This window comes from Pontibacter sp. HSC-36F09 (genome assembly GCF_024171605.1).
GTDB lineage: Bacteria > Bacteroidota > Bacteroidia > Cytophagales > Hymenobacteraceae > Pontibacter.
The window spans coordinates 1,209,413-1,267,083 of the sequence record NZ_JALKAA010000001.1 but is presented as its reverse complement, the minus strand read 5'-3'; the positions used below and the strand labels follow the sequence as shown (position 1 = coordinate 1,267,083).

54 protein-coding genes (2 of these 54 running past the window's edge) are annotated in these 57,671 nt (G+C 51.0%); 27 read left to right on the top strand and 27 right to left on the bottom strand.

Annotation, left to right across the window (positions count from 1 at the left end; genetic code table 11):
- The 8 genes from gldM to lipB all read right to left on the bottom strand — a co-directional run.
- A protein-coding gene (gene gldM / locus L1278_RS05790) for a gliding motility protein GldM (protein WP_253401812.1) crosses the window boundary here: on the bottom strand, positions 1–178 show its beginning. Its footprint begins 1,421 nt before the window's first position; the window shows 178 of its 1,599 coding nt (coding positions 1–178); it begins with the start codon at positions 176–178; its stop codon lies beyond the left edge, outside the window.
- Positions 179–226: 48 nt separating this feature from the next.
- Positions 227–1,027, bottom strand: a complete 801-nt coding sequence (gene gldL, locus L1278_RS05785; RefSeq protein ID WP_253401810.1) for a gliding motility protein GldL — start codon at positions 1,025–1,027, stop codon at positions 227–229.
- A 76-nt stretch (positions 1,028–1,103) separates the two neighbouring features.
- Positions 1,104–2,123 (bottom strand): SUMF1/EgtB/PvdO family nonheme iron enzyme, encoded by a 1,020-nt coding sequence (locus L1278_RS05780; RefSeq protein WP_253401808.1) that lies wholly within the window; start codon positions 2,121–2,123, stop codon positions 1,104–1,106.
- Between the two features lie 225 nt (positions 2,124–2,348).
- Positions 2,349–3,308, bottom strand: coding sequence for a type IX secretion system membrane protein PorP/SprF (locus L1278_RS05775; protein WP_253401806.1), 960 nt, complete (start codon positions 3,306–3,308; stop codon positions 2,349–2,351).
- 154 nt (positions 3,309–3,462) lie between these two features.
- Complete coding sequence (locus tag L1278_RS05770) at positions 3,463–4,254, bottom strand: uroporphyrinogen-III synthase (protein WP_253401804.1); 792 nt, start codon at positions 4,252–4,254, stop codon at positions 3,463–3,465.
- A gap of 61 nt (positions 4,255–4,315) precedes the next feature.
- Positions 4,316–5,482, bottom strand: coding sequence for a DUF4271 domain-containing protein (locus tag L1278_RS05765; RefSeq protein ID WP_253401802.1), 1,167 nt, complete (start codon positions 5,480–5,482; stop codon positions 4,316–4,318).
- 31 nt (positions 5,483–5,513) lie between these two features.
- Positions 5,514–5,918, bottom strand: a complete 405-nt coding sequence (locus tag L1278_RS05760; RefSeq protein WP_253401800.1) for a hypothetical protein — start codon at positions 5,916–5,918, stop codon at positions 5,514–5,516.
- Positions 5,919–6,635 (bottom strand): lipoyl(octanoyl) transferase LipB, encoded by a 717-nt coding sequence (gene lipB, locus L1278_RS05755; protein ID WP_253401798.1) that lies wholly within the window; start codon positions 6,633–6,635, stop codon positions 5,919–5,921.
- A gap of 168 nt (positions 6,636–6,803) precedes the next feature.
- Here lipB and L1278_RS05750 point away from each other — a divergent pair, with 168 nt between their 5' ends.
- Positions 6,804–7,166 carry a YraN family protein gene (locus tag L1278_RS05750; RefSeq protein WP_253401796.1) on the top strand — a complete coding sequence of 121 codons (363 nt, stop codon included), beginning with the start codon at positions 6,804–6,806 and terminating at the stop codon, positions 7,164–7,166.
- 58 nt (positions 7,167–7,224) lie between these two features.
- On the opposite strand, the gene L1278_RS05745 is transcribed toward L1278_RS05750, so the two are convergent.
- From L1278_RS05745 to htpG, 3 genes are all read right to left on the bottom strand, one after another.
- The gene (locus L1278_RS05745) at positions 7,225–7,509 is read right to left on the bottom strand and encodes a hypothetical protein (protein WP_253401794.1); all 285 of its coding nucleotides are present in this window, start codon (positions 7,507–7,509) and stop codon (positions 7,225–7,227) included.
- 60 nt (positions 7,510–7,569) lie between these two features.
- The gene (locus L1278_RS05740; protein WP_253401792.1) at positions 7,570–8,472 is read right to left on the bottom strand and encodes a toxin-antitoxin system YwqK family antitoxin; all 903 of its coding nucleotides are present in this window, start codon (positions 8,470–8,472) and stop codon (positions 7,570–7,572) included.
- Between the two features lie 229 nt (positions 8,473–8,701).
- Entirely contained in the window at positions 8,702–10,525 is a 1,824-nt protein-coding gene (gene htpG, locus L1278_RS05735; RefSeq protein WP_253401789.1) for a molecular chaperone HtpG, read from the bottom strand.
- 35 nt (positions 10,526–10,560) lie between these two features.
- Between htpG and L1278_RS05730 the strand changes: the two genes are divergently transcribed.
- The 5 genes from L1278_RS05730 (at position 10,561) to L1278_RS05710 (ending at position 15,197) form a co-directional block, all read left to right on the top strand.
- Positions 10,561–10,713, top strand: a complete 153-nt coding sequence (locus L1278_RS05730) for a hypothetical protein (protein ID WP_253401787.1) — start codon at positions 10,561–10,563, stop codon at positions 10,711–10,713.
- A gap of 128 nt (positions 10,714–10,841) precedes the next feature.
- Positions 10,842–11,168: a hypothetical protein gene (locus tag L1278_RS05725; protein ID WP_253401785.1), complete on the top strand. Its 327-nt coding sequence runs from the start codon at positions 10,842–10,844 to the stop codon at positions 11,166–11,168.
- 230 nt (positions 11,169–11,398) lie between these two features.
- The gene (locus L1278_RS05720) at positions 11,399–13,747 is read left to right on the top strand and encodes a TonB-dependent receptor domain-containing protein (protein ID WP_253401783.1); all 2,349 of its coding nucleotides are present in this window, start codon (positions 11,399–11,401) and stop codon (positions 13,745–13,747) included.
- Positions 13,748–13,798: 51 nt separating this feature from the next.
- A complete protein-coding gene (locus L1278_RS05715) occupies positions 13,799–14,368 on the top strand; it encodes a hypothetical protein (RefSeq protein WP_253401781.1) in 570 nt (189 codons plus the stop codon).
- Positions 14,369–14,630: 262 nt separating this feature from the next.
- Positions 14,631–15,197, top strand: a complete 567-nt coding sequence (locus L1278_RS05710; RefSeq protein WP_253401779.1) for a hypothetical protein — start codon at positions 14,631–14,633, stop codon at positions 15,195–15,197.
- A 219-nt stretch (positions 15,198–15,416) separates the two neighbouring features.
- Here the strand turns inward: L1278_RS05710 and L1278_RS05705 are convergent, their stop codons facing one another.
- Positions 15,417–16,052, bottom strand: a complete 636-nt coding sequence (locus tag L1278_RS05705; RefSeq protein ID WP_253401777.1) for a YdeI/OmpD-associated family protein — start codon at positions 16,050–16,052, stop codon at positions 15,417–15,419.
- Positions 16,053–16,101: 49 nt separating this feature from the next.
- Between L1278_RS05705 and L1278_RS05700 the strand changes: the two genes are divergently transcribed.
- On the top strand, positions 16,102–16,428 hold the full coding sequence (locus L1278_RS05700; RefSeq protein ID WP_253401775.1) for a DUF4286 family protein: 327 nt from the start codon (positions 16,102–16,104) through the stop codon (positions 16,426–16,428).
- A gap of 101 nt (positions 16,429–16,529) precedes the next feature.
- Here L1278_RS05700 and L1278_RS05695 read toward each other — a convergent pair whose 3' ends face one another.
- The 4 genes from L1278_RS05695 to L1278_RS05680 form a co-directional block, all read right to left on the bottom strand.
- Positions 16,530–17,003: a GNAT family N-acetyltransferase gene (locus tag L1278_RS05695; RefSeq protein ID WP_253401773.1), complete on the bottom strand. Its 474-nt coding sequence runs from the start codon at positions 17,001–17,003 to the stop codon at positions 16,530–16,532.
- 382 nt (positions 17,004–17,385) lie between these two features.
- The gene (locus L1278_RS05690; RefSeq protein WP_253401771.1) at positions 17,386–18,129 is read right to left on the bottom strand and encodes an acyl-[acyl-carrier-protein] thioesterase; all 744 of its coding nucleotides are present in this window, start codon (positions 18,127–18,129) and stop codon (positions 17,386–17,388) included.
- Positions 18,130–18,263: 134 nt separating this feature from the next.
- Positions 18,264–18,584 carry a DUF5362 family protein gene (locus tag L1278_RS05685; protein ID WP_253401769.1) on the bottom strand — a complete coding sequence of 107 codons (321 nt, stop codon included), beginning with the start codon at positions 18,582–18,584 and terminating at the stop codon, positions 18,264–18,266.
- Between the two features lie 295 nt (positions 18,585–18,879).
- Complete coding sequence (locus L1278_RS05680; protein WP_253401767.1) at positions 18,880–21,090, bottom strand: prolyl oligopeptidase family protein; 2,211 nt, start codon at positions 21,088–21,090, stop codon at positions 18,880–18,882.
- A gap of 219 nt (positions 21,091–21,309) precedes the next feature.
- Here L1278_RS05680 and L1278_RS05675 point away from each other — a divergent pair, with 219 nt between their 5' ends.
- Positions 21,310–21,966 carry a 2OG-Fe(II) oxygenase gene (locus L1278_RS05675; RefSeq protein WP_253401765.1) on the top strand — a complete coding sequence of 219 codons (657 nt, stop codon included), beginning with the start codon at positions 21,310–21,312 and terminating at the stop codon, positions 21,964–21,966.
- A 27-nt stretch (positions 21,967–21,993) separates the two neighbouring features.
- Here the strand turns inward: L1278_RS05675 and L1278_RS05670 are convergent, their stop codons facing one another.
- Positions 21,994–22,995 (bottom strand): sugar phosphate nucleotidyltransferase, encoded by a 1,002-nt coding sequence (locus L1278_RS05670; RefSeq protein WP_253401763.1) that lies wholly within the window; start codon positions 22,993–22,995, stop codon positions 21,994–21,996.
- Between the two features lie 682 nt (positions 22,996–23,677).
- Here L1278_RS05670 and L1278_RS05665 point away from each other — a divergent pair.
- The 4 genes from L1278_RS05665 to L1278_RS05650 all read left to right on the top strand — a co-directional run bounded on the left by L1278_RS05665 (position 23,678) and on the right by L1278_RS05650 (position 28,441).
- On the top strand, positions 23,678–24,256 hold the full coding sequence (locus L1278_RS05665) for a LemA family protein (RefSeq protein WP_076668096.1): 579 nt from the start codon (positions 23,678–23,680) through the stop codon (positions 24,254–24,256).
- An 89-nt stretch (positions 24,257–24,345) separates the two neighbouring features.
- Positions 24,346–24,783: a TPM domain-containing protein gene (locus L1278_RS05660; RefSeq protein WP_253401761.1), complete on the top strand. Its 438-nt coding sequence runs from the start codon at positions 24,346–24,348 to the stop codon at positions 24,781–24,783.
- Between the two features lie 6 nt (positions 24,784–24,789).
- Positions 24,790–25,572 carry a YgcG family protein gene (locus L1278_RS05655; protein ID WP_253401758.1) on the top strand — a complete coding sequence of 261 codons (783 nt, stop codon included), beginning with the start codon at positions 24,790–24,792 and terminating at the stop codon, positions 25,570–25,572.
- Positions 25,573–25,738: 166 nt separating this feature from the next.
- Entirely contained in the window at positions 25,739–28,441 is a 2,703-nt protein-coding gene (locus L1278_RS05650) for an ATP-binding protein (RefSeq protein WP_253401756.1), read from the top strand.
- Here the strand turns inward: L1278_RS05650 and L1278_RS05645 are convergent.
- The 3 genes from L1278_RS05645 to L1278_RS05635 all read right to left on the bottom strand — a co-directional run bounded on the left by L1278_RS05645 (position 28,438) and on the right by L1278_RS05635 (position 31,426).
- On the bottom strand, positions 28,438–29,817 hold the full coding sequence (locus L1278_RS05645; RefSeq protein ID WP_253401754.1) for a sigma-54 dependent transcriptional regulator: 1,380 nt from the start codon (positions 29,815–29,817) through the stop codon (positions 28,438–28,440). The genes L1278_RS05650 and L1278_RS05645 overlap by 4 nt on opposite strands.
- Before the next feature lie 205 nt (positions 29,818–30,022).
- Complete coding sequence (locus L1278_RS05640; RefSeq protein ID WP_253401752.1) at positions 30,023–30,598, bottom strand: hypothetical protein; 576 nt, start codon at positions 30,596–30,598, stop codon at positions 30,023–30,025.
- Positions 30,599–30,802: 204 nt separating this feature from the next.
- Positions 30,803–31,426 (bottom strand): hypothetical protein, encoded by a 624-nt coding sequence (locus L1278_RS05635; protein ID WP_253401750.1) that lies wholly within the window; start codon positions 31,424–31,426, stop codon positions 30,803–30,805.
- Between the two features lie 231 nt (positions 31,427–31,657).
- On the opposite strand from L1278_RS05635, the gene polA reads away from it, so the two are divergent.
- Positions 31,658–34,507 (top strand): DNA polymerase I, encoded by a 2,850-nt coding sequence (gene polA / locus L1278_RS05630; protein WP_253401747.1) that lies wholly within the window; start codon positions 31,658–31,660, stop codon positions 34,505–34,507.
- Between the two features lie 104 nt (positions 34,508–34,611).
- Here polA and L1278_RS05625 read toward each other — a convergent pair whose 3' ends face one another.
- Positions 34,612–35,952 carry an SGNH/GDSL hydrolase family protein gene (locus L1278_RS05625; RefSeq protein WP_253401745.1) on the bottom strand — a complete coding sequence of 447 codons (1,341 nt, stop codon included), beginning with the start codon at positions 35,950–35,952 and terminating at the stop codon, positions 34,612–34,614.
- Positions 35,953–35,970: 18 nt separating this feature from the next.
- Positions 35,971–37,209 (bottom strand): OmpP1/FadL family transporter, encoded by a 1,239-nt coding sequence (locus tag L1278_RS05620; RefSeq protein ID WP_253401743.1) that lies wholly within the window; start codon positions 37,207–37,209, stop codon positions 35,971–35,973.
- 231 nt (positions 37,210–37,440) lie between these two features.
- Here L1278_RS05620 and L1278_RS05615 point away from each other — a divergent pair, with 231 nt between their 5' ends.
- Complete coding sequence (locus L1278_RS05615; protein ID WP_253401741.1) at positions 37,441–38,349, top strand: NAD(P)/FAD-dependent oxidoreductase; 909 nt, start codon at positions 37,441–37,443, stop codon at positions 38,347–38,349.
- Here L1278_RS05615 and L1278_RS05610 read toward each other — a convergent pair.
- Positions 38,346–39,191, bottom strand: a complete 846-nt coding sequence (locus L1278_RS05610) for a cyanophycinase (RefSeq protein ID WP_253401739.1) — start codon at positions 39,189–39,191, stop codon at positions 38,346–38,348. The genes L1278_RS05615 and L1278_RS05610 overlap by 4 nt on opposite strands.
- 345 nt (positions 39,192–39,536) lie before the next feature.
- Between L1278_RS05610 and L1278_RS05605 the strand changes: the two genes are divergently transcribed.
- From L1278_RS05605 to L1278_RS05595, 3 genes are read left to right on the top strand one after another with little or no spacing between them, the layout of a single operon-like run.
- A complete protein-coding gene (locus L1278_RS05605; RefSeq protein ID WP_253401738.1) occupies positions 39,537–39,713 on the top strand; it encodes a hypothetical protein in 177 nt (58 codons plus the stop codon).
- Positions 39,714–39,764: 51 nt separating this feature from the next.
- Positions 39,765–39,941: a hypothetical protein gene (locus L1278_RS05600; protein WP_253401736.1), complete on the top strand. Its 177-nt coding sequence runs from the start codon at positions 39,765–39,767 to the stop codon at positions 39,939–39,941.
- Positions 39,942–39,993: 52 nt separating this feature from the next.
- Positions 39,994–40,158, top strand: a complete 165-nt coding sequence (locus L1278_RS05595; RefSeq protein ID WP_253401734.1) for a hypothetical protein — start codon at positions 39,994–39,996, stop codon at positions 40,156–40,158.
- Positions 40,159–40,334: 176 nt separating this feature from the next.
- On the opposite strand, the gene L1278_RS05590 is transcribed toward L1278_RS05595, so the two are convergent.
- Together L1278_RS05590 and arfB are read right to left on the bottom strand one after the other, a co-directional pair.
- Positions 40,335–40,982 carry a hypothetical protein gene (locus L1278_RS05590; protein ID WP_253401732.1) on the bottom strand — a complete coding sequence of 216 codons (648 nt, stop codon included), beginning with the start codon at positions 40,980–40,982 and terminating at the stop codon, positions 40,335–40,337.
- 408 nt (positions 40,983–41,390) lie between these two features.
- A complete protein-coding gene (gene arfB, locus L1278_RS05585) occupies positions 41,391–41,807 on the bottom strand; it encodes an alternative ribosome rescue aminoacyl-tRNA hydrolase ArfB (protein ID WP_253401730.1) in 417 nt (138 codons plus the stop codon).
- Between the two features lie 135 nt (positions 41,808–41,942).
- Here arfB and L1278_RS05580 point away from each other — a divergent pair, with 135 nt between their 5' ends.
- From L1278_RS05580 to L1278_RS05565, 4 genes are all read left to right on the top strand, one after another.
- The gene (locus tag L1278_RS05580; RefSeq protein ID WP_253401728.1) at positions 41,943–42,854 is read left to right on the top strand and encodes an alpha/beta fold hydrolase; all 912 of its coding nucleotides are present in this window, start codon (positions 41,943–41,945) and stop codon (positions 42,852–42,854) included.
- A 135-nt stretch (positions 42,855–42,989) separates the two neighbouring features.
- Entirely contained in the window at positions 42,990–43,970 is a 981-nt protein-coding gene (locus L1278_RS05575) for a TIGR03885 family FMN-dependent LLM class oxidoreductase (RefSeq protein ID WP_253401726.1), read from the top strand.
- A gap of 88 nt (positions 43,971–44,058) precedes the next feature.
- On the top strand, positions 44,059–45,138 hold the full coding sequence (locus tag L1278_RS05570) for a site-2 protease family protein (RefSeq protein WP_253401724.1): 1,080 nt from the start codon (positions 44,059–44,061) through the stop codon (positions 45,136–45,138).
- 188 nt (positions 45,139–45,326) lie between these two features.
- The gene (locus tag L1278_RS05565) at positions 45,327–47,498 is read left to right on the top strand and encodes an IPT/TIG domain-containing protein (RefSeq protein ID WP_253401722.1); all 2,172 of its coding nucleotides are present in this window, start codon (positions 45,327–45,329) and stop codon (positions 47,496–47,498) included.
- A gap of 48 nt (positions 47,499–47,546) precedes the next feature.
- Here the strand turns inward: L1278_RS05565 and L1278_RS05560 are convergent, their stop codons facing one another.
- Positions 47,547–48,020 (bottom strand): Hsp20/alpha crystallin family protein, encoded by a 474-nt coding sequence (locus tag L1278_RS05560; protein ID WP_253401720.1) that lies wholly within the window; start codon positions 48,018–48,020, stop codon positions 47,547–47,549.
- A gap of 605 nt (positions 48,021–48,625) precedes the next feature.
- Between L1278_RS05560 and L1278_RS05555 the strand changes: the two genes are divergently transcribed.
- The 4 genes from L1278_RS05555 to L1278_RS05540 all read left to right on the top strand — a co-directional run bounded on the left by L1278_RS05555 (position 48,626) and on the right by L1278_RS05540 (position 54,563).
- On the top strand, positions 48,626–49,519 hold the full coding sequence (locus tag L1278_RS05555) for a DUF3667 domain-containing protein (RefSeq protein ID WP_253401719.1): 894 nt from the start codon (positions 48,626–48,628) through the stop codon (positions 49,517–49,519).
- 18 nt (positions 49,520–49,537) lie between these two features.
- A complete protein-coding gene (gene dgt / locus L1278_RS05550) occupies positions 49,538–50,908 on the top strand; it encodes a dGTP triphosphohydrolase (protein WP_253401717.1) in 1,371 nt (456 codons plus the stop codon).
- A 221-nt stretch (positions 50,909–51,129) separates the two neighbouring features.
- A complete protein-coding gene (locus L1278_RS05545; protein WP_253401715.1) occupies positions 51,130–52,467 on the top strand; it encodes a pitrilysin family protein in 1,338 nt (445 codons plus the stop codon).
- Positions 52,468–52,478: 11 nt separating this feature from the next.
- On the top strand, positions 52,479–54,563 hold the full coding sequence (locus L1278_RS05540) for an insulinase family protein (RefSeq protein ID WP_253401713.1): 2,085 nt from the start codon (positions 52,479–52,481) through the stop codon (positions 54,561–54,563).
- Positions 54,564–54,868: 305 nt separating this feature from the next.
- Here L1278_RS05540 and L1278_RS05535 read toward each other — a convergent pair whose 3' ends face one another.
- Positions 54,869–55,780: a DUF72 domain-containing protein gene (locus tag L1278_RS05535; RefSeq protein ID WP_253401711.1), complete on the bottom strand. Its 912-nt coding sequence runs from the start codon at positions 55,778–55,780 to the stop codon at positions 54,869–54,871.
- Between the two features lie 318 nt (positions 55,781–56,098).
- Between L1278_RS05535 and L1278_RS05530 the strand changes: the two genes are divergently transcribed.
- Together L1278_RS05530 and L1278_RS05525 are read left to right on the top strand one after the other, a co-directional pair.
- A complete protein-coding gene (locus tag L1278_RS05530; RefSeq protein WP_253401709.1) occupies positions 56,099–56,743 on the top strand; it encodes a septal ring lytic transglycosylase RlpA family protein in 645 nt (214 codons plus the stop codon).
- Positions 56,744–57,018: 275 nt separating this feature from the next.
- A protein-coding gene (locus L1278_RS05525; RefSeq protein WP_253401707.1) for a TldD/PmbA family protein crosses the window boundary here: on the top strand, positions 57,019–57,671 show its 5' portion. It continues 994 nt past the right edge of the window; 653 of the gene's 1,647 nt are visible here — the first part of the coding sequence; it begins with the start codon at positions 57,019–57,021; its stop codon lies beyond the right edge, outside the window.

Sequence of the window (57,671 nt, the reverse complement as noted above, 5' to 3'; positions counted from 1 at the left end):
TCGTTACAACTCCGCTATTATCCTTTAAAGTTTTATCGTTGACGTCTTTGAGACTTTCATCAATAAACTGAAACTTTAACAGGATAGCAGAGTTCACTTGCAGGGCGAGAAGTGCAGTCAGTACAAGGTACATCATACCGATCATCTTCTGCCGTGGTGTCTCTTTTCCTCCAGCCATTTTCTACTTAGTTACTGTTGTTTTCTTGTTGATTTAGGAAATGCGCAATTAACCTTTCATGGCTGTCAGCATGTTACCGTACACTGTGTTCAGTGAGTGTAGGTTATGCGTCAGTTTAGAAACCTCCTGCTTGAACTGCTCCGTGTCTTTGCTGGCGTCAGTCAGGTTTTCCATGGCCATGCTCAGGTTTCCGTAGAACTTGTTCATTGCTTTCAGGTGAGTGTTGGCATCCTGAAGCTCCATTTCGTAAACAGCATTTAAAGCACCTAAGTTTCTTGTCATGCTCTGTACTTGGGTATGATACTCTTGTGTATCGTTGGCGGCAACTGCCATTTGAGACAGTGCATCTGCTGTTGTAGCGTAAGCCTGTGTAATGCGGCCCAGCTCGTCACCGGCAGCTTTCACACGTACACCATACTCATTAGTAGCAGCTGTAGCCTGGCTCAAGTCAGCCATTTGTGCTGCAGTTTCGCTCAGTCTGTTCAGGCCCATGCCCAGTGTGTTGATGGTAGCTGGCGTAATGTCAGCGTCACGCATCATTTTGTCAAGTTCCTTTGTAACGGAAGTGTTGTTGTTCGACGCTGTTGTTGGGATAAGCGCCTCGCCAGTGTAGTCATCGGCCAGTTGTGGGTATACTCTTGCCCAATCCGGATCGTGTGGCTGTGGCTGGAACGCACTCAGCGCGAAGATAACGGCCTCTGTACCAAGACCTACGATCAGCATGATGTCGGCACCTGCCCAGTGCTGAATTTTAAACAATGCTCCGATAATTACGACTGCGGCACCAAGACCATAGATTTTGGGCATCAACACGTCGTACAAGAAACTGCGACCTCTAGCTTTGCTCATTTTGTTTTCAAAAATTAAATGTGAACGATTGGGTATTAAATTGTTAAGTTTTTAACTGTTAGAACACTTCGGTGGACTATCTGAACTCTCTTCCTGAAGAGCGTCCCAGGTAGATCATCGCGTTGCGGAAACCGATGTATGACCTGGCTGAGTCCTGGTATTCGAAGTTACGGGTACCAGTTTCGAGGAAGTATGCAATATCTTTCCAGGAGCCGCCTCTCACTACTTTGCGAGGCTCGTTGTCATCATAGTAAACAGGGTTCAAGTCCCAGGTAATCGGAACAGTAGCGTCAGCGTAGGCATCTTCGCACCACTCAGATACGTTACCGGCCATGTCGTACAGGCCAAAGTCGTTCGGGAAGAACTGGGCTACAGGAGCCGTGTAGGTAAAGCCATCGCTGTAGTAGTCACCACGGCCCGGCTTAAAGTTAGCCAGCAGACAGCCTTTGGCGTTACGCAGGTATGGACCACCCCAAGGGTAGGTTGACATATCGCGGCCACCTCTCGCTGCGTACTCCCACTCTGCCTCAGAAGGCAGACGGAATTGCGGCATTGGTGCCATGCCGTTATCGGCATTGGCCTGGTTCTTATGCTTCGTTCTCCAGTCTGAGAAATACTTGGCTGCAAACCAGTTTACACCCACCACCGGATATTCATCAAATGCAGGGTGAGAGAAATAGTATTCCATCAAGGGATCACCCATGTGGTAAGTGAAGTCGCGTACCCAAACGGTCGTGTCAGGGTATAGGCTTGTCATCACGAAGTCTTCGCCCAGCACATCGATCGAGTCGTTGACCATTACCTCAATAAACTGACGGTATTCGTTGTTCGTAATCTCGGTTTCGTCCATATAGAAGCCACCAATTGTCACCTGCTTGTTCAGGTTCGCCATAGTTGCCGCTATATCCTGATCTGCCTGACCCATGTGGAAAGTTCCGCCCGGAGCGGCGATCATGCCGTAGGGTACAGCCTGTGGATTGTAGTCTGGTCGATCCTCTGCGCCCACCAGGTCGCCTTGCGGTCCTCTTCTTAACCCACAACTCGCAAGCAGTACCACCGCCAAAGCGAAGGAAGACAGCTTTAATAGTTTGTTCATGATGACTTTGGAAAAAGTAAATTTTTTAGCAATTATTAATGCACACTATTTCTGGTGTAGCAAATATATTGAGAATTAGAAATAAAACAAAAACAATTGAAATTCTCACTTATTAATAATTTTCAAACGGTACAATATCAAGAATATTATACCATATACAATTTATTTTAACTGTATTTTTTCAAGAATACAGCTTTTCAGCGATAAATACAATATCCTGAATATTTATTTTGTGAAATTATAGCGAGGGGTTCGCACTGGAGGCCTGAACCGAACAACTGGCTCAGGTAATCGGTAGGAGACCATCACTTCGTGTGATGTTGGGGCCTTGGCCTCTTTATTAAATGTTGTGAGATCTAATGCATATCCTACCCGCAGCGCGTTGTCCTGCAACATCGCTATACCCACAAGCGCACTAACAGCTTCCTGATGCCGAAAATTCAATCCGCCCCAATATTTTTCATCAAATGTTATACGGGCGCCTGCATCAAACGAAAATGTCTCTGTATCATGCTTTAAGAGGGCTGTCGGGGTAAGCACTAATTGGTTGGTGAGCGGCAAATGGTAGCCGCCTGTCAGGTATAGGTGGTTCTCGCCTACAACGCGGCCACCTTCTGTGTTATCCACGTTCATAAACTGGTAGCTTGAACCCAGCAAATTGGTCACGCCGGCGCCTGCATAGAACTGCTCTGACTCATACCAGACCCCAGCCCCCATGTCAAATTTAGAGTCGGAACTGTTGAAGGGAATGTTCGGGTCGCCCTCGTCGATAAAACGGTAGCTGCCCTTTCTTATATTATTTATATTGCCCTGCAGGCCGATGCCCAACTTGCCTTCGCCCACTTTCAGGTGGAAAGAATAAGAAATGGCCGCCTGTTGTATGCGGGTGTTGGCAATCTGATCCTGCATGAGGGTTATACCTAAACCGCCCTTTAAAAGGCGCACCGGGGTGTGCGCTGTCAGGAGCAAGGTACGCGGCGAACCGCCATCGTCAAACGAGGCATCGTAGTTCAGCCACTGGTAGCGGTAGATAGATTGTATTTCCGGGCGATTGGTTATACCTGCGTAAGCCGGGCTGATATACATGCCGTTGAATCCGTATTGGGTAAATTGAGGTTGTTGCTGCGCCCAGGAGTTCAGGTGGCAGATTAACAACAACAAAACGACAGGTATAATCTTTTTCATAGAATGTTGCAGCCAAGCAAACGTTAACTGGACGTTAAAGAGCCAGAGTTGAACCAAATATATATATTAAACAGTAAAACGCAAAAGCAAGCAGATGGTTGATTCTGCTTGCTTTTGCGTTTTACTGTTTTACCCGACCTTTAAGTAGGTTCGCTTATTTCTTCTGGTTCTGTATGTATACCTCTATGGCTCCCGTCATGGAAGGGGCGTTTGGCATCGGCGCCTCTATGTCGAGTTCCAAACCGGCATCGCGCACCGCTTTGGCTGTAGTTGGGCCAAAAGCCGCAATGCGGGTGTTGTTCTGCTTAAAGTTAGGAAAGTTGATGAACAGCGAGCTGATGCCTGAGGGGCTGAAAAAGGCAATGCAGTCGTAGGTCACATCGTCCAGGTCCGACAGGTCGGCTTCTACTGTTTTGTAAATGATAGCCTCCGTGTGCTTGATCTTATTCGTTTTCAGGAAACCCGGAATATCGTCTTTGCGGATGTTGGAGCAAGGATACAGGAAAGTTTCGTTCTTGTGCTTCTTGATCACCTCAAACAGATCCTTGGCTGTTTTCTCGCCTACAAACAACTTGCGCTTGCGCAGGGTGATGTATTTCTGGAGGTAGTAAGCCGTCTGGTCCGAAATACAGAAGTACTTCATGTCAGCCGGCATTTCAATTTTACTTTCCTGGCAAATTCTGAAAAAGTGGTCCACGGCGTTGCGGCTGGTGAAGATCACGGCCGTATGCGAGAGGATGTCCACTTTGTCTTTGCGGAACTCTTTGAAGGAAACAGGTTCTACCTCGATAAACGCCCTGAAATCCACCTTAATCCCGTACTTGTCTGCTATAGAGAGATAGGGAGAGTTGTCGGTAGTAGGCTGTGGTTGCGTCACGAGAATGCTCCTGATCGGAATTTTATGTCTTTCAGGATTTGCCCAAGCCTTTTCTTTGCTTTCAGCCATAGAGTATGGAAGTCTGTTTATTATATATTAGCCGCCTGCCGAAACCGTCGATTTTGTGTTTTTAAAAGTTAAACACAATAAACTTCAACATGATGGTCAACGGAATCACTTCTGTGGCGCAAAGGTAAGAAAATAAATGCAAATTTATCACAGATGTCTGCTTATTTACTGTCACAAACACACGAATAACCGTGATTACCAGCAGCAAAAGGACCGCCATGCTCGAAACTGTGAGTACGGCATCGGGGGCTACGTGGTTAAGCGACAGGTATAGCAGCATAACCACTGGTAGAAAGAGGCCCAGAAACAACAGAGAACGCAGAAACTCACTGAATTGGACCTGCACAATCTGCTCTAATCCGAAAATATAACCCATCACTTTCAGGAAAAAGTACTTTAGCAGGACGACCGCGAAGATCAGGAAGGTATAGAACAGGATCTTGGTCGTTATATCGGCCTCTGACACCGGAAACAGGCGGTTGAAAATGCGTACATGCTGCACATTGGTATGGATGGCCGCAATCAGCAAGGCCATGGACATGGAAAAGGCGATGATAAAGAGCATGCCGGACCAGGTGCTGAGCGGTTTTGCCAGGATGCCTTCGTCCAGCGACCGGGTGCGCCAGAAGGACTGCACCCCAAACACCGCCTGAAAGTCGGAGGGGAACGTGGTTTTCAACCCGCCATACAGCAGCCCGATCAGCAGCGTGAAAATGATGAACGCATTCTGGTTCACGTACTCCCGCAGCCGTACCGAGAAACTCCCCTGCATGGTTTCGCTGTCGGCTCGCTCTGTCTGTACCCTGTTGCGGAAAGAACCTATGTTGGGGTGCTGCGACGGATGCCATACCGACAACAGGTAACGCCCGTTCACCGGCTTCACCCGATTGTTCCACGTGGACAGGTCGAAGGTATAGGTAGAAGTAGAGTCGGCCGTGAAGATGAGCTGATTGTTCAGGAAAAGACACAGGTCTTTCTGGGCTGTAAATTCAATCACAAAAGGCTTGGCAGGCGCCATGGTCACCCATTGATGTACCACACTGTAGCCGCCGTGCAGGGTCGCAGCATAAGGCACCAGGTCACTGGAGCCGGCATCGTATACCTGCCAGTTGCCATTCAGGGTGTTCTTCTGCTCCAGTGGCAGCACCTGGGCCTGTAGCGGCCAGGTCAGTACCAAAAGCAGTAGCATCAGCCCGAAGCTATACCTTATGCGGTTTGTGAAATTCACGGTCAGGGTGAAAAATTTGAGAAGCTATACCTTAAGAATGCAATACACCCTGCATCTGCAGCATGCTGATATCGATGAGGTGCTCATCGGTGATCGAGTCGGGCACGAACACAAAGCGCTTGTCATAGATCTTGCCATCGATGTAGTAGCTCACCCAGTACTCGTTGTTAAGCTTGAAAACCGACGGGTCAATGACTTCCACCTGCACAAAGCTTTTGGCCTCCACACGCTCAAACATGTGTCGCAGCACAGAGGTTTTTACTTCTTCCTCCTCTATAGTGCCATAGCCTTTGGATGTGACAAACACATTTTCGAGGGCCTCACTATTGTTGTTGATCAAGTATACGTTCCAGATGCGCTCCTCCGGCGACTCGCCCGTGAAGGCAATGGCCACGGCCACACCCTGAACCGGGGTGAAATCTATGTCCTTCTTCATTTAATCTTTTGTAATGCTTGCCTCAAAAAGGGTTGCCAGGTGGCCCAGGAGTTTTTCCTCCACTTCTGCCATCGGCAATTCGCGGCCCAGCTCTTTTGCCAGCGACGTTACCTGCTTGTCGGTAATGCCGCAGGGCACGATGTTGTTAAAATAGTCTAAGTCTGTGTTGATGTTGAAGGCGAAACCGTGCATGGTCACCCAGCGGCTGCACTTCACGCCCATAGCGCAGATCTTGCGCGGATTCTTCTGCTCCACATGGTCCAGCCATACGCCGGTGAGGCCAGGTATACGACCCGCTTCTATCCCGTAATCTTTCAAGGTCAGGATGATCCCCTCTTCCAGAAAACGCAGGTATTTGTGTATGTCGGTAAAGAAGTGGTCCAGATCCAGGATCGGGTAGCCCACAATCTGTCCCGGTCCGTGGTAGGTGATATCGCCGCCACGGTTGATCTTGTAGAAAGTAGCGCCTTTGGCCTTCAGCCCTTCTTCGTTAATCAGCAGGTTAGACTCGTGTCCGCTCTTGCCCAAGGTATAGACGTGCGGGTGGGAGCAGAAAAGCAGGTAGTTCGGCGTCACCTCCTGCGCTTCGGGAGCAGCATTTCGGTTGCGGGACTTCATATCCAGTACACCTGTAAAGAGCTTGTCCTGATAGTCCCAGGCCTCTTTGTAATCGATCAGCCCCAGGTGCTCAAATTGTATGGTCTTGTTCTGTGACACGTCTTTTCTCCCTTCTCTCAAGGTATAGCTCAGGGCTAGCTATGATGCCAACCGATACTCTATACCTCTAGTTTTCAACAAAGATACGGTCGCTTGCGGGCATACGCAAACAACTACTCCGGCTGCCGTAATAAAACCAGCGGCCGCTCTTACAAGTTTAAAGCTCTTATGACGACACCGCAAGCACCACACCTCTCTACCGGCGCCAACGGCGAAGACCTGGCCTGCGACCTGCTGCACCAGAAAGGCTATCACATTTTGCAACGCAACCTGCGCATGGGCAAAGCCGAGATCGATATTATTGCCCGCCAAAATGATGTATTGGTGTTTGTAGAAGTGAAAACCCGAACCAACGACAGCTTTGGCTATCCGGAGGAGTTCGTGAACCGCCGTAAGCAACGCATGATCCTCAACGCGGCGGACGCTTATATCGTGAAAACAGGCTGGCAGGAAGACATTCGCTTCGATATTATTGCCATTACGATGAGCAAACCGCCGGAACTGTTCCACATCGAAGACGCCTTTCATTGATACGACAACATTTCATCTAGCGCCCCTGCTGAAGTTTCACAGAGCAGATACTACATACTTACTTCCAGCTATATGCAGCCATATTTGCAACTCTTCTGACAGAGCCATCAGACAAAAACGGGTATTGTTTCTTTAATCTTTCTGTAGTTTGGTTATAAGCGTCATTAAGCTCAAGCGACAGCCAAAACTCTGATTGGCTTGCAAAGTCGTAAATTGAAATTATTTGATTCAGTATATCAATGCCATATTGCACTTTAATCTCCTGCTTAGTCTCATCTGTCCACCATGTCTTTAGATGCTCACTGATAGCCTTATCAACTCTATTTTCGTCGGATATTGACATGATGTAGCCGAGCAAATTAATTAGATTACATTACAGAGAGCGAAAGGCTATACCTATACCTTAGCGACTCGAAGCCCGCTTATCCAGCTTGTCTTTCTCGTAGATGAGAGTACCGTGGCGGTCGTATTGCTTCACCAGGACTGGCTCTGCCTGCGGCTCGTAAGGTGTTTTAGGGTATTGGTACTCGAACTGTCGGCGTGCCCTGAAGTCGAAGTGCTTCACCCAGAGGCCCACTTTGCGGCCTTTCTGGTATTGTCCCATCCACTCAAGCTGGCCGTTTTCATAGAAGCGGTAATAAGTCCCCTGCACTTCGCCATAGGCGTAGGGTATCACTTCTTTTATCTTTTTGGTGCCCTCGTAATACTTCACCACGGCATCGCGCAGATAGCCTTTCTCAAAATGCTCCTTTGCCAGCAGTATCCCATCGCGGTTGTAGCGTTCCCAGCGCAGGTGTTTGGTACCGACATAAAAGTAGCCTTCTTCGACTACTTCGCCGCCCTGCTCTTTTTTGTAAGGGCCATGCAATACCTTGTGCTGCTCCGGGTCAAGTTCGCCGCGCGTTTTGTAGAGTTTGCGACGCTTGGTATCATAGTAGTATTTCTCGGGGGCGTAAGGGTCCGGCTGCTGAAACTCTACCAGGTAACTGAAAGACTCGATTACTTCACGGGGGCCACGACCACCTGTCTTCACGAAGCCTCGGGCCACTCTGTCACCCATAAAGTAACGCTTGTCGGCTTTCTTCTTGCGCTTTTTGGGCTGCTTTTCCTCTACCTTATCCAGCGAATCGCCTATCTGCACAATAGGCTTGGCGGTATCAGCCAAAGCAATAGCATCAGCTTTTGAGCTCTCTTTTTCAGCGGCCCGGCTCAGGTTGTAATCGCTGTTGTAAGCCGTGGGCTTGCAGGCCGCAACACCCAGCACCACAGACAAAACAAACCCGACAAGATAGAGCGTGTGCCTCATGTGTTTTCGTTCAGATAAATGCACTTCTGTTGTTTCCAAAAAGCTATACCTTGTTTAAGGTAACGTAAATATGCAGATAAATCATATACCTGCCAACTACCGGTCTGCCAGGTATAGTCCCTATAACTTTAAGCCCGGCGCCTTAGTTCACCGAATACCATCCAAAACAAAAAGCGACACCCAGCCGGGTGCCGCTTTTTACTGTTAAGTGTAATTATGAAAAGTACTGTTATTCTTTGTCGATCAAATCCACGCTGCGCTTCACAAATGCGGTGAGGGCCGAGCCTGAGAGCATGTTCTGCGACAACAGGGCCAGGTCAAACGCCTGACGGGCAATGCGCTCTTTGTTATCATCTTTCGCTTTGAGGATCCGCTGGTTGATGCTGTGGTTCGCGTTGATGGTCACGTTATAAGTATCCGGCATGTTGCCCATGAACATCATACCGCCACCGCCGCTCTTGCTCATGTCCTTCATGCGGCGCATAAATTCCGGCAAGGTAATGATCACCGGTGCATCGTCTGGGGCCATTGGTGCTACTTCCACCTGCATGTTCTGGTTGCTGATAGCCGTTTCGTAGATTTTCTTCAGGTCCTCTTTCTCGGTATCGTTCAGCACACTCTCTTTGGTTTCGTCTTTCTCGATCAGTTTGCCGATCGTTTCAGAGTCCACACGCTTGAGTGAAGTCTTCTCCAGCTTCTGCTCCAGCATACCGATAAAGTGACTGTCTATCACCGAGTCCAGCTTGAGCACATCGTAGGCGCGGTTTTGCGCGGCTTCCACGAAGGCATGTTGCTTGTCGGCGTCGGTGGTGTAGAGCAGCACTAACTGGTCATTCTTGTCGGTTTGGTTGGCCTGCGTCAGCGCCTTATACTCCTCTAAGGTATAGTACTTGCCTTCGGTGTTCTGCAGCAGCACGAAGTCCTTGGCTTTTTCATAGAACTTGTCGTCGCTCAGCATACCGTACTTGATGAACACGTTGATGTCTTCCCAGTTGGTCTCGAACGTGGCTCTGTCCTTCTTGAAGATATCGTTCAGCTTGTCGGCTACCTTTTTGGTGATGTAAGTGTTGATCTTCTTCACGTTGGAGTCGGCCTGCAGGAACGAGCGGCTCACGTTCAATGGAATGTCCGGCGAGTCGATCACACCGTGCAGCAGCATCAGGAACTCAGGCACCACGTCCTTCACTTCGTCGGTAATGAACACCTGGCGGGAGTAGAGCTGAATCTTGTTGCGCTGTATCTCGAAGTCGTTTTTCAGTTTCGGGAAGTAGAGTATACCTGTCAGGTTGAACGGATAGTCCACGTTCAGGTGAATCCAGAAGAGCGGTGCCTCTGAGAATGGGTATAGCTCTTTATAGAAGTTCTTATAGTCCTCGTCCGTCAGTTCAGACGGCTGCTTCGTCCAGATCGGGTTCGGGTTGTTGATGATCTCACCTTCGAACTCCACCGGTACTGGCAGGAACTTGCAATATTTGTCGAGGATGGTGCGGATGCGGGCTGTCTCCAGGAATTCTTCTGAATCGGAAGCCACGTTCAGGATCACGTTCGTACCCTGGTCTTCCTTATGCGCCGGGGCAATGGCAAATTCGGTGCTGCCGTCGCAGGTCCAGTGCGCTGCTTCTGTGCCTTCTCTGTACGATTTGGTAACGATCTCGACACGATCAGCCACCATGAAGGCTGAGTAAAAGCCCAGACCGAACTGACCGATGATCTGATTCTGCTCACCGGCATCTTTGTAACGCTCCACAAACTCAGTAGCGCCCGAGAAGGCGATCTGGTTGATGTACTTCTTGATTTCCTCGGCTGTCATACCGATGCCGTTATCTGAAATAGAAATGGTACGGGCATCTTTATCCACTTTCACCACTACTTTCAGCTCGCCCAAATCGCCTTTGTACTCGCCGATGGCGGACAGGCGCTTCATTTTCTGGGTGGCATCCACGGCATTACTCACCAGCTCACGCAGAAAAATCTCGTGATCGGAGTAAAGGAACTTCTTGATGATCGGGAAAATGTTTTCGGTGTGAATCGAAATATTACCTCTTTCTTCCATGTGCTATACTTTTAAAATCTATCTTTTAATAAGTGATGTCTTTGAAACCGATGCCTGCGAAAACGACAAGGGAATACCTGCCCAAGCGCTTTCAAATCCTGTTCCACAGGTATAGAACCGACCCGTTTGTGACAGGTTGTCAGAAAACATCCGCTATACCTTCTGCGTTAAGGAGCACACAGGTATAAAACTTGTTGTTTTGGCATGATTTCGCTGATGGCTTTGCCAAGAGATTGAACCTGAGCAAGCGAAATGTTTAATTGTTGATACAACAATGGTGAAAAACGATTATCTTTGTTTTATAGCCTTGCTTTAGGTGTACCGGTTCACGACATATATCGCCCTTTTTCTGCTGCTGCTGTTCACGCGCGCCATGGTGCCGGATCAGTTGCTGCTCAGCCTGCACAGCCATGCCCACACAGCGCACAGCCACCCAGGCGACCAGAAAAACGCGCATGTCGAGAAAAAACACAACCACTGTCCGGTCGAGGATCTGTTTGGAGCGCCCTATCAAAGCGCCACCACAGTCTATACCTTTGCAGCACCTATTGTACTCACAAAGTATACCGCCCGGTATACCCAGTACTCGGCTTTCGATTCATTTGCCCGCCTCAAACTTCGCGGCCCCCCCGCACTCGGCTAAACCTTTCGCTTTTTTTCCGGTCTTACGGCGTGTCGCCTCTCCCGACACCTGTGTTTAGGCTGGTTTATCAGTTTTGCATACCTGCTGCCCAGATGCGACGCTGTGTGCTGCCTGCTGGTATCCTGTTTATTTTCCTGGCATAATAGCTATACCTATACCTGCGGTTTTTTCAGCCGACGGGTTAGAGAGACGCTGTAGTCTATACCTTATACCTAAATTCTAAACATTCTGTGTTCAGATCTAAATTCATTTTCCTGCTGTTGTGGCAGTTACTCTTGATTACTCCACTGGCAGTAGCGCAGGAGCAGCTATACCTGGACGGCGACAATCCGGAACAGGACTGCGGCCTAACCCTCTCGGGTAAGGTGCTGGACCACGACACCCGGGAGCCACTGATCGGCGCCACTATTTATATAGAGGAGCTGCAGCGAGGTACGTTGTCGGATGAATACGGCAACTACCATTTTCACCACCTGTGCCGCGGCAGCTATACCTTAAAGGTGACCTACATCGGGTATGTAACGGAACGGCCTTCGCTTCGGATGACGACCTCTACCGTGCGAAACCTGACCCTGCACATCGATGCGCAGCAACTGGAAGCTGTAGAGATCACCGGAAGCCGCCTGCAGGAGCAGGCGCAGGCAACCGAAACGCTCCAAGGGCGCGAACTAGCGGAAACCCGCGGACTTTCGCTGGGCGAATCGCTGAAAAAGCTGACAGGTGTAAGTTCTGTGCAAACGGGTCCTACTGTTTCCAAGCCTGTTATACACGGCCTGTTCGGCAACCGCGTAGTGATCATGAACAATGGTGTGCGGCACGAATCGCAACAGTGGGGGAACGAGCACGCTCCGGAAATTGACCCGCTGAACGCCCAGCAGATGCGGGTGATCAAGGGTGCGGCGGGGGTGCGCTACGGCTCCGATGCCATTGGCGGCATTGTGCTGGTAGAGCCTAGTCCGTTACCGGACTCTGCAGGTATAAGCGGTGAGGTTACCCTCATTGGCAGCACCAACAACCGCATGGGCACGGTAGCCGGCATGGCAGAGGGCAGGCTTCGGCAATTGCCGCTGAGCTGGCGCCTTCATACCTCTGTTAAGAAAGCAGGCAGCGCGCAGGCTCCTAGGTATAATTTAGACAACACAGGCTTTGAAGAACAAAACCTGGCAGCTACGCTGGGCTATAAGCGGCAGCACTTCGGGGCAGAGCTGTACTACAGTTATTTTCACACCAAGCTGGGCTTTCTGTCGTCGGCGCATATCGGTAACCTGACGGATCTGGCCAACGCCATCGGGCGGGAACAGCCGGAAGAGACGGGCAGCTTTACCTATACCATTGCCCGCCCTTACCAGGATGTGACGCACCACCTGCTCAAGGCCAAAGCTTTTTACCAGACAGGGGAGGCCGGTGAGTTGCAGTTCACCTACGGGCTGCAGCAGAACGTGCGGCAGGAGTATGACCGCCACCGCAACACCGGCGACCGTCCGCAGCTGGACCTGGACCTACAGACGCATACGACCGAGCTGGTGTGGGAGCATAAGCCGGTTGCTAATCTCTCCGGAAGCGTGGGGGTATCTACTATCTGGCAGAATAATACCTATGCTGCCAACACCAGGCCCCTGTTGCCATACTTCATCAATACCACCATCGGTGCTTTTATCTCAGAGAAATGGCGAAAGGATAACCTGCAGCTGGAGGCCGGCATCCGCTACGACAATAAATCGCTCGACATTAAACGGTGGAATCGTACGGAGGGCGTGCTGCGCCCGTCATACACGTTTCATAACTTTTCCGGAAGCTTCGGTGCACTGTACGACCTGGGCTACCACGTTACGCTGAGTGCCAATGTGGGCTACGCCTCCCGCGCACCGCATGCTTATGAGTTGTTTGCCAACGGGCTGCACAACAGTGCGGCTTCTTTTGAGCGTGGTAACCCGGAGCTGATTTCAGAAGATGCCGTGAACACGATGGCTACCCTCAATTACCATTCTAACCCCCGCCTGAACGGGGAGCTTAGTCTCTATTACAACACCATTAACAATTACATTTACCTGCAGATACTGCCAGACTATGCGCTGGGCATAGGGGGCGCCTACCTGCAGGCCGAGTACATGCAGGCCGATGCGCGGTTCTGGGGGGCGGACCTCAACTTCGACTATGCCCTGACCAACCGGCTGACGCTGAACAACAAAACGTCGCTGGTATACGCCAAGAACAGGGAAACAGACAGTTACCTGCCGTTCATTACGCCTGGCCGCACTGACAATACCCTCCGTTACAGCTTCGAAAACAGGAGTGCCTCCCGGCTATCTGACAGCTATCTGGCGCTTGGAGGATTGTATGTTGGTCGTCAGGGCCGTTCTGATGCGCAGTCTGATCCTGTTTTAGCGGCGCCTGATGCTTATTTCCTGCTGCACGCCGAGGCGGGCACGCAACTGCAGTTCGGGAAGCAACAGGTGGAGCTAGGTATAGTGGGCAGCAACCTGCTCAACACCAGCTACCGCGATTATCAGAACCGCCTCCGGTACTTTGCCGACGAGATGGGCCGCATGATCATGTTCCGCATCAAGGTTCCGCTGTAGTCACCTTTATCAAAAAGTTAAATCAATTAAACTCAAAACAGTTTATTTATCATGAAAAAATCATTCAGACCATACCTCGCATTTCTGCTAATGGGCAGCTTACTTACATTTTCGGCCTGTAAAGATGAGGAGGAACCTGAGCCGGACCACGAGCACGATGTAGTAACGACCGTGACCCTGACGCTTACGCCTTCCACTGGTGGCCAGGCAATTACAGCTACCTGGGAAGACCTGGACGGCCCGGGCGGAAACGCTCCTGCCATAGATGAGTTAGTGCTCAGCGCCAACACCACGTATACCGGTTCTATCTCCTTTGCCTCTGAGGAAGCGCATGGCGATCACCACGACACGCACGATCTGACAACGGATATTCGTGAAGAAGGAACAGCACACGAGGTTTTCTACCAGGTGACGCCACAGAGTCTGGTTGCTTTCAGCAAAATCGATAAGGATGCCAATGGCCGCCCGATAGGTTTGGAAACATCGGCGACAACCAATGCTGCCGGAACAGGAAAAGTACGTATTCTACTGAAGCACCAGCCGGGCACCAAGAGCAGCACCAGCAACGAGAACACCGGCGAGACAGACGTGGATATCTCGTTTGACACCAAAGTTCAGTAGCCTTTAGATAACTGCATAACACAGAAAGGGGATGCCAGTCGGTACCCCCTTTCTCATTCATCACATAGGACTAAATGATTGAGTTGTGAAAAAACGGCTTCCGGTTTAGCAGTGGGCCTTTATAACTACAGCATTGTATTTGGCGTAAATCCGCATAACCAGCTGCCTGGAAATGCACTGGCACTTGCAGCGCTCCATCTTCTGAATAAAACACTATATTTAGCCCCTGATTAACTGGAGAATCCTCACGAAACTAAAAAGCATGAACAAACTACTCAGACCATACCTCGCTTTCCTGCTGATGGGCAGCCTGCTCACTTTCTCTTCCTGCAAAGATGAGGACGAGCCAGGTCCGGAGGATGAACAGGAGGTAATAACGGCTGTCACCATCTCGCTGACCCCAACCGGAAAAGGTCAGGACACAGAAGCAACCATCAGCACCCTGACCGGTACACCGGTACAGAACGCACCGCTCACACTTCGGCCAGGCACAGAGTACACGGCTGTGGTGACCATAACCGACGAAAGCAAAAACCCTGTAGCCGATATGACGGCAGAGATCAAAAACGAGCGCGACGAGCACCTGCTTGTGTATACCTTCACGCCGGATGCGGGAAGCAGTGCGACAGTAAATGTGGCCATCACAGACATGGACCAAAATAACCGACCTGTCGGGCTAGAGTCTACTGTGACAACTGGAGCAGGTATAGGCAACGGCAAGCTAAAAGTAGTATTGAAGCATCAGCCGGGAGGCCTCAAAACAGGAACCAACACAACTGCCGGCGAAACGGACGTCGATGTGAGCTTCAATGTGATCGTGACGAACTAAGCGCTTTCTCAGAACTCATAAAAAAGACCGCAGCAGGTATAGCCTGCTGCGGTCTTTTTTATGATTTTTGGTGTCAGGTATAGAACATGATCTTTATCTGTTGTCCACTAGCGCTATACCTGATCGAGGTTAGTTGGCTTATACCTTATCTGCCAGATACAAGTCGGCAAACTGAACCAAGCCGAATTAAATACGCTCAAAATCTACGTTATAACAACACTAGCGGCCAAGGAGTTGTTGCCCCATCAGCATCTGAATGGTTTTGCCGATGCGGTTGGCACGGGTTTCAGGTCGTTTGGCTTCCTGCACGGCCAGCACGTGTTCTTTGCGGTGCGTAAAGGCTAGTTTCTCAAAAGTCTCCAGCAACCCAGCCGACTCCAGTGCTTCGCGCAGGTCCTGCGGTATTTCAACAGTCCTGTTCTTGCGGTCTATACCTGGCGCATCAACCCCAAACTTCGATGGCGCACTTCGTTCAGATTCGTGCTTGAACCGCAATGAAGACCATGTATCGTCTATCGCTACCTGCCTGACTGGAGCATAGCCTAAACTCGATATTGCCTCCCAGCCTGCGTCCCGGTTCAGATCCGATTTTATACCTGACGATTTCTTGGGATAAGCTATCCAGAGCTGCCCATTTGGTTTAAGGGAAGGCACGGCAAGTGGCACGTAGTAGTTGAGCTCGCGGCTATCGGTGGCAAACACCTGCACGGCATCATAGGCTATACCTATAGCAGGTGTACTGTGTACGTCTATACTCTGGGCCGTTAGAGCCTCCGCTATACCTGCCTGCGCATTGAGCACCAGCATCTGCCACCCTGCTTTTAGATTTAATTTTTTGGCTATGTCCTGCATCATCGTATACCTATTGGAGCTCTAAACTAACAGAAAAATCGTAATTTTGAGTATGATCATATACAACGTAACTATCAATATCGACAACAGCGTGGCCGCAGAGTGGCTGGACTGGATGAAGAGCACGCACATACCGGAGGTAATGGCCACCGGCTATTTCCTGAACAACCAGATTGCCCGCCTGCTGCACGAAGAAGACAATGGCGGTACCACTTACGCGGTGCAGTATACCTGCCGCAACCTGGAGGATCTGGAAGAATACCAGCGCGACCATGCGCCCGCCCTACAGGCGAAAGTACAGGAGCGCTACCCGGAGAAATACGTCGCTTTCCGCTCTTTGCTGGAAATCGTTAGCCGGGATGTGGAACGAGCGCAGTAATCAACTACTGCTAATAAAAAACAGGCCCGTGCTCAGGTATAGCACGGGCCTGTTTGCGTATAGCAGGAAAGCTGATTTAAGGTATAGGTGAGACTTATACCCTAATTGGCGCTGTATCCTTTGATTTGTTCTTCGTTGAAGTTACAGTTGATCCATTCGCCATCCAGGTTGGCGCCCATTTTTTTATAGAACGCGATAGCCGGTTCGTTCCAGTCCAGCACTTGCCATTTCATGCGCTTGGCACCAATCTCTTTCGCTTCGCGGGCGACGGCGTTGAACAGCATTTTGCCGATCCCGCCGCGACGCAGGCGCTCAGTCACGATCAGGTCCTCCAGGAATAGCATTTTGCCTTTCCACGTGGAATACGCCATGTAGTAAAGTGCTATACCTACAATGCCTTCTTTGGTCTCGGCCACGAAGAACTTAAAAATCGGGTTTTCCCCGAAGCCGTCCCAGTGCATATCCTGAACCGTGTTGGTCACTTCATCCGGCGCCTTCTCGTACACAGCCAGCTCTTTTATAAGGGCGTGTACTTGCGGCAGGTCGTCTATGGTTCCTCTTCTGATATTGATCATATTGATATGAGGGCTAAATTGTTAAATGATTAAATTGTTGTGTGCACGATTAACCCACCCCTGATTCCTGCAATTCCGGTAAATACAGGTATAAGCATTGTAGTCACTATTTTGCTTTACTGAGTCTAACCTCTCCTGACCTAATGACGTCAAATAGATATTTTTCTATCATTTCGACTTTTGGGAGAAATCTGGAATGTAATCAGGGTTCTGAAATAATCCAGATCTCTCAATTCTTTCGCGATGACAGTTTAGATTCTCTATTCCTGAAGTTGACAGCATTCTTTCCTGCCCACTGGCGAAATTATCGTGCAGGAGTCGGACAGGTCTACAGGTTCTCTATGCTACCTGAATCTTTTAAATTCTCAAACTCCCCGATTTTCTAGCTCCCAAACTTCGTCTTCGCCTGCACCAGTTCTTTGCCTGATTCGAGGCTGGTGAGTTTATGCAGGAACGTATTAGCCTCTTCGGCTGGCCCGGCAGTGGCTAATACGGAGTCACCGAGGGTGGTCTCGGCCTTAAAGATAATGTCTATTTCCTGTAACTGCTGCTTTTCGAGCACTTCTACCGGTAGCGTTTCGAGCACCCACTGCAGGTAACGAGTGTTGGTGACGTGGCGGTTCAGGTCGATGTCGTGCCAGCGGACGGGCATTTGCTGCTCGTAGCTAACCTGCTCCAGCTGCGGCAGCTTGCCTTTGGCGAAAGGCAATGGCTCCTGTCCCGGTACCACTTCGATGGCGGTAATAAAGTCAGGTACGGATGCCATCTGCCGCTTCACCACATCCATCACCAGCCACACACTCGTTGCCTGTCCCAAGAGCTCGCGGTCGGCGCTGTATACCCTGAAGTCGCGATGCAGGAACACCCTTTCACGGCCCGAGGCCCAGGTCTCGACGGTTATACCTTCCCGGTGCTTCGGGTAGCGGAACATCTCCACGCGCATGCGCTGCAGCACCCAGGTCAGGCCGCGCTCCAGCAGTTCGTACATCGAAATGCCCATGGTGGCCGTGTTGTCCCAGGCGGCTTCCTGCATGTAGCCGACCAAGGCCGGCAGCGTTGCCTGCCCACTTTGGTCTGTTTCGGTGGAACGCACGGTAAATGCGCTCTGCCCTGCCACTGATTTCATAGTTGGAGTGGTTGGTTCGTGTTGCAAGGTACGCAAGAATCGGGTTTGGGGCTAAGCCAGGTATAGCGGTAAACAACAGAAGCACACCTGCAGTGGGTGTGCTTCTGTTAGATAATGTTACACAGTTTATGATGTTAGTGAGATCGCCCAAGAAAGACCCCTGCACTCATCGCTATCATCATGAAGGCATAGAACACCAGCATAACTATCGTCAGAATGCCCAGGAGCTTGAAAAGTGATTTCAGGTTTTTGAAGGCGTGCGTAACTGTTGCTTCATCGTTTTGGTCCAGACCTGCTATCATTTTGGTGGAAAATCTGTGCAGGTATAGCAGTGGTAAGAAATAAAGCAAAGCCATGGCTAAATAAAAAATGCTGAAAACGCCACCGCTCATCAGACTATTGCCTAGTGCAGCAGCTGTATTGGTGTCGCCTTTCAATGTTACTATTATACCCATCAGCCCACCTAAAACCATTATCCCGAAAAAAACGAATCCGATGATGGCTAAAAACCTGCCCCACTTGCCGTGTTCTGCAGAAAATCTCTTGACTCTAAATTAATGCTTAACCCTTGAGGCTGCTCATTGTAAAATTCTGTATCCATTCAGTTATCATCTAAGGTTGGTTGATTATCTAAACATAACAATATCCCTATATAAATCAAACAAACTTCCTGACCGGCAACAAAACAAAAAGCCAGCACCGCATCGCTGCAGCACTGGCTTTTCTGGTTTCAAATATCAGCTATACCTGTTACGGCTGCTGCTTGGCATACGGGTTCACACCCATGTTCTTGTACATGAACGCCCAGGTATCGGCCCACTCCTGAATCACCAGGGAAGTCGGCTTGCCGGCACCGTGGCCTGCACGCACATCTACCCGGATCAGGTATGGGTTGCCCGGAGCGCCTTTGTCCTGCAGCTCAGAAATGAACTTGAAGGAGTGCGCTGGCACCACGCGGTCGTCGTGATCGGCTGTTTTCACCATGGTAGCAGGGTATTTCACGCCCTCCTTGATGTTGTGCAGCGGCGAGAAGGTATAGAGGTTCTTGAATTGTGCTTCGTCGTCAGAAGACCCGTACTCCGGTACCCAGGCCCAACCGATGGTGAATTTGTGGAAACGGAGCATGTCCATTACACCCACAGCAGGAAGAGCAACCTTGGCAAGCTCCGGACGCTGCGTCATGAAGGCACCTACGAGCAAACCACCGTTCGAGCCACCACCCACGGCCAGTTTCTCGCTGGAGGTATACTTGTTGGCGATCAGGTACTCGGCGGCCGCGATGAAGTCATCGAACACGTTCTGCTTGTTCGGCGTCATACCCGCCTTGTGCCAGTCTTCGCCATACTCACCACCACCGCGTAGGTTCGGCATGGCGTATACGCCGCCGTTCTCCAGCCACAGCATATTGGCAATGCTAAAGCTTGGCGTAAGCGAGATGTTGAAGCCACCATAAGCGTACAGGTACGTCGGGTTGTTGCCGTTCAGTTCGAGGCCTTTCTTGTGCACGATGAACATTGGCACTTTGGTACCGTCTTTTGAGGTATAGAACACCTGCTTGGTCTCAAACGCTTCCGTGTCAATGTCTACCTCTGTCTTGCGGAACAGCGTTACTTTGTTGTTCGGCACGTCATAGCGGTAAATGGTTGGAGGATAAGTGAAGGACGTGAACGTAAAGAACGTCTCTTTGTCGTCTTTCTCACCACCAAAGCCACCTACCGTACCAATGGATGGCAATTCTACTTTATTCAATTGCTTGCCGTTAGTATCGAATACCACCACTTCGCTGGCGGCATCTTTCATGTAAGAAGCGATGATGCGGCCGCCCACAAAGGAAACGTTGTTCATCACATTCTCATTCTGCGGCACAACTACCTTCCAGTTTTGCTCCTGCGGCTTTTTCGGGTCGATGAGAACCAAGCGATAGCGTGGGGCATTCTTGTTGGTGCGTACCAGCAGCTTATCGCCGATGTTGTCCACCACATTGTACTCCGACTCAAAATTATCGATGATCGGCTTGATAGTAGACTTAGTATCTTTCAGGTCACGGTAGTACAGGGCATTGGCACCGCTGGCACCTTCCGACACGTTCAGGATCAGGAAGCGCTCATCGTCTGTGGTCTGGCCATAGAAGTTACGTAGCGGCTTGGTTTTATCTTCGTACACGAGCTTGTCCTGGCTCTGCGGCGTGCCGATCTTATGGTAGTATACCTTGTGGTACTCGTTCTTATTGGCCAGTTTGTTGCCTTCAGTCGGTGCATCGTAGCGGCTGTAGAAGAAGCCGTCTTTGTACCAACTTGGACCGGAGAACTTCACCCATTCCACTTTGTCATCGAGCTTCTTGCCGGTAGCTACTTCCATCACTTCGTAGGTGTTCCAGTCAGAACCGCCGCTTGAAGTGCCGTATGCCACATACTTGGCGTCTTTGTCGAAAGCCAGCGCGGTCAAGGCTACCGTACCGTCAGTGGAGAATTTGTTCGGGTCGAGAAACACTTTCGGCTCGCTCTCAAGGGAGTTCTGCACATACAGGACGCTCTGGTTCTGCAGACCATCGTTCTTATAGAAGTAGTACTTGCCGCCTTCCTCGAATGGGGCGCCATAGCGCTCGTAGTTCCAGATCTTGGTCAGGCGATCTTTGATCTGGTCGCGGAACTCGATGCCGTCGAGGTAGTTAAAGGTTACTTTGTTCTGTGCCTCTATCCACTGGTCCACTTCTTCGTTGTGGGTTTCGAGCCAGCGGTAAGGGTCGGCCACCTTCGTACCGAAATAATCGTCGGTATGGTCTACTTTCTTGGTTTCGGGATAATTTAGTTGAATTTCTGTTGGTGTGTCAGCAGCCGTTGCGGGCGCCGTTGTTGTGGTTTCGGTATTCATGCCAGTGGCGGTATTCTCGGTTTGGGTGGATTTGCAGGCCGAGACGGCGGTCAGGCCGCCTGCCAGTAAAAGGACAGTTGTTTTTTTCATACAGATTTATCGTTTGGACATAGGTCTAACACGCAACTAAGATAAACATTTTACTTCACAATAGGTATAATCGCCCTTTACGGGCTCAGAATGGGCATACGATATTTCTCTGGAATCAGCAACGTATGCTCATAAAATATCTTTCCGGTCAGCACATACAAGCAATGCATCTGTGCACTACATTTGTTGGCTTTTTTTAAGAAAGCAGATCCTTTATATATGATAAACGAAGAAGAAGAGGGAGTAGAGTTGCTGCATTTCGAGCAGATTGCGGACAGGTTGTCTGACAAGGGATATGCGATTATCGATAATTTTTTACAGCCGGACGAGGTTCGTAATTTGCTGGAGGTGCTGCAGCACCAGCATGAAGAAGGCACTTTCAAAAAAGCCGGCATTGGCCCTGCAGAAAGCGTTACAGTAAATAAACAGGTACGCGGCGATTTTATCCGCTGGATCGAGCCATCAGAAGCATTGCCTCCCACCCAGATTTTCCTGGATCGCATGCACGAACTACTGCGCTACATCAACCGCACCTGTTTTCTGGGGCTCAGGGACTTTGAATTCCACTTTACCGTATACCCTCCGGGCACGGTATACCAGCGCCACCTCGACCAGTTCAGGACCGATGACCACCGCCGCCTGTCGTTCATTTGCTACCTAAACGAAGACTGGCAGCCTGAAAACGGGGGCAACCTGCGCCTATACCTGCCTAACGAAGACGGTTCGGAAGAAGAAGTGGATGTATTGCCTATTGCCGGCCGCCTGGCCTGTTTCCGCGCCGACATGATCCCGCACGAGGTACTGGCCGCCAACCGACATCGCTACAGCCTCACCGGCTGGATGCTGGACCAACTCAATGAGCTAACGTTTTTGTAGGATCAATGCTTTAAGTCGGATACCAGGTTACTGCGCAAAATTAATTTCCGTGCTGTCACCGATGTTGAGGCTATGGCTGAGGCCTTTGAAACTAGCGTCGGAGCCAATAATGGAGTCGTGCATCACAGCGTTTTGCAGCTCGGAGTAAGCTCCAATAATAGAGTTGCTCAGCGAAGTGCGCGAAATAGTGGCGTTCTCACCAATGGCTACATTAGGCCCGATGATGGAATGGGTGATGGTGCAGTTGGCGCCAATGCTCACCGGCGGAATGATGATGTTGCCCGGATATTCTTTTGAGTAATCCATATCCCGAAAGCGGGGGCGGCTCAGAATTTTGGCATTGGCTTCGAGTAGGGTTTCTTTGCGGCCGCAGTCAAACCAATTGTCCACGTTCCAGGTCACCATTTTCTCGCCCTGCCGGATCATGTGCATGAGCGCATCGGTGAGGTGGTACTCGTTGTGGGTATGTATACCTTCGGTGATGATATATTCCAGTGAACTCACCAGCTTTTCAGGATTCATGATCTTATAGAGCCCTACTAGCGCAAAATTCGATTTCGGGATCTTCGGCTTCTCCACCAGTTTAACGATGTACTCGTCGTTCCCTACTTCCGTTACGCCAAACAGCGAGGGCTTTGCCACCTTTTTCACACCCAGTACCGATTTAGGAGAGGCGATGATGGCGGGCAGGTCGGCTTCTACAATGTTGTCGCCGAGCATGATGAGCACGCTCTCTTCGTGGCGGTAGGTTTCGCGGGCAATCCAGAGGGCGTGGCCCAGACCTTCGCGGGGCTCCTGTACTACAAACTGCGCCCTGATCTCAGGGTATTTCTGCCGGACGTAGTTTTCCACCTTGTCACCGAGGTAGCCAATGATGAACACATAGTCCTGTATACCTGCCTGTATGAGCCGCTCCACAATGTGGCCCAGTATTGTGTTATCCGCCACCGGCACCAGCGATTTGGGCTGGGTATGTGTGTGCGGACGGAGTTTAGAACCAACACCAGCAACAGGAATCACGACTTTCATATACTACACATTTGCAGCAATATAGTAATTTTTCGTCAAGATTTAGTGGATAAAGAGGAGGAAATGAGGAAGAAGTTTAGATGGAAATAATTGTCAGGAGCGAGGCACAGGGCTGCTATTACACGGAGTTACAGTACTAGAGAATTTACTGAGGCCGCAAGAACGCTTGTCATACCTGCCCCTCTTTATAAGGCGGCGGACTTAATACTACGACGAATTCAGTTATAGCTTTGTAGCTACGGTTTTTGTGCACGATTAACATCCCCCTGCCCCCTTCGAAGGGGGAATCTCAGCCGCTGCCGGTTTATAAGTAAAAGGCGTTGTAGTTTCTGTCACAAGCCACTGACAGTTATAGCAAGACATCCTTGCACTGCAACTACGAAGAAGAAAGCTGACCCAGGTGCACCAAACGACACTCCACTGTTCGAGCGTTCAGCGAGTTTGGAGGGTCTTGATTTTTTTGCTTACTTTTTTCATCAAGGAAAAAAGTAAGTGCCCGCCGCACAGGCGAAGCTACAAAGCAAAGCAAGTTGCTATACCTACAAGAAGCATCTGTTATGCCAAACATAGAGCCACAGCTATACCTCCAAAAACCAATTTTACAACGTCATCCTATGTTTTCCGTAATCATATCGCTTAACTTTGTACTTATATCGTATACAAACTATACCCCTCAATAAACATGAAAAAAATCTTCTTCTACCTGATCGGTTTCCTGATGATCAACTCGCTTTCGTCTTGTGGCTACAACACGATGGTGCAGAAAGACGAAACTGTGGAAACAGCATGGGCGAACGTGCAGAACGCCTACCAGCGCCGCGCTGACCTCATACCCAACCTGGTGAACACTGTGAAGGGCGCCGCCAATTTTGAGCGTGAAACCCTGGAAAGCGTGATCAACGCGCGCGCCAAAGCGACCAGCGTGCAACTTAATGCGGATGACCTCACGCCGGAAAACCTGCAGCGCTTTCAGGCTGCCCAAAATGAACTGGGAGGCGCTCTGAGCCGACTGCTTGTTTCGGTAGAGCGCTATCCGGAACTGAAAGCGAATCAGAACTTCCTGGAACTGCAGGCGCAGCTCGAAGGTACAGAAAACCGCATTTCGGTAGAGAGGCGCAAGTTCAACGAGGCCGTGCAAGATTATAACACAACCGTGCGGTCCTTCCCCAACAACCTCATGGCCGGCATTTTCGGCTTCGAACGCAAAGGCCACTTCCAGGCCGACCCAGGTGCTGAACGTGCTCCTACCGTGCAGTTTTAGACCTTAATTGCTAAATGGTTAAATTGTTAAATGGTTGGCTCGCTAATGATTTAACAATTTAACCATGCAACCATTTAGCCATCAACAATATGCCTAAAGATACCATAACCGACGCGGACGAAAAGGTCATCATAGAGGCCATACAGCAGGCGGAGCGCAACACGTCCGGCGAGATACGCGTGCACATCGAGAACAACTGCGAAGGCGACGTGCTCGACCGTGCAACCGAGGTATTTGCCCAACTGCACATGCACCTGACCAAGCAACGCAACGGTGTTCTGTTCTACGTGGCCATCAAAGACCATCAGTTCGCTGTGCTAGGAGATGCCGGCATCAACGCCATCGTGCCCGACCATTTCTGGGAAGACATTACAGCTGAGGTGATTTCGCACTTCAAGAAACAAGAATATGCAGCGGGTCTTGCCAAAGGCGTGATCAGGGCGGGCGAGCAACTCAAATCGCACTTCCCCTACAACGACAAAGGCGATCTTAACGAACTGAGCGATGATATTTCGTTCGGAAAATAACACACCATGAAGCGATCTATTCTGTTCCTATACCTTGTTTTGTGTAGCACCCTGGCCATTGCGCAAAGCAATGATTTTCCGCCCAGGCCTAACCCACCGCGCCTGGTAAATGACCTGGCTGGCATCCTGAGCAAAGGGGAAATACAATCACTGGAACAGAAACTGGTCAACTACAACGATACCACCTCTACCCAGATCGCCATTGTCACCATCAAATCCATAGGCGACTACGACGCCAACCAATATGCTGCCGAGTTGGGCGAGCAGTGGGGCGTGGGCGGCAGCAAGAACGACAACGGCATCGTCATTCTGGTGTCGCTGGAGCCGCGCCGGGTGGCCATCCAGACGGGCTACGGCATGGAGCACATTATTCCGGACGCCATTGCCAAACGCATTACCGAGCGCACGCTTAAACCCAACTTCCAGCAAGGCGAGTTTTACAAAGGATTGAATGAAGCGACCAACCTGATCATTAGCCTGGCGAGTGGCGAGTACCAGGCCGACCCACAGGCCAGCCAGGGAGAAGGCGAAGGGCCTTCGCTGATGGCCATCATCATTATCATCATTGTGCTGGTATTCATTATGTCGCGCTTTAAAGGTGGCGGAGGCAGAGGAGGACGTGGCGTGCGCACGCTGGGTGGACCAATTCTAGGGCCGGGTTCCTTTGGCACCTTCCGTACCGGAGGAGGCATGTTCGGAGGTGGCGGCGGCTTTGGTGGCGGAGGCGGTGGCTTCGGCGGATTTGGCGGCGGCTCTTTTGGCGGTGGCGGTGCCAGCAGTAGCTGGTAAGCCGCTATACCTGCTGACTTGCTCCTAAATACTCCCACAACGCAGCCCATTGCAAACTCTTGCAAACGGTGTTGCCTTCTGCATATGATTCTGGCTTACTTGTCGTTACAGAAAGTATAGCTCCCTGAAAATCCGTATCTTTGCAAATGGAGGGGAATCTGCGCGTATGAAAATAAACAACGAAAACATTAAATCGAAGGTCGTCATCGGCTTCACGCTGGCGCTTTCGGTGGTGGTTTTTGCCATATACCTTACTTACAACAGCTTCACGCTGTTACTTAGCTCCGTTAACGTGCTGGCGGAACCAAATGCCAAGCTGGCCAAGCTGCAGCATACCCTCGCTGACATCGCCACGGCAGAAAGCGCCATCCGCGCCTATACCCTCACAACCGAGGACAAGCACTTCCGGGAGTACCTCGACAACCTGGGCAACATCAACAGCCAACTCGATTCGCTCTGTACCCTCATGCAGGATAATCCCGCTGAACTGGCTCAGATCGACTCGGTGTCTACCCTGCTGCTGGCACAGCGAAAGAGCCTGGAGGAACACGTGAACAAGAAAAAGGAGCAGCGCGGCAGCAACGCCTATACCGACAAAGCCCTGAAGCAGATCGCGTCGGCGGCTACCAGACAACCTGCTACCACCACCATTAACCAGCGCACCAAAACAACCATATCCGACAGGTTGGCTTACAATACAGACACAGTCACGACAAAACCGCCACAAAACGAGAACAGGAAAGGCCTGCTGAACAAACTCTTTGGCAAGCGAAACGAGTCAAAACAGCAGGAGGAGCCGCCGCAGCCCATTGTGGTGCCGCAACTAAATGTAAAGCAGGAGTACAGCGCAGACACCAGCAAAGCTGCACCAACCAACATGGCCTCTATTGCCAAGGTGCGCATTGTGCTCAAGGATGTGGAGCGTGAACTGCAAAAGCAGCAGGAAGCCATGGTGGCCAAAGAACTGGCGCTCCTGCAACAGGATAAACAGATCATGGACCAGGTGCGCCGCATGGTCTACGACTTGGAACGCTACGAATTACAACAGGCCAGCCAGAATGCGGCGCAGGCACAGGAAGTAGCCAAAGAAACGTCGCTTGTGCTTTTGCTGGTCGGCGTGTTCGGACTTGCCAGCGGCATCGCCTTCATCCTGATCATCCTGCGTGACCTTAGCCGTAGCAGCAGGTATAAAGCCGAACTAAAGCGCTCCCGAAAAGAGGCCATTCAGCTGGCGCGCGCCAAGGAGGCTTTTGTGGCAAATATCAGTCACGAGATTCGTACGCCGCTCAACGTGGTGCTGGGTTTTTCGGAACAGCTGGGCCATACCCAACTGCAGGAGCAGCAACAGGAGCATTTGCAGGCCATACATGGGGCAGGGCAACACCTGTTGCATATTGTGAACGACGTGCTGGACCTCTCAAAACTTGAAGCCGGCAAGCTATACCTGCACATGGCGCCTTTCGAGATGAAGCAACTCCTGGCAGAAGTGGAACGCACGTTCCGGCTCAAGGCCAGCACCAAAAGTATTGGCTTCAGCTGCACGATGGATGAACAACTGAACGGTTACCTGTCAGGTGATTCGCTGCGGCTCCGCCAGGTGCTTTTCAACTTGGTAGACAATGCCATCAAATTCACTCACGACGGCGAAGTGCGTGTATCGTGCAGGCTAAAATCGCAGCGCCGTAATCGTGCCGTGGTGTTGATCGAGGTGTCCGATACAGGTATAGGTATACCCATGGAACAGACCGCCCATGTGTTCGGTGAGTTTAATCAGGCTGATGATTCTATCATCCGGAAGTATGGGGGCACGGGACTGGGACTGTCGATCAGCAAGAAACTGGTGGAGATGCAGGAAGGCTCGCTTACGTTGCGCAGCGTACCAAACGAAGGCACCACCTTCAGCATTGTGCTACCAATGCAGCGGGTAGCGGCACCCGAAACCGAGGCTATACCTCATCCGCAACTTTCGGCCACCAATGTGCTGGCAGGCAAAGCCGTGCTGGTAATTGATGATGACGCCTACAGCCGTACTCTGTGCCAATTGATTCTGGGCCGCAAAGGCATGCAGGTCACGCTGGCTAATGACGGACAGGAGGCACTGCAACTGATCAAAGAAAAGCAGTTTGACATTGTGCTCACCGACATACAGCTGCCAGGTATGAGCGGAAAAGCGGTTGCCAGAGCGATCCGGAAAGAGAACCCTACTATACCTATCATGGCGCTCACGGCCAACATCATGAGCAGTAACAAGCGCTTCTTCGCCAAAACAGGTATATCAGACCACTTGCTTAAGCCTTTCACCGAACAGGACCTATACCTGAAACTCAGCAAAGCACTGTCTACTCAGACTATACCTGAAATGGCACCTGAACCCGCAGCTCCAATTGAAAAAGAAGAGAATGCAGAAACGGCAGGTATAGCAGGCACTCAAGGTATAGCCGAATCTCAAGTTATACCAGAAACGGAAGCCAAAGCCCAGCAAACGAACGAGTCTATACCTGCTAGCTATACCTTGGATGAGCTTCGTGCTTTTGTGGGGGATGACCAGGAGGCGCTTTGGGAAATTGTAGAGGTGCTGGTAACGGATAATCGCCGCTCTCTGGCGCAGTTGGCCGTTGCAGCAGCAGCGTTGGACTGGAATCAGGTGGGCGAGCTAGCGCATAAGATGAGAACTGCTTTCCGCCATCTGCAGGCTTATGCCGTGCTGCCATCCATTGATGCGCTCGAGCAGGTGCTGCACCAACCGGACTTACCAACCGACAATCTGCCTGCTATAGCCAAAGAACTGCAGCACGAGGCAACCCTGGTACTTACAGCACTCGAAACCGAGCTCAGCAAACGTAAAAAAACTGAAGAAGCCGCCGCTTAAGCTTCGATGTTATACTGTCGCATTTTGTTGTAGAGCGTTTTGCGGTCGATGTTGAGCAAACGGGCTGCTTTGGATTTATTATACTTCACGCGCTCCAGCATTTCGATGATCAGCTCTTTTTCGCTGCGCTCTGTAGCGGTGCGCAGATCTGTCACAGGCAGGGCTACCTGCGTGGCATCCGGTTGCGCCACAATAGTGGTCGGCTCAGGTATGTGATAGGCGATTTCGGGTGGCAAATCGTCTAATGTTATTTCGGAACCTTTGGCTAGCAGCACAGCACGCTTCACCACGTTCTTCAACTCCCGCAAATTTCCCGGCCAGCTATACCTTTCCAGCGCCACCATCACAGCGGCATCAAAGCCTGACACACTGCGTTCCAGCTCGTGGTTGGCCACTTGCAGAAAGTGATTGGCAAACTGCAGGATATCCGCCTTGCGGTCGCGGAGCGGGGAAATATTGATCTTGAACTCGTTGAGGCGGTGGTACAGATCTTCCCGGAACTCACCCTTGCTCACGGCCTGCACCAGGTCCTCGTTGGTAGCCACAATGATACGCACATCCACATCGAGGTCGGTGTTGCTGCCGATCTTGCGCACTTTGCGCTCCTGTATGGCCCGCAGCAACTTTACCTGTATTTCATATGAGAGGTTACCGATCTCGTCCAGGAACAGTGTGCCGCCATTGGCTGCCTCAAACTGCCCTTCTTTGTCGCCCATGGCACCCGTAAACGATCCCTTCACGTGACCGAATAGCTCGCTTCCGGCCAGCTCTTTGGACAAAGCACCACAGTCTATAGCTACAAAGGGTTTGTCGTGGCGCTTGCTGCGCTGGTGTATCTTGCGGGCAACATATTCTTTACCAGTACCGCTCTCACCTTCTATGATCACCGACATATTGGTGGGCGCTATCAGGGCGATGTACTCCTCCAACTGGTTCGACTGTGGGCTGGCTCCCTTCACGAAAGTAAAGCCGCCCTGCGCAGGTATAGCCGGCTTCGTCGCGACGTGGCCCTCACGCCCAAGGGTCAGGGCCTTTCGGATGGTCAATAAGGTTTCGTCCGGATTGATGGGCTTGGCCAGGTACTCAAAGGCACCCATTTTGATGGCTCTCACAGCTGTGCGGATGTCGGCATAGTGCGTCATCAGGATGACAGGTACTTGAGTATCGAGCACGCGGATTTGCTCAAGCAGTTCCAGCCCGTTTTTGTCGGGTAGCCTGAAATCGGTCAGGATCAGGTCGAAGGTTTCGGCTTTGATTTGGCTGAGGCCTTCGCCGGCGGTATAGGCAGTTTTTACCTCATACTGCTGACGTTTCAGGAACGTGCTCAGCATCAGGCAAAAGGTAGGATCGTCGTCGATTAAGAGTATCTTGGGCATAATCATAAGCAATATACACAACCGCGGGGCAGGGGGAAAATGTTGCCCTAAAATAACGTGCTCGGCCGGGCATTCCGACTGTTTACCGAAAAGCGGCGCTTAAGGTTGGGTATAAATGCGGCGGTAGGGCGTAAAACAGAAAAGCCTCCGCTAGGCGGAGGCTCGTTCCATGATACTAGGGTCGCTAGTATTCAATCTATGTGGCTTATTTTTGGTCTTGGATAATGTTGCCTTTTTCATCAATGCGAACCTTGGCGCTCTGCTGCTGCTCGTTGGTGAAGAAGATCTCATACATTGTTTTGGCACCTTGGCCTTGCGCATTAGCCTGTGCGTTAACATTCTGCGCATTTTGGTTGGCCTGCTCGGCACGGTTTTCCATACCCTGGGCATTGGCGCCGGCGGCATTTGCGTTAGGTGTTACGCGGAACACCTCTACAATCTGCCAGCTGCTGAATGCTTCGGCAGTCAGTGCCTGCTGTACTGGTTCCGGAAGCTCTTCCTTGGTAATAGCTTCGCGCTTCTCTTTGTCATCCTGCGCTGCAGTCTGAGTGGTGGTTTGCGTCTGCGTTGCAGTTGTTACCTGTGTCTCAGTCTGCGCCTGCTGTTCATAGTTTACCTGATTTTCAGTTTCAGCATTCGTTTCAGTTTCTACTTCGGTAGTTTGCTCTACTTTCTGCTTCTTCTTCGACTTCTTCTTGTTCTTGTCAGTCTGCGCGCTGGCGTCAAGTGAGGCAAAGCCAAAGAATGCGATGGCGGCTGCCAGGTAGGATATTTTTTTCATAGTTTTATTCTGTCGCTCAAATTTAATTTTTCATTTGGCCTATAGTCAAAACTATGCCAAAACTATATATTGAAATTAAATTACTGATAGACAGTGTATTGCATCAAAAATCAAAACTCCCCAAACTGTGGAATCCGCTGCGTAGTGTGGCGAAAATTCCACAGTTTGGGGAGTACAAACTGGGTAATCAGGTATATACTGTGTTTATGCGCCCAGCATGAGCGCCAGTGCTATTAGGGAGCCGAAGCCTATCCCGAAGCCTGCAGCCGCCTTGCCTACCTTGCGCTGGGCCTGCTTTTTGAATGACTCCCGGTAAACCGGCTCCTTCATCAGTTGGTAGTTCGGGTGAAACATATTGTCAACATTTGGTGGTACTGCGGCCGTTATGATGCCTGTCACCAAACCAACCGGCGGAAGCAGGAAGGTGGCACCGGCAGTACCCCAAAGCGGTCCCTGCCCTTTGTAGTACAGCAGGGCATCGTGTCGGCCCTGGTACATGAGTTCTTCCTGGGTATAGGTACGCGAGGCCGATGCGCCTGCAGGTATAGCGGAAGCCGAGGCATACTCGTCGTTGCTTTGCGGCAATTGGCTGAGCTGTTGCTGCGAGGGCTGGGTTGCAAACTGCATAGAAGCCACATCGCCCCGGAGCACAAAACGCATAGGGCCTTTCTCTTCGCTTAGCATGCGGTAATGGATGGTGTCTTCCCCCACTTTCACAATCTTCCCGATTAACTCTTCACCGCTCTTCTTAACGATCAGATCCTGGCTGTAACCAAGTGTAGCGGTCAGTACAAAAAATACGCTAAGTACCGCTCTTTTCCATGTCATGAGGTGCATCATCCTGCTCTTGTAATTTAAGTTTTGTTTATTTTCAGTCTTGGTTTAGGAAGATACAAAGACTATTCCATTTATTATGGAATCACTATATTTTATTTTTTACGTAAAAAATTTCCCCGGCAGGGTATAGTTATCCGGCGTATAAAGCCGGAAATGCACAAACTTCCCGGCTGCGCAATCCCGAGATTTGCAAAGGAAGCCGGCAGCCTATACCTTTATACTATGAGCGAACCACGTAAAAAATTATTCCTGCTTGATGCGATGGCCCTGATCTACCGGGCGCACTTTGCCTTCAGCAAAAACCCACGTATCAACTCCAAAGGCATGAACACCGGGGCGGCACTTGGGTTTACCAATACCCTGGTAGAGGTGCTCCAGAAGGAAAGACCTACCCACATCGGTGTCGCCTTCGACTCAGCGGCCAAGACGTTTCGCCACGACAATTTCGCTGCCTACAAGGCCAACCGACAGGCCATGCCCGAAGATATTTCGCTGGCTATACCTTACTGTAAAAAGATAGTAGAAGCATTTAACATACCGGTGCTCATCATGGACGGCTACGAAGCCGATGACATTATCGGCACACTGGCCTGTCGCGCTGAGAAGGACAACTTCGATGTGTACATGATGACGCCCGATAAAGACTATTGCCAGTTGGTAACCGAGCACGTCTTCCTTTACAAACCTGCTTTCTTGGGCAATGCCGTGGAGGTGTGGGACGTGGCGCGTGTGCTGGAGAAGTTTGAAATCGAGCGAGTGGAGCAGGTGATTGATATTCTGGGACTTCAGGGCGATGCCGTGGACAACATACCAGGTATACCGGGTATCGGCGAGAAAACCGCTAAGGCTTTAATACAGCGCTTCGGCTCAGTGGAAAACCTGATCGCGAATGCTGACCAACTGAAGGGTAAGCAGAAAGAAAACGTGGTAAACTTCGCCGACCAGGGCATGATGTCGAAAGAGCTGGCCACCATACATTGCGACGTGCCGGTTCCATTTAGCGCCGAGGCTCTGCACTACGACGGCCCGAACGAGGAGCAACTGGCCGAGCTGTTTGCCGAGCTGGAGTTCCGTCAGTTGATGACGCGCGTACTGGGCATTGCGATGGCGGATGCACCGGTACCGAAAACCGCTGCCAGACGCGCCCAGCCTGCCAACCAGCAACAGACTTCCCTATTCGATACAGCAGCTTCTACCGCTACTGCTGTGGCTTCTGAAGAAGCGGGTATAGCCGCGGAGCACGTGCCCTTTGCGCGTTTCAACAATACGGTGCAGGACTATCACCTGATTGATACGCCTGCGTTGCGCCAGAGCCTGATCCGCTACTTGCAAAAGCAGCAGGAAATCTCCTTTGACACCGAGACCAGCAGCATCGACCCGATCACTGCCAAGCTAGTGGGTATGTCGTTCAGCTACCTGCCGGGCGAGGCCTACTATGTGCCTGTGCCACCCGATAATGAAGATGAGGCCATGCGCATCACTGCCGAGTTTAAGAATGTGCTCGAGAACCCTAGCATTGCCAAGATCGGCCAAAATATCAAGTACGATATCCTGGTGCTGAAAAACTATGGCATCGAAGTGAGTGGCCCTTTGTTCGACACCATGCTGGCCCACTACCTGCTGGAGCCCGAAATGCGCCACAACATGGATGTGCTGGCCGAGACTTACCTCAACTACAGCCCTATACCTATCACCGACCTGATTGGGCCCAAAGGCAAGAACCAGATCACGATGGCTGACCTAAAGCCTGAAGAGGTGAAGGACTATGCCTGCGAGGATGCCGACATTACGCTACGCCTGAAACACTACTTTGAGCCACTTGTGCGGGAACAAGGCCTTATGAAGCTGTTCAATGAGGTGGAGAATCCACTGGTGCAGGTGCTGGCAGGTATAGAGAAAGAAGGTATATCGATCGACGCCAACGCGCTGGCCGACATTTCGCTGCTGCTCGAGCAGGAGATCAAAGGTATAGAGACACGTATTTTTGAGCTGGCAGATACAGAATTCAACATTGGCTCACCAAAGCAGCTCGGCGAAGTGCTGTTCGACAGAATGGGGCTGCACGGCAAAGCCAAGATCAAGAAAACGAAGACAGGGCAATACGCTACCGGCGAGGAAATCTTGTCGAAACTGGCAGGCGAGCACGAGATTGTGCGCCTGATTCTGGATCACCGGGAGCTTTCCAAACTTAAGTCAACGTATGTGGATGCGCTGCCGCAACTGGTTTGCGCGCTCGACAACCGCGTGCATACCTCCTTCAACCAGGCCGTGACCGCTACCGGTCGCCTGAGCTCTACCAACCCGAACCTCCAGAACATTCCGATCCGGACGGAGCGGGGGCGCGAGATCCGCAAAGCCTTTGTGCCGCGCGACAGCAAGCACCTGATCATTTCGGCGGACTACTCCCAGATCGAACTCCGCATCATGGCCGACTTCAGCGGAGACCCGACCATGAAAGAGGCTTTCCGAAACGGACTCGACATCCACGCTTCTACAGCCAGCAAGGTGTTCTACGTGCCGCTCGACCAGGTAGACAGCGAGATGCGCCGCAAAGCCAAGACGATCAACTTCGGCATCATCTACGGTATTTCCGCTTTCGGTCTTTCCGAGCGGTTAGGTATACCACGCCGCGAAGCCGCCGATATCATTGAGGCCTACTTCCAGGAGTTCCCGGCTGTGAAGGAGTACATGGACAGCGCCATTGAGAAAGCGCGTGAGCAAGAGTATGTGGAAACCCTGCTGGGTCGCCGCCGCTACCTCCGCGACATCAATTCTCGCAACGCCACCGTGCGCGGCTTTGCCGAGCGCAACGCTGTCAACGCCCCGATCCAGGGCACTGCGGCCGACATCATCAAGATCGCGATGATCAACATACACGAGTACCTGCGCCACGAAAACCTGAAGACCCGCATGATCCTGCAGGTGCATGACGAACTCCTCTTCGACGCACCGAAAGAAGAGGTGGATATCGTGACGCCAAAGATTGTGGAGCTGATGACCAACGCCCTGCCGCTCAGCGTGCCGATGGAAGTAGGCTTAGGCGTAGGCAAGAACTGGCTCGAAGCGCACTAAGGTATAGCTGGCTATACCTGCTGCTTATACCTGCTATACCTGACAAAACAGAAAAGGCGCCTTCCAATGCGGAGGGCGCCTTTTTGTTTCTTTATGAAGTTAGCTTATGGAAGCAACACGGCTCTGTACTGCGTCTCGTCAACTAATGGGATGTTAGTATTATAGTTGGTGTTTATTACACGAATAAACTCATTTGCTACAATGGCATTACCACGAGGAGTCAAGTGTATACCATCTAGAGAGAATACATTACCAGTAATAAAAGCAGAACTATAAGGCACACCGTTCTGTACGAAAGGTCTGGCAAATCTATCTGTAAAGAACTTGTTAACATCAAATACAGGAATCTTATTAGCCGCAGCAACTTCAGCAATTACTTTATTCAATTCCTGGGTATGGGCTCTAACCTCAGCTACTTCGTCTTTATCAAGTACTTCACTATCAGTCAAAGGGTTAAGTGGGTGGAAACCATGCGGGATCGTTACCCCTGGAGCAACCTGATCTGCACGTCCTATAGCTGCCTGAGTAGTTAATAAGATTAAATCGCCTTCGCCTAGCTCACGAACGCCTGTAGGTCCTTCAGCAACACGAATGTAAACCTTAAGGTCACTCATTCCTGCTGACTTTCTGATCGCATCAAGCGTTACGGTAGTGAAAAAAGGAGTAGCTGCTACATCTGGAATGTTTGCCACAACACCTTCAGTTTCCCCGCCTTTGGCTAAAGCACCAAGTAACTGGGTGTAAATCATTCTGAAAGTGGCTACAGGTGTTTTATCGCCAAATGGGTTAGCAGGATTAACAACAGCACCATTTGTAGCATAAGTCAACACATCGTTGTTTCCGAGCCAGAGTGTAAAGAAGGTCGGTTGAGATTCAGCAACCTTAGCTACGTAGCTCTTTGAGCCTACTTCTGCATCTGCTAATAAACGGTCGAAGTATGGGTTTACACCGCCATAAATAGGAGTTGCACTGGACAGTACTGACATTCCTGGAACTGCATAGTTATTAACAGGGTCAGTAAATTTAGTAAGTCGAGGGCCACCCGGTAAAGGAGCTACATCTGTACGAACAGCTAGGTTTGTAGTAACAGGTGTTAGGATTGGAGAAGGAGATGCTCCTGGCGTTGCAGGAGGATTAAACCCTGTTAGTTTTAGGTAACCGCTTCCGTTAGCTTGCGCTTCTGTAAAAAGGGGCTGTACAAAGCTGCCTCCTCCTACTATTTCAAGCTGCTGAGCTATCAAAGCTGGGAACGATGCAAGCTGCCCCTCACGGTATAAACCTCCATCTTGGTAGCCTGCAGTCAGGGAGTTGCCAACTGCAACATATTTTGTAAAATCTAGCGTACCCGCACTTGGGCTTGCCACATCAATCTCCGGATCGCAACTTGTCAGGAACATACCAGCCATCAGGGCCAGTAAACTCGATTTATAGAAAAACTTTTTCATATACTTTGCTAAAGAAAATTAGAATTTGTAGTTCAGACCGATACCAGGGATATAGGCGACAGATTTATAAGTACCCGCAACACCGTTAGACAGATCAGCGGCATCTGTTCTTTCTTTTTTGTTGATGTACAGGAAAGAGGCGTCGATGCTGAAGTTCTCAGAAACGGAGTAACCTATACCTGCAGAAAGACCGCGTGAGTCTGAATCCGGCGTCTCTGGCGTCAGGTAGCCGTCCTGTACAGGGGTTTTGTCGAGGTAGGCGCCGGCACGGAGGGCGAGGGCGTCTGTTGCCATGTACTCACCACCGATGCGGTAGATGAAGGCATTCTCGTAGTTACGGCTGGCCTCTGAGAAAGGGCTACCGGCCACATTCTGGCTAAAGTCAAAGCGCAGTTTCTCGTATGCATCCCAACCTACATGACTCACGTCAGCAGCCAGCGTCAGGCGCTCGTTTGGCTTAAAACCTATACCTACCGAAAGGGTGGATGGCATTGGCAGTTCGGCGTTGAAAGTAGTGCCTTCCGGGAAGTTGCCGCGGGCAGCTGCAGGTATATTGCTGAACATCACGTCGCCACCTTCTACTTTCAGGTCTACTCTGGAGCGGTAGTTCACACCAATCGAGAATTTCTCTGTTGGCTGGAAGAAGATGCCTGCGTTAAAGCCGAATGCCGACTCAGCGCCACCATCCAGTTCTATACCACCTTCTGTGCCGTCCTGGCTCTGCACTGGCACCGAACGCTGCAGGTTTACGCTTCCGATTACGTACGAAAGGCCTATACCTATACCCAGCTTGTCAGTAATGGCGTAGCTAACGGTAGGCTGCACATAAATGGCCTGCAGTTTCAACTGGTTCAGCCCATAGCGGCCGCTCCACTCGTTGCCCCAGTCCACGGTGCTGCCAAACGGGGTATACACACCCAGGCCGGCAGAGAATTTCTCGTTTATGTTGTACACCCCATATACCTGAAATGGAGTACCCAGTGGGTTATCCGTACGAGCCGTAACGCCTCCGGACTCAGGAGCAGAATGGGCAATTTTGGAGACAAGCGCACTACCGCCTATCGTCACGCCACTGTAGCCTAAATGACTCATGGCACCCGGGTTAAAGAAAATGCTGGACGTGCCTGTTACCAGACCCGTGCCCGTATGGCCCATACCGATCTGGCGCTGGCCAGCCAGGTTTACCTGGTATCCTCCGGCCATGGCTGTACCCGAAATCAGGGCGCTACCTAATAAGGCTAAGATTTTGCTTTTCATAAAATGCGACTGTTTAAATGTAGGGTGTTAATAAGGTTAAACAAATATATAAAACATTCATACTTAAAAAGCGCTTGCCGCTCCTTTTTTCAAATAATATCTGACATTAGTCGAAAAACACCCGCTCATCTCCCATAGTGTGCCTTTAAACGCCTATTCCGGCATTTTTTTCCTGGCCCTTCCACCTCACGCAGGCAATCTACGTTTACATACTCTCAACAAACTAAACCAATGAAGGAAATATATGACGTGATTATCATCGGTGGTGGCCCTGCGGGGCTCAACGCTGCCATGATACTGGGCAGGTCCCGGCGCAAGGTACTTTTATTTGACAGTGGCGAACCCCGCAACCGCTGGTCCAGGAGCATGAACGGCTTCCTGTCGAGCGACGGCGTAAACCCTGGCGATTTTATCCGGAAAGGCCGGGAAGAACTTAAAAAATACAGCATACAGATCATAGACCACCCTGTCACTGACGCCACATACAGCAAAGGCACCTATGTGGTAGAATGCAGCGAAGGGCACGTATACCACTCCCGCAAGCTGCTTTTAGCCACAGGCCTGAAGGACAAACTGCCGGAAGTGGAAGGTATAGAAGAACTCTACGGCCAAAGCGTGCACCACTGCCCCTACTGCGACGGTTGGGAGAGCCGCGACAAAGCCATTGCCGTGTATGGGAAGGATCGTTCAGGTATAGGACAGGCCCTGGCCATGAAAAACTGGAGTAACAACGTGACCCTCTATACAGACGGCACCCGGAAGCTTAATATCAAAGACATGGAGCTGCTGAAGCTAAACGGAGTAAAGGTATGCACTGATGCCATTGCCCGCGTAGAGGGAGAGGATGGCATGTTGCAGCGCATCGTGCTGAGAAACGGGGAATCAAGATCACAGGAAGCGCTTTTCTTTTCAGGCGAAACCAGGCAACAGTCAGATATCGGCGAGCAGCTGGGCTGTGAGTTTACAGGTAAGGGCGTGATCAAGACGCGGCGCCTGCAGCAGGCCAACATACCAGGTCTCTATGTGGCTGGTGATGCAGCCCGCGACATGCAGCTCGTGATTGTGGCGGCAGCAGAAGGCGCCAAGGCCGGAGTAGCTATCAACATGGAGTTGCAGCAAGAAGACAGAGAAAAGCCTTAGGCTACGCTGGCAGTGGCATCGCTGGACTGCTGGGCAGAGTCCGGCAGATGCTGCTCCACCGGCTGAAACAAGTGCTCCTCCAGGCAGTAACGGTAACCCTCCACCAGCATATGCATGATCAGGTGCTCCACGGCGATGGGTTCGTTTTCAGACACCTGCCGGGTGTTGGTGAACCGGATCTTACTGGCATCGATGATCGTCACGACTCCTGTCCCGAACACTTCTATCTTATTTCCTTCTTTGATAATGATGCCGGTTTCTTCGCTCAGGCCAACACCGACGTACGCCGGGTCGTGCGCCACGGCATGCGCCAGTCGCCCGAAGCGGCCCCGCTCCACAAAGTGCGTGTCGATGTACAGGTGGCTGACAAACCCGAAGCCGGTGGTCGTTTTCATCTCGCCTTTGATGAGCGAGTAGTGGCCGTAGCCGTCGTAAATCATGCGATCTGACATGATGGCGGCCCCTGCGCTGGTGCCCGCTATGATGATGGGCTCGTGGTGGTAGCGGCGGCGCATGATCTCCAGCAGCTGCGTACCGTTCAGAAACTCAGTCAGGCGAACCTGATCGCCTCCTGTAAAGAAAATCACATCGGCTTGCTGAATACGGCTGATGTACCCGGGCTGGTCCGCCGCGTGGTTTTCATCTATCAGCATGAACTGCACTTTGTTACAGCCCAACTCTTCGAAAGCCTCTTTGTAAGCCAAACCCGCTTCCTGCGGCTCGGTAGCCGCCGTTGCAATCACTTCTATATTGGAATGCACCGGACATATCTCTGACCTGATCAGCTTGATTAAATCATCATCAAACCCTCCTCCGAGTGCTATTAAGGTTCCTTTATACATGGGTATTCCAAATTATCTGAACAGTTCCGCCTACCAAACAGCAAACGGCTGTATACTTTACAATTAAGTATCCGAAAAGATTTAAAACAGCGCTAAAATCCGTTTTTATACTTGTTCATTTCCGAACAAACACCTGTACGCTATTGGACGATTTTTGTAAACGGAATAGCGGTTGAATTTTGTAACTCATTGATTAACAGGCTTTTTGAGTACTGGCACATAAAATGCAATATGCCCATTATAAATAAAAAATATTTTAGAAGCGCCAAGCAACCTTTTACCTAACAACACTATCTATTAAGTACTTACAACATGAAACTCAAAACCTTTTAAATTCTCTCAATTATGAAAATCATCATCTTATTACTCGCCCTGGTACTTGGCTTCGGAGCCACCTGCAAAAAAACAGCAGACGACATTACAGTAGCCGCCGCCAAGCATAAACTGCAGCAAGAGCAAAGAGAACTCCGCAGCTACCCTAACCTGTTGCCAGAAGTGCTGATCGTGGCACCAAAGGCCTGACACCCTGATCACGTACAACCCTTTTACACATCATCCTAAAACTAAATCACTATGAAAATCCTAATCCTTTTGTTCGGACTTACAGCAGCTCTGGGCACTGCAGGCAAGAAAACTGCCAGCGATATAGAAGAGATCCAGCACCGCCAGGAGCTGAAAGAGCTGGAGCGCTACCCCAACCTTCTCCCTGAAGTAGTTATCACCATCTCGCGTGACTCCCTGATGAAGTAGCATACCTAATTTTGCCGTTTTTTTAACCCTGCCATTAGTACCAAATAAAACCATGAAAATCATCATTCTTTTAGTAGCGTTGGTAGCCTCTTTTGGCTTTGCCTTGAAAAAAACCATTGACGAGCGTGTATTGTTGGCTGAGTGCCTGCAGCAGGAGCGCGTTACCTTGCTGTATAGCACCGAAACCCCTGTATCCCTGCCTATGGCCATGCTATAGCAAGCCGCCTTACCAAGGGCCAACCTGCTAGCTGTAACATGATCTATACCTCGGCCCAACACTTCTCCAGGTTCTATCTACCACCAATATCACGCTCTCCTCTAAACTGAGCGACCACAAAAGCACTGCCCTTATAACAACAATCGCCCGGCCTGAATGGGGCCGGGCGATTGCTGCTAGTTTTCCTGCTTCTTGAATATCTTGTTCAGGTCGATGCGTTTTTCGGGCTCAGGTTCTGGCGCAGGTTCCTCCTTTTTGCCAAATGGCCATACCTTCTTTTTAGGCGGCTCCGGTTCTTTCTTTTTGCCAAAGGGCCAACCCGACTTTTCCTCTTCTTCCTGCTGCTTGCCAAAAGGCCAGATTTTCTTTTTCTCTTTCTTTTCCGGCACAATCACATAGCGGATCGAGATGCCTGTGGCCAGGTTCACCCAGTCCTCGTGGTTGAAGTGCAACGCCGGCTTCACGTCAGCGGAGAGCAAAAAGGGCAGTCCGTTAACTTTATACTCTATACCCACAATCGCATCCAGCCCTGTGAACACGCCTTGGTCTTTGAGGTTGCCGATGTGTCCGCCGCCGCCCAGGTAGTAGTTGAAGCGCTTGCCCAACATGGGCCAGTGGCGCTGGTAGAGCACCGTACCGCTGTATTCCCGCGAACCTACCAGGGCTATACCTTCGAGGGTGCTTTTCTCCGCGACCCGCTGTTGCAGGGTGGCTCCGAACTGGTCGCCGCCCAGGCGTATACCTGCCGCTGTTCTGTATTTCTGCGCCTGGCTGGCCGTAGCCGCCCCCGCCACCAATAGTATCGTAAAAATAAACTTCTTCATGTGTTGTCTTCGGAGTCCGACTCCTGCCGCTGCAAATATCTTACCTATTCTGCAGAAAAGATCCAACTCGCCCAACCTTGGCGCTATCTTTTTCGAGAGATGATGCAACAAGGTATAGCGGACAGTCTTATCGGAACGTAACGGGAGAGAGGCTTGGTATACCTGTGCCGAAAGAAAGGCGCTATACCTGAGTAACTGCCCCGAGAGATTGGCTGAAAAAACCGGCGGGTGTGAGACACAGCTGTGCTATACCTTATTAACGCTCACATCCTCTTCGTGCTATACCTTGCAGTCGTTTTGAAACGCAGAGCCCACGCTTCCTGGCTTGTGCTATACCTGTGTAGTCGTTTTTGAAACGAGCACGGTCAACCCTTGCAGCAGATCGGCAAAGGCGGCGCGCGCTATACCTTAGTAATCGCTTTTGAAACCCCCGCGGCTGGCTTTTTTGTCGGATTGGCGGCGTTTGCCTTCCAGGCGCTTGCGCACCGAGGCGCGGGTAGGCTTGGTGGCTTTGCGTTTTTTCTGGCGGGTAAGCGCCTGTCGAAGCAGCTCATAGAAGCGCTCGATGCACTGCTCCTTGTTCTGCAGCTGGCTGCGTTCCGCTTGGCAAACCACTTGCAGGTAGCCTTCGCCATTGATGCGGTTCCCCAGCTTTTCCTGCACCAGCACTTTCTCTTCATCTGTCAGCAGTTGCGAATCAGCCACATGGAAACGCAGCTCGACCTTGCTGGCCACTTTGTTCACGTTCTGCCCACCGGCCCCGCCACTACGCGAAGCCTGAAAACTCAGCTCCCGCTCAAAATCACGTTCTTTTATATCTGCCATATCTTCGCTATACCTTCCGAAACAAACTTGTAACCGCTTGTTTATACCTGTTCACTAATAATTTCAGGCCAATACGCGTCTTTTCAGGTTTTTATGCGTCTTTTGTGAAATTTTTGTCAATCCTATACCTTTTCTATGAAAAAGTTACGCTTTGCCTGTCTGTTGCTCATGCTTTTTGCGCTCCCGCAACTCTCGCAGGCCGTCAACAAATCGTTTTACTTCACCACCTCCGATGGTGTGCAACTGTACGTGCGCATGGCCGGAGAGGGCAAGCCCTGCCTCTTCATCCACGGTGGCCCCGGCTCCTGGACCAAATATTTCTACGCCTTAGGTGGCAACGTGGTAGAGCAAGACATGACCATGATCTACGTGGACCAGCGTGGCTGCGGTCGCTCTTCCAGTTCCGAAACCAAGGATTACTCGCTGGCCCGCGTGGTGCAGGACTTTGAGGAACTGCGCCAGCACCTGGGTTACGACAAGTGGATGCTCATGCCGCATTCTTTTGGCGGCACCATAGCCACCGAGTATGCCTACCAACACCCGAAGCACGTCAGCGCGGCCATCTTCGTCAACTCCACGCTATACCTGAACGATGCCCTGGAGAGCTACGTCAAGAACGGGGCGCGTCTGCTGGGCAAGCCGGAGTCGGAGTTCCGCAAAACGGGCGGCTCTATTGGCGAAGCGCTCAACGGCGTGGCCTCGCAACTTAACCAACAGGGTGTGATGTACAAAATGATGTACCCCAAAAAGGAAATGTTTGACCAGATGAATGCCGTCATGGACACCACCATCAACTGGGATTTTGGCAGCAAGGTATGGGACTTCCCGGAATATGCGCAGGACTTCACCATAAAAAGTGCCTCGCTCAAAATGCCGGTGCTCGTTATCTCGGGCAACAACGACCTGTCGGTAGGACCTGAGCACTACAAACTGTTCAAGTTCAGGAACGCCACCTACCGCACGATGGACACCGGCCACTGTCCTTACCAGGAACAGACGACGCTCTTTCAACGGCATGTAAAAAATTTCCTGGCGAAGGTAAAGTAAACGTGCTGCTTATCCAGGAAAAGGAGCTGACCTTCGAGCAGGCCAGCTCCTTTTTTTGTGCCTGCCGCTCCTTCCGAAACCAAAGTGCAAAGCGTCGCCGTATGCCTTACTACCTAAAACCAAGCGGCTATACCTATGAAGCAACAAGACAGCACACTCCGCATCGGCTACCACGCCTCGCACGAACAGTTTAAACCAAGCGAACTCCTCCGGTTTGTGCAACAGGCCGAGCAGGCGGGCTTTAACGCCGCCATGTCATCCGACCACTTCGCACCCTGGAGCCTCGACCAAGGCGAGAGCGGCTTTGCGTGGTCCTGGCTCGGGGCGGCTATGCAGGCCACCAAGCTACCTTTCGGCATCGTTAACGCACCCGGGCAGCGCTATCACCCGGCCATCATCGCGCAGGCTGCCGCCACACTGGCCGAGATGTTTCCGGAGCGCTTCTGGGTGGCCATGGGCAGCGGACAGTACATCAACGAACAGATCACCGGCGAGCACTGGCCTGTCAAACAGGACCGCAACGACCGCCTGAAAGAGTGCGTCGACATCATCCGGGCACTCTGGAACGGCGAAACCGTGACGCACCATGGCCTGGTGACCGTGGAAGAGGCCAAACTCTGGACCCGCGCCAAGGTAGCGCCCAAGATCATAGGAGCGGCCATCACCGAGGAAACCGCTGAATGGGTGGGTAGCTGGGCTGATGGCCTAATCACCGTTTCGAAACCACCCAAAGAACTCAAAAAAATGGTGGATGCTTTCCATAAAGGCGGGGGCGAGGGCAAACCCATGTACCTGAAAGTGCAGCTGTCTTATGACAAGGACAAGAAAAAGGCGCTACAGGGAGCCCATGAACAGTGGCGTTCCAACATTTTCCCGAGTGCCGTACTTTCCGATCTGCGCACCGCTAAACAACTCGAACAGGCTGCCATGTTCGTGCGCGAAGAAGACCTGCGCGAGCACGTGCGTATCTCTTCCGACCCGAACCAGCACATGGAGTGGCTGCAGCAGGACCTCGATCTGGGCTTCAGTCAGCTGATTCTTCACAACGTGAACCTGGAGCAGGAGCGCTTTATCGAGGTGTTTGGCGACAAGGTGGTACCCCAGCTTTTGGGCTGAGGTATAGCGCTAAAACAAAGCCCCTCAGGCTGCTAACCTATACTTTATAAGCACGTTACAGGTATAACACGACTTGTAGAGACGCCCTATGAAATGGTCCCTTAACCTTGGCAGAATAGCGGGCATCAAGATTCTGATGCACTGGACATTCCTGATCCTGATCGGCTGGATCGTGTTTTCGGAAATGCAGCGCGGCTCCGACCTGGCTACCACCCTCCTGTCGGTTGCCTTTGTGCTGACCATTTTCCTGTGCGTGGTGCTGCACGAACTGGGCCATGCGCTTATGGCGAAACGCTATGGCGTGAACACCAAAATGATTACGCTATTGCCGATAGGCGGCGTGGCCAGCCTGGAGCGCATACCTGAAAACCCGAAAAAAGAGCTCATGATTGCCGTAGCCGGCCCTGCTGTGAATGTGGTGATCGCCTTCGTGCTTTGGGTCATTCTTCCTCCACTGCGCGAGCTGCCGGACGAGTCGTTTTTCAGCCGCATTACGCCGGCCAACTTCCTATACCTGTTGTTTTTCGTGAACATGATGCTCGTCGTCTTCAACGCTATACCTGCCTTCCCGATGGATGGCGGGCGTGTGCTGCGGGCGCTCCTGGCTTTCAAATTGGGGCGTGTACGGGCCACCCAGATAGCGGCCAACCTGGGCCAGATGCTGGCCATTTTCTTCATGTTCATCGGCTTTTTCTACAACCCCTTCCTGATCCTGATCGGCATCTTCGTGTTTTTTGGCGCCTGGTCTGAGAACATCGTGGTGCAGCACATCGAATTTTTGCGTGGCCACCTGGTGCGCGAAGGCATGATGACCAACTTCGTGACACTGGCACCTTCCGAAACGGTTCGTGATGCCCTCGGCAAACTCCTTAAAGGATCGGAACACGACTTTGTAGTAGAGCAGGACGGAGAGGTAATGGGCACGCTCACGCGCATGCAACTGATTCAGGCTGTGAAGGAGGAGAAGACCGAAAGCCCGGTGTCGGATATCATGACGCAGGAGGTAAAGGCTTTTAACGTGCAGGACAAACTGGCCGAGGCCTATACCGAACTGCAGAAGACCAAGGCGCCCCTATTCCCGGTGCTCGAAAACGGGCGATTGGCCGGCGTGATCAACTCCGACAACATCAACGAGTTCATCCTGATAAAGTCAGCGCTGGCACATTAGCGCTCAAAACTGCTGCTCCCAGATGAAAGCTATACCTGACTTACTTCACCCGACACACAATTTTATTATATTTGGCAGTAAACCGGGCATACCACGGCGCATCCTTTTCCGTAATAGTACGTTATGGCCGCTTTGCAATGCCACATTCTAATTTTATCGACAGCTAAACTGACAATCCGCACCAGTCTATGACCACCATACTCCTAACACCTGACCGCCTGGGGTCGCGAAGCGCTGCCATGTTGTTGGCACTCCTTCTTTCGGTGATTTCCTTTGCAGCACGTGCCTCCGAAGACCTGCACATGGTGCCCGTTTCGCTTGAGGAGCGCATCAAAGCGGCTGATATAATTGTTGAAGGCGAAGTGGTGACCCAGCGCTCGCTTTGGGATGCCCGAAAGGAGCTTATTTACACAGCACATACCGTCCGTCTTTTCAAGGTATTCAAAGGCGAGTTGAAGGAACGTCAGGTAGAGGTGATCACGGATGGTGGCACGGTAGGACTGGCGATGCACACGGTTTCGTCAGCCTTGCAGCTGAGAAAAGGGCAGCAGGGCCTGTTTTTCCTGACCAAGGGCGCGCCTGCAGGTATAGCAGCCAGCGCCGCTTCTGTCATCACCAAACCATACGCCAGCCGCCAGGGATTCGTACGCTACGATGTGGAGCGGGGCACAGCAGCCGACCCGTTTAACCACTACAAATCGGTGCAGGAGGTATACCAGACTGTGACGGCGCGCATGGGGCAGCAATACACAATGGTTATCGCTAACGAGAGGCTGGAGTCAGGTATAAAGGCCCAACTAAAGCAGGAGAGCACCCAGGCTATGCAGGCTCCGACCGTCATCGGCATTAGCCCTACACGCACCAGCGCCGGCACAGGTGCTGTGCTCACCATAACCGGCACAGGCTTTGGCAGCACCCGCGGAAAAGGATTTGTGGAGTTCCCCAACGCCGACGATGGCGGCACTACCCTGGTACGCCCCTACGCTTCTGACTACGTGTCTTGGAGCAATAACCAGATCAAAGTAATGGTACCTTCCTATACCGAGACGGGTGGCACAGCCGGAACAGGACGCGTAAAGGTAACAGCCGATGACGGGACTTCAGGCACGAGTGCCGGGACGCTCATCATTGAGTTCGCTTACTCCAACGTAGTAGCCGAAGGTGGCAACACACCATTTCAGCCTGCCCTGATTGATGCCAACCAGAAAGGCGGCTATACCATACAATTCGCTCCCAGTCTGCAGAGCAGGGCCGCTGCGCAGGAGGGCTTCAGACGCGCCGTGAACAATTGGGTGTGCACCACGAACGTAAACTGGGTGGTTGGAGCCACCACCACATCGGAGAGCTCAGCCGACGACGGCCGCAGCGTTATCCGCTTTGCGCCCTCTTCCGTGACAGGCCAGAGTGTGCTGGCCCGCACCATCAGCAAGTACAGAGGCTGCGTATCTATCGACGGAGCACGTCGCGACACGGTCTTCTGGCTCACCGAGTTCGACATGGAGATCAACAGCAACATCACCTGGCAATATGGTCCGGGAGGCCCAACCACCAATCAGTTCGATTTTGAAACCGTTATCCTGCACGAGTTGGGGCACGCGCACCAGCTTGGCCATGTTATTCTGCCCAATACCCTGATGCACTACAATATTGGCCGCCAAAAGCAGATCCGTGACCTGACACCGCCTGATATAGCCGGGGCTAACCTGGTGTTGAGCCGCAGCCTGGAACCGCTGGTATGCGGCGGTCGCTCACCTATGACACCAAAGCTGGACGGCGACTGTAATCTGGCTTCTGAGGTCTTCACCTTTGACGCTTCCTTTTCGAGTGCCGGCGCCGTGAATGTGATCTGGACGACCAGCACGGAGCAAGGTATAGCACGCTTTGTGGTACAGCGCAGCCAGGATGGACAGCAGTGGGAAGATGTAGGCGAAGTTCCTGCCTCCGGTCAGGCCCGCGACTATACCTTTACAGACAGCGATCCGCTGCCTCGTCGCAGCTATTACCGCCTGCGCGTGGTATACACAGATAACACGGAGGCTTTTTCGGCACGGGTGCAGGTACTTAACCCAAGCGACCTGCGTGTATTCAAGGTATACCCAAATCCGATCGGCCTCACCACCAATACCGATGGCACCCCTGGCGAAACCATACGCATCGAATACTTGGTGCGCAGTTCATCTGACCTGAGCATGCAGCTGTACGATTTGCAGGGCAGGCTTGTGCGCGACGTGACAGCCACGGTGACCGACGGAACGGACGTTATCGAGATCAATGTCGCTGACCTGGCATCGGGTACTTATGTGCTGCGCTGGAGCGAAGGCTCAAACAGCGGTGTCACGAAAGTGGTCAAAGTGCAATAAACAGAAAAGGGAGGCCGAAAGCCTCCCTTTTCTGTTTCGCCTGGCATCTTATTCGATGTTGACGCGCTTACGGTTGTTGTTATTTGCCTGCTCTTGCTTTGGCACCGTTATTTTCAGCACGCCCTCTTCGTAGCGCGCCTTTATTTCTTCTGGCCTTACAGCATCTGGCAGCTTGAACGAGCGGCTGAATGAGCTGTAATTATATTCCCGGCGGGTATAGTTATCTTCTTCTGTTGTGGTATCCTGCTCTTTCTGACTGCTGATCGTCAGCATGCCCTCATCTATGTCTACCGCGAAATCATCTTTCGCCATACCTGGTGCCGCCAACTCTATGGTGTACTCTCTTTCGTTTTCGCGGATATTGGTAGCGGGCATGTTCCGCATGATCTGCCGCCCGATCTGTGCCGGCATTCGCAGCAGGTCGTTCTCAAAAAAGCGATCTACGTCGCTGAAAAAATCTGTGAAGAACGACCTCGGAGCGAGGCTCTCACCTCCTGTACGTTCTTTCTTCATTGGTTTCATAGTGGTACCTCCTTTTGGTTTTGGTTAAACATACTGCATGAACATCCTTTGCAGGATGGGAGAACTCCACTAATCTCTACGCCTTGATTTTCTTATAGTTTAACCTTGAATACAAATAAAAAAAGCGACCAGGAACAAATGAATGTTTCTGGTCGCTTTTCAGGATTAAGGTTTGTTTTCAGATGTCAGGGCATATGCTCCAGGAGCGTAAGCTTATACCCGACGCAGGGTTTTGTCAGTAGCTCGCGTGTAGTTTTCATTGCTTGGAAAGGGACAGTCTGTTTTCCATCGCTCGGAATAGGCTCGAGTAACTGTACAAATGTTGTAAAACATCGGCTGCACGCAAAGGAGACTTTATATCAAAAGGTAACTAGCACTAAACACTGTACCTGGTTGGTTTTTACCTAAAAACACACCTTATAAGCCAACAAGAGCAGTTGACTTATCTCTGAAAACGCAAAAAGTAACATCCCAAAATATATTTACTTTGTTGTAACAACGAATTATAGCGGTACCCAGGAATTCCTGATAAGGAGCCAATGGTAGTTTTATTATAGTGAGTATACTATATTTGACAAATTAAGCGTACTGCCCTTTACATGTCCATGGCGAAGAGAAGACGAAAGTTTGTACAATGCCCTAACTGCGGCTATACCTTTGAGGAGGTGAACAACTACTGCCCCAACTGTGGACAGGAAAACCATGATCTGAACGTGCCGGTAAAGCACCTGGTAGAGGAGGCCTTTGAAAGCACCTTACACTATGACACTAAGTTCTGGCGCACGTTCAAGTACCTGATCACCCGCCCCGGTTACCTGACTGAAAAATTCAACCTGGGCCAGCGGGCTTCTTACGTTCCTCCTTTCAGGCTTTATGTATTTGTGAGCATCTTTTTCTTTACCACGATTGCCTTGTTTGCCTCAGAGAATCTTGTGGTGAATGATGGAGAGGGTGCAATAGAAAAGCTGGAGACCACTAATCCAGATGCTGCCGCTCGGGTAATGCAGGCTGACTCCTTAGCCAGGTCACGGGTTGGCCTGACCACCAGCGACACCTCAGCTGTCATTCTCAATGAGGAGGTAGATCATAAGTTCAGAAACTTCCTTAAAAACGAAGAACAGTCACGCCAGAAGCTACTGAAGAATATCTCTTTCATGATGTTTGTGCTCATGCCCTTTTTCGGGTTCATCCTATACCTGTTCTACCGGTCTCAGCGCCGCAATTACGTGGAGCACCTGATGTTCTCTGTTCATTTCCATACCTTTGTTTTCCTGCTGATCATGTTTGCCATACTGGTAGAGGTAGTTTTTAGCAGCTTTGACACCAATGGATGGGTGTTTCTAATTAGCATAGCCTATTTGTTTTTTGCGCTGCGCTATGTATACAAGGAATCGTACCTACGCACGGCTGTTAAGTTGATTCCGATCGGCCTGACTTACATGGTATCATTGATCATATTATTTCTGGCTACCTTGGGCATTAGCGTGTTGTTCAGTTAATTTATACCCTATTACTACATGAACCTTTCTACCTCCTGGGAACGCTTAATCTCTAAAAAACGCTTCGAGACAAACGACAGCAAATATAGTTCAGACGAATCGGTGCGTGGCGAGTTTCAGCGCGACTACGACCGCATCGTGTTTTCTTCCGCCTTCCGCCGCCTGCAGAACAAGACGCAGGTGATGCCGATGCCCGAAAGCGACTTTGTGCATACCCGCCTCACACATAGCCTCGAAGCTTCAGTGGTAGGCCGCTCCCTGGGCCGCATCGTAGGCAAAAGCATACTGGAGCGCTACCCGGAACTGACCGGCGACAAGAACATACAGGAAGCTGACTTTGGCGATATTGTGGCAGCCGCCTGCCTGGCGCACGACATCGGCAACCCGCCCTTCGGCCACTCGGGCGAAGACGCCATCTCGGCTTACTTTCTGAGCGAAGAGGCGCAGCCCTTCCTGACTAACTTGACAGAGGAACAAAAAGCCGATTTGCAGCGTTTCGAAGGCAATGCGGCTGGCTTTCGGGTGCTCACCTATACCTACCCGGCGCACTGCAACCTGCCAGGTGGCCTGAGCCTGACTTTCACCACACTGGCGACTTTCACCAAATACCCGAAAGAGTCGCTGCCAGAAATAAAAGGCACGAAAAGCACCAGCGAGAAGAAATACGGTTTTTTTCAAACAGAGAAAGCCTGGTTCAACACCATCGCCCAGGAACTGGGGCTGCTTAAAAAAGGGACTGACGACCAGGTGTTCTATCACCGTCACCCACTCGCTTTTTTAGTAGAAGCTGCCGACGACATCTGCTACCGCATCATCGACTTTGAAGACGGCCTGAAGCTTGGCCTGGTGCCCCATAAGCAAGGTATAGCGCTGTTGCGCCAGATCCTGAACGATGCACCCGACCGCGTGTCCAGCCTTACTTTTTATGATTGGCGTGAAGAGATCGGTTACCTGCGTGCCCGCATCATCGGCAAACTCATTCAGGAGACCACCCAGATTTTCCTGCAACACGAAGAAGCTATTTTAGCAGGCACCTACGACAAACCGCTCATCAACGAACTCAGCTGCAAACCTGTGCTTGACGAGATCAAGAGCCTTTCCATTGAGTTGATCTACCGCAACAAACCCGTGCTGGAAATAGAGGCAGCTGGCTTCGAAGTGCTCGGCGGTCTGCTGGATGCCTGCATGAAAGCCGCTTTCCGCCAGGACTCTAGGCACCATCGCAAAATAGCCGACCTCATACCGCCCCACTACCTGCAGCTACCCGAAGGCTCCTCCGACTACGAGCGCATCATCCACATCACCGACTACGTGACCAGCCTCACCGACCAGGCCGCACTCGGGCTGTACCGGAAAATAAAAGGGATAGAATTGCCGAGGATGTATTGAGGTTAAGCCCTAAAGGTCGCTTTCAAATGTGGCCCCTCAAGATGGGGATCTAAAATCCCCCCTGAACTCCAATGTTTATCTGCCTCACCGCCCCGTTAGTAGAGCAAACATAGGCATTCGGCTATTTGTGTAAAACTCTTTCAATATTTATACTAATTTTATAGGCTTTATAACATAAGTCGTGTGATAGAGCAATTCTATTCCTAAACCTTTATTCTTTTATGAAACGAAAACTTCTAATTTGCCTTGTATGGGTTGCATCGGGCTTTGCAGCCTTCGCCCAGACCAAGAGCAATAAGATCGAATTCACGGAGTATACGCTCCCGAACGGACTGCACGTGATCTTGCACCAGGACAAATCCACTCCTAACGTGGCAGTGTCGGTGTTATACCATGTGGGCTCCAAAAACGAAGTTAAAGGCCGCACAGGCTTTGCGCACTTTTTTGAACACCTGATGTTTGAGGGCACCGAAAACATTGAGCGTGGTCAGTACATGAACATGGTGCAGGCTGCTGGTGGCTCTCTGAATGCTAACACGTCGTTTGACCGCACTTATTATTATGAGCTGTTGCCTTCTAATCAGCTGGCCCTTGGCCTGTGGATGGAAGCTGAGCGTATGGTAGGTGCCAAAGTAGACGAAGTTGGTGTGGAAACCCAGCGTAAAGTAGTGCAGGAAGAGAAGCGCATGCGCGTAGACAACCAGCCTTATGGTACTATCCTGGAGAACACCTTCGGCCTTGCCTATACCGAGCACCCGTACAAAATCACACCGATTGGCACGTTCGAGGACCTGAACAATGCCAAAATCGAGGAATTCCGCGATTTCTATAAGACCTTCTATGTGCCAAATAACGCTACACTTTCCATCGCCGGCGATATCAACATCGATGAGACGAAGAAGCTGATTGAGCAATATTTTGCCAAAATCCCGAAAGGCACCAAGGAAATCCCGAGACCAAACGTGGTGGAGCCTGCCCAGACCGAGGAACGTCGCAAAGTGGTGTATGACAACATTCAGCTACCAGCCGTTATTCAGGCCTACCACATTCCGGCACAAGGCACTGAAGACCATTATGCCTTGTCTATGCTGACTACGTTGCTTTCAGGCGGCCAGAGCGCCCGTATGCCAAAGGCCATCGTAGACAAGCAGCAGAAAGCCGTTGCCGCTCTTTCTATACCTTTCCCTACCGAAGATCCGGGCTTGTTCCTGACTTACGCGATCGCTAACATGGGAGTGGATGCGAAGGACCTGGAGAGCGCTGTGGATGCAGAGATCGAGCTTGTGAAAAAAGAGCTGATAAGCGAGCGTGAGTTCCAGAAACTGCGCAATCAGATGGAAAGCCAGTTTGTGCAGCAGAACAGCACGGTAGCTGGTCGTGCCGAAAACCTGGCCAACTACCACGTGTACTACGGCGACGCCAACCTGATCAACAACGAGATTGACCGCTACATGAAAGTGACGAAAGAAGACATTCAGCGTGTGGCCAACAAGTACCTCACCAAAAACAACCGCGTGGTGTTGCACTACCTGCCAAAGTCAGCTCAACCAAGCAATTAATTTAGATTATCATGAAGAGAATATATAACATACTCCTACTGATGCTGGCGCTCACTACGGTGGCCACAGCGCAGACAAAACAAACGCCTCCTCCGGCTGGTCCGGCCCCTAAAATTGAACTGGGCAAGTACGAGCACTTCACCCTGAAAAACGGCCTGAAGGTATACGTAGTGGAAAACCACAAACTGCCAGTCGTGAACATGTCACTGGTGCTCGACCGCGATCCGGTTCTGGAAGGCGACAAAGCGGGCTACGTGAATATGGCGGGCCAGATGATGCGCACAGGTACCAAAACCCGCAGCAAAGACCAGTTTGACGAGCAAGTGGACTTTATCGGTGCGAACCTTTCGTTCAACTCAACCGGTTTTGGCGCTTCCTCGCTTAAGAAAAACCTGCCTACCCTGCTCGACCTGACAGCTGACGCCCTCTTGAACCCGAACTTCACACAAGAAGAACTCGACAAGGTGAAAAAGCAGATGCTGGCCAACCTGGCTTCTGAAAAAGACAACCCGGATGCTATTGCCGGCAAGATTCGCAATACCCTGCTTTTCGGTAAGAACCACCCGAACGGTGAGCTGACTACCGAAGAAACAATCAACAACATTACGTTGGCTGATGTGCAGAATTACTACAACACATACTTCCGTCCGAACATCGGTTACCTGGCTGTAGTGGGTGATGTGACGCCAAAAGAGATGAAAAAGCTGCTGAACAAGTCGTTTGGCAAGTGGAAAAAAGGCAATGTACCAACGCACAACTATGACCTGCCGAAGCACGATGGCAAAACGCAAGTAGTGATCGTTGACCGTCCGAGCGCAGTACAAAGTGTGCTTTCGTTTACAAACCCTGTGGAAATGAAGCCGGGTGCTGAAGATTATGTAGCAACCCAGGTGATGAACACCATTCTGGGTGGCGGCAGTACAGCACGTTTGTTCATGAACCTGCGTGAGAAAAATGGCTATACCTACGGTGCTTACTCTACGCTTTCTTCTGACAAAATTCTAGGCCGTTTCAACGCCTCAGCAAGCGTGCGTAACGCCGTAACCGACAGTGCCACAGCGGAGTTCATGAAAGAATTCAACGGCATCAGAACAAAGCAGGTAACTGACAAGGAACTGGCTTATGCCAAAGCCTACATCACCGGTAACTTCGCCCGTGGTCTGGAGAACCCGGGTACTGTGGCCATGTACGCCATTTCGACTGCTCGCTACAACCTGCCAGCTGACTATTATGCCAACTATCTGAAGAAAGTTGAGTCAATCACAGCGGCCGATGTGCAGCGCGTGGCACAGAAGTACGTGCGCCCTGACCAGCTTTATATCCTCGCTGTTGGCAACGCCAAAGGCATTGCCGACAAACTCGTTGCTTTCGATAAAGACGATAACGCCATCACTTACTTTGATGCCACTGGCGAGAAAGTAGACATGGCTGCTGCCAAAGCGATTCCGACAGATGTTACAGCAGATCAGCTTATCTCGAAGTATATCCAGGCCATTGGTGGCAAAGCGAACATCGAGAAAGTGAAAGACGTGACAGTGACCATGAACGCGAGCGTACAAGGTATGGCACTAACTTTTAAGCAACAGCAAAAAGGTGCTGACAAAATGTTGATCCAGATCCTGATGAACAACAGCCCGATGCAGCGCGTGATCATCAACGGCGATAAAGGCAAGATGGAAGCTCCGATGCAAGGCCTGAACAAAGACATGACTGCCGAAGAGCTTGCTTCTTCTAAAGCCGAGTCTGATATGTTCTCTATGACCCGTTTCGAGAAGTTCGGCATTAAGACGGCTGTAACCGGTCAGGAAAAAGTAGATGGCGCTGAAGCTTACATCGTAGAAGCGACAGCCTCAAACGGTCAGAAAACGCTTCATTACTTTGACAAGGCAACAGGTTTGCTTTTGAAAGATGTGAAGAACATGCAGACGCCACAAGGCGCTATCACACAGACCAAGAGCTACAAGAACTACAAAGAAGTAGACGGCGTTAAATACCCACATGTGATCGAAACCGTTGTTGGTCCTCAGGTGATTAAAGCCGAGGTGCAGAGCGTGGAAGTGAACAAAGGTATCAGCGACGACGCTTTCAAAATCTAATACCCTTACCCATTAACCCAAAAAAAGCGGCGTGCCCATCCGGATACGCCGCTTTTTTATTTCTGGCTATACCTGTTAAAGGCCACTCTCAGTACTTGCTATACCTATTAGGCAGGTATAAACCTACGGGCGTCAGGTATAGGAGCGATCCGTTTCTTTGTCTCAGGTATAGCAGGTATAGAAATTCAAGAACTGCAGGTATAAATCTCTTTAAGCGCAAGCAAATTGACTGCCTGACTATAGTATCTGATCATCAAACCCCAAATTGAAGGCTGATTGAAGGCGGGCTATACCTGCACTCTTTTCTAAAATAACTCTCCCTGCACTGCCTGCACAAACTTTTTCGGCGGTTTGATGTCGAGCCCGCATACCTTGTTCAGTTGCTCGATCAGGTAGGTGGCCAACTGCGGGGAGGTGGTATTGTCCGGTTCGTGCACGAAAAAGTAAAGTTGCTGCAATCCGGCATCGAGCCATACCTTAATTTTGGCCACCCAGTCATCAATGCGGGTATAATCAGTGGGGTGCATGCCGTTGCCTACAAAACGTACCATAGCCGTTGGGGTGGTCAGGCGCATGTGCAGCACGTCGCGGCGACCTGACACATCAGTGAGCACGGTGCTCACACGGTATTTCTCCAGTACTTCAAACAGCTCCAGCGAGGCTACATTGTCCACAAACCAATCGGGATGGCGCAGCTCTACGGCGAGCGGCACACTTTCAGGTATGTACTGCACAAATTTTTCCAGGTCATTCAGCTGGTTAGGCCGGAAATAAGGCGGCAGCTGCAAAAAAGAACAACCCAGCTTATCTTCCAGTCCGGCGATGGCTTCACAAAAAGTGGCAGTCAGGTCAAGGGAACTCACAAGCGGACCTTCGTGACTGATGAGTTGCGGAAACTTGGGGCAGAAGGTAAATCCCTGTGGCACAGAATTCCGCCATCGCTCGATGGTGTCGGGACCCGGGATGTGGTAGTGCGTGCTGTTGAGCTCGATGGTGTTAAACTGCTTGCCATACCACAGCAGCGACTCCTTCTCCTTCATGCCGGCCGGGTAGTATTCGCCCACCCACGGTTTGTTTACCCAGACGGGCAGGCCGATGTATACCCTGGGTTTTTTGTAGCGCTTACTATACCTGTTTAACAGCGGTAAGGTATCAGGATGGTCGGCTGGCAAAGCAAAGTCAATGCGGCTGATGTCTGAGAGTTTTCCAAAGTCCATGGTACTATGCTTTTATAAAGTATACGCTTTGGTAGAATTTTGGGCTCAAACAAAATATACCACCAAAAGTTCCCGTTTTAACTCCAGCTATGACTGAAAAACAAAATATTTTTTCGGTCATAGCAAATTAGTTAATCGCTATAATAGTATATGAAAATATGCTCATATAAGCTAGAAAAAGCCTTTTTGACTTTACAGCCCTTATAGCGATTATTTGAGGCAGCGCGTATCCCCCTATACCTAAGGCCGTGATACAGCGTATAAGACCTTGTTTTCAAAATTTTCCGTAACTTTGCGGATTCACCAACCAAAAACTATATGAAGAACGATAGAAAGTGCATTCTCTTAACAGTAATCATTTTTCTATTTATCGGAGTTAGTCAACCAACTTTCGCACAAAGCAACGACAAAACCCAAGTGGGAGCTGCCTCCTGGTACGGCAGCAAATACCACGGCAGAAAAACCAGCAGCGGCGAGCGCTACAACAAAAACGAGATGACCGCCGCACACAAAACCCTTCCTTTTGGCACCATGGTTAAAGTGACCAACCCAGCCAACGACCAATCTGTCATCCTGCGCATCAACGACCGCGGCCCATTTGTAGGTAAACGCATTATTGATGTGTCGGAAGCAGCCGCTCACAAACTAGGTATACATTCGGCAGGGGTGGCCAAAGTAAAGGTAGAGGTGCTCGATAAGAGTGACCTGGCAGCTGCGACAGCAGAAGCGAAGCCAGGAGCCTATACCATCCAGACGGCAGCCGACCAACAGCAGGCTGAGGCGCTTAGCCGCAAACTCAAAGCCTTTGACAAGCACCTTCCGCTAGAGATGGCTGAAGAGCGTGTAAACGGCCGAAAAGTAATGCTGCTGAAAGCCGGCAGATTTAATAGCAGAAACGAAGCTGAGGCCTTCAACGAGCTACTCGAAGAAGAAGGCCTGGCAGGAAAGGTTAGCGAAGCCTAAACGACTAATAGATTACTGATAAGCAAAAAGCGGGATGCCATGGTATGGTATCCCGCTTTTTTGGTTTTAAGGCTCTATCAGACTCTCCCATTAAACCCTCTTTGTATCCTACGTTCTAATATCAAATTCACAATTTTCATAGAAAAATATTCCTGCTTTACCTATAAAAACCTGTCATATAGCTTTTAACTGGTAGCTGGACTTTGATTTAAACATGCAAATGCCTAAACTTAGTTACCTAAACTAAACTTCTCTAAACCTTAACTTAAAAGAACTTGAAAAGACGTCATTTTATCGAGCTATCGGCGCTCGGGTTTGGTGGGCTCATGCTGCCTTCCATACCTGTTTTCGGCGATATCATCTCACCCGAGAGAGCGCTGGAACAGGTGGACCCTGCCCTGAAAAAGCGATTGGCAGATGTAGCTTTGAATACAGCCAAGTCAAGCGGCGCTTCCTACGCCGACGTGCGTATAGGCCGCTACCTGCAACAATATGTTTTCACGCGTGAGAAGCAGGTGCAGAACATCGTAAACGCCGAGTCATACGGCGTGGGCGTACGGGTGCTGGCCAACGGCACCTGGGGCTTTGCCGCCACCTCCGACGTGAGTGATAAAGGTATAGCCAAGGCCGCTCAGGAGGCTGTGGCTATCGCCAAGGCCAACGCCAAGCTGCAGAAAGAGCCAGTAAGACTGGCGCCGGTGAAGAGCTATGGCGAAGTGAGCTGGAAAACGCCGATCGAGAAAAACTCCTTTGAAGTGCCGATCAACGAGAAAGCCGACCTGCTGTTGGCCGCCAACGCCAAGGCCATGGAGAACGGGGCCAGCTTCGTGAACTCGGCGCTGTTCCAGGTAAACGAGCAGAAGTATTTTGCCTCTACAGACGGCTCTTACATCGACCAGGACATCCACCGCATCTGGCCAAACTTTAC

Excerpts from the sequence above, each read along its gene's own strand:
- gldL (WP_253401810.1), bottom strand. The coding sequence starts at position 1,027 with ATGAGCAAAGCTAGAGGTCGCAGTTTCTTGTACGACGTGTTGATGCCC.
- L1278_RS05780 (WP_253401808.1), bottom strand. The coding sequence starts at position 2,123 with ATGAACAAACTATTAAAGCTGTCTTCCTTCGCTTTGGCGGTGGTACTG.
- L1278_RS05775 (WP_253401806.1), bottom strand. The coding sequence starts at position 3,308 with ATGAAAAAGATTATACCTGTCGTTTTGTTGTTGTTAATCTGCCACCTG.
- L1278_RS05770 (WP_253401804.1), bottom strand. The coding sequence starts at position 4,254 with ATGGCTGAAAGCAAAGAAAAGGCTTGGGCAAATCCTGAAAGACATAAA.
- L1278_RS05760 (WP_253401800.1), bottom strand. The coding sequence starts at position 5,918 with ATGAAGAAGGACATAGATTTCACCCCGGTTCAGGGTGTGGCCGTGGCC.
- L1278_RS05750 (WP_253401796.1), top strand. The coding sequence starts at position 6,804 with ATGACGACACCGCAAGCACCACACCTCTCTACCGGCGCCAACGGCGAA.
- L1278_RS05745 (WP_253401794.1), bottom strand. The coding sequence starts at position 7,509 with ATGTCAATATCCGACGAAAATAGAGTTGATAAGGCTATCAGTGAGCAT.
- L1278_RS05740 (WP_253401792.1), bottom strand. The coding sequence starts at position 8,472 with ATGAGGCACACGCTCTATCTTGTCGGGTTTGTTTTGTCTGTGGTGCTG.
- htpG (WP_253401789.1), bottom strand. The coding sequence starts at position 10,525 with ATGGAAGAAAGAGGTAATATTTCGATTCACACCGAAAACATTTTCCCG.
- L1278_RS05730 (WP_253401787.1), top strand. The coding sequence starts at position 10,561 with ATGTCTTTGAAACCGATGCCTGCGAAAACGACAAGGGAATACCTGCCC.
- L1278_RS05715 (WP_253401781.1), top strand. The coding sequence starts at position 13,799 with ATGAAAAAATCATTCAGACCATACCTCGCATTTCTGCTAATGGGCAGC.
- L1278_RS05710 (WP_253401779.1), top strand. The coding sequence starts at position 14,631 with ATGAACAAACTACTCAGACCATACCTCGCTTTCCTGCTGATGGGCAGC.
- L1278_RS05705 (WP_253401777.1), bottom strand. The coding sequence starts at position 16,052 with ATGATGCAGGACATAGCCAAAAAATTAAATCTAAAAGCAGGGTGGCAG.
- L1278_RS05700 (WP_253401775.1), top strand. The coding sequence starts at position 16,102 with ATGATCATATACAACGTAACTATCAATATCGACAACAGCGTGGCCGCA.
- L1278_RS05695 (WP_253401773.1), bottom strand. The coding sequence starts at position 17,003 with ATGATCAATATCAGAAGAGGAACCATAGACGACCTGCCGCAAGTACAC.
- L1278_RS05690 (WP_253401771.1), bottom strand. The coding sequence starts at position 18,129 with ATGAAATCAGTGGCAGGGCAGAGCGCATTTACCGTGCGTTCCACCGAA.
- L1278_RS05685 (WP_253401769.1), bottom strand. The coding sequence starts at position 18,584 with ATGGGTATAATAGTAACATTGAAAGGCGACACCAATACAGCTGCTGCA.
- L1278_RS05680 (WP_253401767.1), bottom strand. The coding sequence starts at position 21,090 with ATGAAAAAAACAACTGTCCTTTTACTGGCAGGCGGCCTGACCGCCGTC.
- L1278_RS05675 (WP_253401765.1), top strand. The coding sequence starts at position 21,310 with ATGATAAACGAAGAAGAAGAGGGAGTAGAGTTGCTGCATTTCGAGCAG.
- L1278_RS05670 (WP_253401763.1), bottom strand. The coding sequence starts at position 22,995 with ATGAAAGTCGTGATTCCTGTTGCTGGTGTTGGTTCTAAACTCCGTCCG.
- L1278_RS05665 (WP_076668096.1), top strand. The coding sequence starts at position 23,678 with ATGAAAAAAATCTTCTTCTACCTGATCGGTTTCCTGATGATCAACTCG.
- L1278_RS05660 (WP_253401761.1), top strand. The coding sequence starts at position 24,346 with ATGCCTAAAGATACCATAACCGACGCGGACGAAAAGGTCATCATAGAG.
- L1278_RS05655 (WP_253401758.1), top strand. The coding sequence starts at position 24,790 with ATGAAGCGATCTATTCTGTTCCTATACCTTGTTTTGTGTAGCACCCTG.
- L1278_RS05650 (WP_253401756.1), top strand. The coding sequence starts at position 25,739 with ATGAAAATAAACAACGAAAACATTAAATCGAAGGTCGTCATCGGCTTC.
- L1278_RS05645 (WP_253401754.1), bottom strand. The coding sequence starts at position 29,817 with ATGCCCAAGATACTCTTAATCGACGACGATCCTACCTTTTGCCTGATG.
- L1278_RS05640 (WP_253401752.1), bottom strand. The coding sequence starts at position 30,598 with ATGAAAAAAATATCCTACCTGGCAGCCGCCATCGCATTCTTTGGCTTT.
- L1278_RS05635 (WP_253401750.1), bottom strand. The coding sequence starts at position 31,426 with ATGACATGGAAAAGAGCGGTACTTAGCGTATTTTTTGTACTGACCGCT.
- polA (WP_253401747.1), top strand. The coding sequence starts at position 31,658 with ATGAGCGAACCACGTAAAAAATTATTCCTGCTTGATGCGATGGCCCTG.
- L1278_RS05625 (WP_253401745.1), bottom strand. The coding sequence starts at position 35,952 with ATGAAAAAGTTTTTCTATAAATCGAGTTTACTGGCCCTGATGGCTGGT.
- L1278_RS05620 (WP_253401743.1), bottom strand. The coding sequence starts at position 37,209 with ATGAAAAGCAAAATCTTAGCCTTATTAGGTAGCGCCCTGATTTCGGGT.
- L1278_RS05615 (WP_253401741.1), top strand. The coding sequence starts at position 37,441 with ATGAAGGAAATATATGACGTGATTATCATCGGTGGTGGCCCTGCGGGG.
- L1278_RS05610 (WP_253401739.1), bottom strand. The coding sequence starts at position 39,191 with ATGTATAAAGGAACCTTAATAGCACTCGGAGGAGGGTTTGATGATGAT.
- L1278_RS05605 (WP_253401738.1), top strand. The coding sequence starts at position 39,537 with ATGAAAATCATCATCTTATTACTCGCCCTGGTACTTGGCTTCGGAGCC.
- L1278_RS05600 (WP_253401736.1), top strand. The coding sequence starts at position 39,765 with ATGAAAATCCTAATCCTTTTGTTCGGACTTACAGCAGCTCTGGGCACT.
- L1278_RS05595 (WP_253401734.1), top strand. The coding sequence starts at position 39,994 with ATGAAAATCATCATTCTTTTAGTAGCGTTGGTAGCCTCTTTTGGCTTT.
- L1278_RS05590 (WP_253401732.1), bottom strand. The coding sequence starts at position 40,982 with ATGAAGAAGTTTATTTTTACGATACTATTGGTGGCGGGGGCGGCTACG.
- arfB (WP_253401730.1), bottom strand. The coding sequence starts at position 41,807 with ATGGCAGATATAAAAGAACGTGATTTTGAGCGGGAGCTGAGTTTTCAG.
- L1278_RS05580 (WP_253401728.1), top strand. The coding sequence starts at position 41,943 with ATGAAAAAGTTACGCTTTGCCTGTCTGTTGCTCATGCTTTTTGCGCTC.
- L1278_RS05575 (WP_253401726.1), top strand. The coding sequence starts at position 42,990 with ATGAAGCAACAAGACAGCACACTCCGCATCGGCTACCACGCCTCGCAC.
- L1278_RS05570 (WP_253401724.1), top strand. The coding sequence starts at position 44,059 with ATGAAATGGTCCCTTAACCTTGGCAGAATAGCGGGCATCAAGATTCTG.
- L1278_RS05565 (WP_253401722.1), top strand. The coding sequence starts at position 45,327 with ATGACCACCATACTCCTAACACCTGACCGCCTGGGGTCGCGAAGCGCT.
- L1278_RS05560 (WP_253401720.1), bottom strand. The coding sequence starts at position 48,020 with ATGAAACCAATGAAGAAAGAACGTACAGGAGGTGAGAGCCTCGCTCCG.
- L1278_RS05555 (WP_253401719.1), top strand. The coding sequence starts at position 48,626 with ATGGCGAAGAGAAGACGAAAGTTTGTACAATGCCCTAACTGCGGCTAT.
- dgt (WP_253401717.1), top strand. The coding sequence starts at position 49,538 with ATGAACCTTTCTACCTCCTGGGAACGCTTAATCTCTAAAAAACGCTTC.
- L1278_RS05545 (WP_253401715.1), top strand. The coding sequence starts at position 51,130 with ATGAAACGAAAACTTCTAATTTGCCTTGTATGGGTTGCATCGGGCTTT.
- L1278_RS05540 (WP_253401713.1), top strand. The coding sequence starts at position 52,479 with ATGAAGAGAATATATAACATACTCCTACTGATGCTGGCGCTCACTACG.
- L1278_RS05535 (WP_253401711.1), bottom strand. The coding sequence starts at position 55,780 with ATGGACTTTGGAAAACTCTCAGACATCAGCCGCATTGACTTTGCTTTG.
- L1278_RS05530 (WP_253401709.1), top strand. The coding sequence starts at position 56,099 with ATGAAGAACGATAGAAAGTGCATTCTCTTAACAGTAATCATTTTTCTA.